Source organism: Sinorhizobium sp. GQ132 (genome assembly GCF_059758575.1).
Map to the genome: position 1 here is coordinate 110264 of NZ_JCAXDX010000008.1, position 57671 is coordinate 167934.

Consider the following 57671-nt stretch of genomic DNA (forward strand, 5'->3'; position numbering starts at 1 on the left):
GCACCGACGCGGAATGCGCCAAGCTGGTCGCGGCACTCGACGAGATTCTGTAAGGCCGCACAGAATCGGGTGCTGCAGCAAAATGCTGCAGGTGGCTACGGCCAAACCTCCCATTGGCATCAACGGGGGCCTCGGCTACTGTCCCCGCAAGGACAATCGGACGCCGTCATGCTGGACCTTACGCCCTATCTGCCGCAGCTCCTCGTCGCCTGGACGGCCTATGTCATCGCCGTTGCCTCGCCGGGGCCCGCGGTTCTGGCGATTATCGCAACCTCGATCAGCCGGGGGAGAAGCGCAGGCCTCGCGCTCGCCTTCGGCGTGCTGAGCGGCAGCTACACCTGGGCGATGCTGACGGCTTCCGGCCTATCGGCCCTGATCCGGACCTATGGCCAGGCGATCATCGTCCTGAAGATCGCCGGCGCCTGCTACCTGTTCTGGCTTGCCTATAATGCGTTGAGAGCGGCGATGCGGGGCGACGCCCGACCGTCCGCCCTTCGTGTGCCCCCGACTTCCTCGCTGAAGAAGCTTTACCTCAAAGGCCTCGGTATCCACCTGACGAATCCGAAGGCGATCTTCGCCTGGATGATGCTGGTTTCGCTCGGAATGCCGGAGGGAGCGCCGGTCGGCGTCACCGCCGCCTTCATCGTCGGCTGCATGCTGATCGGTCTCGTGACCTTCTGCGGCTTCGCGATCGTCTTTTCGCTCGCGCCGGTTCATCGGGCCTATCTGAAATCGCGGCGGATCATCGAAAGCCTGATGGCCGGCTTCTTCGCCTTTGCCGGCTTCAAGCTTTTGACGGCGCGGCTTTGATTGGAGCTCCTGCCCGGCGATTTCACCAGCAGCAGAAGCCGCCATCGACGAGAAGATCGACGCCGGTTACGAAGCTCGCCGCATCGGACAGGAGAAAAACGGCCGGGCCGACCATTTCGTCCACGCTCGCCATGCGCTGCATCGGCGTCTGCTCCTCAAAGAGCTTGGTCTGGTGCACCATTTCCGGCCGGGTGTTCATGGGTGTTGCCGTATAGCCCGGGCTGATCGTGTTCACGCGGATGCCGCGGTCCACCCACTCCATCGCCATTGACTTCGTCATGTGGATCACGCCCGCCTTGGAGGCGTTGTAGTGGCACTGGTTGAGACCGCGATTTACGATGACGCCGGACATCGAGGCGATATTCACGATCGAACCGCGGCCGTTCTTCAACATGGCGCGTGCTTCCGCCTGGCAGGAAAGGAAAACACCTTTCAAATTGATGTCCATCATCGTCTGGAATTGACTTTCCTCCATCTCCTCGGCCGGATTGGCATTGGCGATGCCTGCAGCGTTAAGCGCGAGGGTCAGCGGGCCCAGTTCCGCTTCCGTACGCGCAACCGCGTCGTTGAGCGCCGCACCGCTGGTGACGTCTGCGGCGATCTGGATGCTGCGACGTCCCGCCTTTTCGATGAAACCGGCCGTCTTCGCAAGACCATCATCGGTGCGGCGGTCGAGCAGCGCGACATCGGCACCGCACTGGGCGAGTCCCATGGCGATGCGTTGGCCGATACCGCTGCCCGCGCCGGTCACGAGAGCGACGTTTCCGGAAAGATCGAACAATTTCGGCGCGTCGAGACTGATTTGAGACATATGAATGGCTTCCTGCTTAAGTCGTTGCGAGTTCCATGACCGAGACGTCGTTCGCATCGTCGCGATTCAGGATGCCGGCTTGCCTGCCCTGTGCCATGACCAGGATGCGGCTGGAGACGCCGAGCACCTCCTCGAGATCCGAGCTGACCACGATGACCGCGACGCCTTCGCGAGCCAGATCGATGATGAGATCGTAGATCGACGAGCGGGCGCCCACGTCGATGCCGCGCGTCGGCTCGTCGAGCACGACCACCTGCGGCTTGCGCGCCAGCCATTTGGCGAGCACCACTTTCTGCTGGTTGCCGCCGGAAAGCTCTCCCGCACTCTGCCCGCCGCGGCCCTTTACCCCGAACTTCTTGATGCAGTCCTCGGCGAACTGCTGGACACGGCGCGACGAGATCCAGCCGCCGCGGGAGATTTCGCCGAGATTGGCATAGCCGATGTTTTCCGAAATCGAATGATCGAGCACGACACCCTGGAGCTTTCGATCCTCCGGCACGAGAACGATGCCATTGCGGATCGCATCGATCGGCGAGCGGGGCGTAACGGGCCTGCCGTGCAGCAGGACCTCGCCGCCGGAGATGGGGTCGGCGCCGCTGATGGCCCGTACCAGTTCGGTCCGGCCGGCTCCCATGAGGCCCGCAATGCCAAAAATCTCGCCCTTGCGAACCGAGAAGCTGATGTCTCGGAAGGCGTTGGACGGGGACGAGAGTTTTCGCACCTCCAGTGTCACCTGGTCCGTCGGCGCCGGAAGAGCCGGAAACATGCGCTCGAGGGAGCGCCCGACCATGGCCTCGACGATCGTGCGTATCGGTACGTCGCCACTCTCGAACTCCTGCACCTTGGCGCCGTCGCGCATCACGACGATGCGGTCGGCGATCTGGCGGATTTCCTCCAGACGGTGCGAAATGTAGATGATGCCGACGCCCTCCGACTTCAGCCGTTCGATTTGCTGGAAGAGAAGCTGGCTCTCCTCGCCGCCGAGCGCGGCTGTCGGTTCGTCGAGGATGAGGAGGCGCGCATTGAGCGTCAGTGCCTTTGCGATCTCGATGAGCTGCTGCTTGCCGGTCGAAAGCCCCTCGACGAGGCGATCCGGCGAGATATCGAGACCCAGCCGGTGAAGGCCGCTGCGCGCCCGGTCTTCCATCGCCTTGCGATCGATCCGACCCGCCTTCATCGGGTAGCGACCGACGAACACATTCTCTGCGATGGAGAGCTTCGGAAGCAGTTTCAATTCCTGATGGATCATGCCCACCCCCTCGTTCAGCGCAGCACGGGGATCGGCGGGGGCATAGGCCCTCCCCAGCCAGGTCATCTCGCCCGCCGAGGGTTGCACGGTGCCGGAAATAATGTTCGACAGGGTCGATTTTCCGGCACCGTTTTCGCCAAGCAGCGCCACGACCTCTCCCGGATAGATATCGAGATCTACACCGTGGAGAACCTTGATCGGACCGTAGGACTTCTGGATTCGACGGAGCGACAGGATTGGAGAGCGGGTCGTCATGGCGCTGGTGCCTTTCGGCTATCAGGTTACGGGTGGTTCTTTACGAATTCCGGAGCGTTGTCGCAGGTCGTCAGCACGGCATTGGGCGTCTGACGTTCTTCGACCTTCTCGCCCGCCGCAACGGCAAGCGCGGATTCGACGGCAAGAACGCCCATCTTCTGCGTGCTCTGCGTGGCGGTGGCGATGAACGGCCCCTTGCACTTGGCGAGGTATTCCAGGGCCGAGACGTCGCCGTCATAACCGCCGATGATCACCTTGTCCGAGAGATTGGCGACGTCGACCGCCTTGGCCGCCCCCATGGCGAGACCGTCGGCCTGGCCGAAAATGATCGTGATGTCCGGATTTGCCTGCAGCATGTTCTGCGCGATCGAGAAGCCTTCGTCGGCCGACCACATGTTGCTCCACTGCTGATCGACCAGCTCGACACCCTTGTTCTCGTCGATGGCGCGCTTGCAGCCGGTGAAACGGTCTACTTCGGGCGTCGTGCCCTTCTGTCCGTGGATGATCGCCATCTTGCCCGAGCCACCGGCCTTCTCGATGATGTGCTTACAGACAGCGTAGGCCGATTCGACGCTCTCGCCGGCGATGAAGGTGTCGCCTGGTGCGCCATCCGGAACGCGATCGACGTTGATCACCGGAATGCCGGCTTCGCGGGCAAGGCGGGTCGGCACGGCAGCGGCCGCGGCACCGGCCGGGATATAGATGAAGGCATCGATGTCCTGGATCATCAGGTCCTGCACCTGGCTGACTTGCGTGTTGGTGTCGTTCTTCGCGTCGACGACGACCACTTCGAGGCCCTTTTCCCTGGCGTGCTTTTCGACCCCGAGCTTGATCTGGTTGAAGAAGTCGGCCTGGAGGTTCGGAACGGCAAGGCCGATCTTCTTGACCTCGGCGGCGGATGCGGGAAGCGCAAGGCCCGAAGCGGCGGCTGCCGCCATCAGCAGTGTGGAAAGTTTCATGGTTTCTCCTCCGAGTTGCCCGGTGGCGCCCTGCCCTCGCAGGAAGTCACCTTCTCCTTTTCCGGCCTGCACCATTGCTGGCCGTTTTCAGCACCCCGCCGCACCTCGGCAGCGGGGCGAAAGTTATTTCCGTTTTCGATAGGTTTCTGCCGTGACGGCGAGCACGATGACGGCACCGATGATCACCTGCTGCATGAACGGAGACACGCTCAGCAGGTTGAGACCGTTTCGCAGGACACCGATGATGAGCACGCCGATAATGGTGCCGCCGATCCCGCCGGTGCCGCCGGAAAGCGAGGTACCGCCGATGACCACCGCCGCGATGGCGTCGAGCTCGTAGGATACGCCCGACGACGGCTGGACCGAGTCGAGACGAGCCGCGAGCACCATGCCGGAAAGGCCCGCGAGGAAGCTGCAGACGACATACACGAGCACGGTCGCGCGCTGGACGTTGATGCCAGCAAGGCGTGCCACTTCGGCATTGCCGCCGATGGCGTAGAGCACGCGCCCGCCATGCCGGTAGCGCTGGTAAAGAAGCCCCAAGATGAAGACCACGATCATCACGGCAACCGTCAGCGTCAGGAAGTCGCCAAAGCGCACGATGGCCATCATGTTGAACCAGGCCGGAAAGCCTATGATCTGCTGGCCGTCGGTAATCATGTTCGCAAGGCCGCGCGCGATCGACATCATCGCCAGCGTCGCGATGAAGGCCGGTACGTTGAAGCGCGTTATGAGGAGGCCCGCGACGAGGCCGTTTAGCGATGCGGCGGCGAGCGCCAGGGGAATAGCGAGCCACATCGGTACGCCGGCCACCACGTTGAGGTAGCCGAGCACCATCATCGCAAGCGCCATGACCGAGCCGACCGCAAGGTCGATACCTCCGATCAGGATGACGAAAGTCATGCCGACGGCCATGACGCCGAGCACCGTAATCTGGTCGAGCACATTGAGGAAATTCCGCACCGATAGGAACTTGTCCGTTGCGAAGGTGAGGAAAAGGCACAGCACGATGAGCCCGATCAGCGGGCCGGTCGCGCCCTTCAGTGACGGAAGCTGCCTCACGGCAGTCCCTTGCTTCTCTTGCACTGCAGCCCGCATGCGTCGTCCTCCCGCATAATCCGCCTCCTGACCGGCGTTGGCATATTTATTCATCACTGTGTGTAAATGCGTACATGACAGATCGTGGGCGTGTCAATACGACCACGCCGTGAATTTTCATGGGGCGCGAAACGCATTTTCGCTTGACTTGCCGGGCCGAGATGCAAGTATACGTGCAATCGCATAATTATTCATCAAGAGGATTTCATGCAGCCGAACGATCTCGACCGCATCGCTCGACAGATCCGCCTTCGCGATCTGCAAGCGGTTTTCGAAGCCGGCGCCGGCCACATCGGCGGGGAGATGTCCGCCATAGACATACTGACGGCACTCTATTTTCGCGTGCTGCGCATCCGGCCCGAACAGCCGAAGCATCCGGAGCGCGACCGTTTCGTGCTGTCGAAAGGTCATGTGGCGCTGGCGCTCTATGTGACGCTGGCCCGGCGAGGCTTCATTCCGGAGGAAGAGATCAGCACATTCCTGAAGCCGCATTCGCGTCTCAACGGGCACCCGAACTGTACCAAGGTACCGGGTGTCGAGACCAATACCGGCCCGCTCGGCCATGGCCTTCCGGTGGCGGTCGGCATGGCGAAGGCCGCGAAAGTAACAGGCGCGAAATACCACACCTATGTGTTGACCGGTGACGGCGAAATGCAGGAAGGATCCAACTGGGAGGCTATCGCGTCGGCCGCGCAATTCGGACTCGACAACCTGACCCTGATCATCGACCACAACCGCTTCCAGCAAGGCGCGTCTCTGAAGGACACCAACAACCTCGCCCCATTCCCCGCCAAACTCGAAGCCTTCGGCTGGGATGTGACCGAGATCAACGGGAACGCCATGGACGAAATCGTTCCGGCGCTGGAAAAACGCGGCGAGCGCCCACACTGCATCGTCGCCCATACCAACAAGGGCCATGGTATTTCCTTCATGCAGGACAAGGTCGATTGGCACCACAAGGTGCCGAATGCCGAACAATACGAGATTGCCGTGGCTGAGCTCTCGGAGGCGCTGTGATGAAGGACGTGATGACCTCTCCCAAACTGCATGATTGCCGCGACGCCTTCGTTGCCGTGTTGGAGCGCCTCGGCGCGGAGAACCCCAGGATCGTGGCCGTCTGCAACGATTCCGTCGGCTCCTCGAAGCTCGGCGGCTTCAAATCCAAATGGCCCGAACGGCTGGTCAATGTCGGAATCGCCGAACAAAACATGGTTGGCGTCGGCGCCGGCCTTGCCAATGGCGGGCTGCTGCCCTTCGTCTGCGGCGCCGCATGCTTCCTCACTGGCAGGTCGCTGGAGCAGATCAAGGCCGACATCGCCTATTCAAACGCAAACGTAAAGCTCATCGGCATTTCTTCCGGCATGGCCTATGGCGAGCTTGGGCCGACGCACCATTCCATCGAAGATTTCGCCTGGACCCGCGTCTTGCCCAACCTTCCGGTCATCGCGCCATGCGACTCGATCGAGACCGCCGCGGCCGTCGAATGGGCCGCCCGCTATGACGGTCCGGTCTTCCTGCGCCTGTCGCGCGTCGGCGTTCCGGACCTGCTGCCGGCTGACCACACATTCGAAGTAGGCAAGGCCAACCTGCTGCGCGACGGCGACGCGATCACCCTCGTCGCCAACGGCACGGTGACACACCGCATGATGAAAGCCGCCGATCTGCTGGCGGCAGAGGGCATAGAGGCACGCGTGCTGAACATGGCGACGGTCCGTCCGCTTGACATCGATGCCGTCGTGGCCGCCGCTCACGAGACCGGCGCGATCCTGACGGCGGAAGAGCACTCCACCTTCGGCGGCCTCGGTTCGGCCATCGCCGAGTTCGTCGTGGCCGAAGCCCCCGTGCCGATGAAGATTCTCGGCGTTCCGGGCATCTTCGCGCCTACCGGATCGGCGGAATTCCTGCTTGACGAGTTCGGCATGTCCCCTGCCGCCATCGCCGAAGCGGCCGTTGCATTGATCGCACGGAAGCCTTCCCGCGCATAATCACGCGCGATTAGATTTTTCGTGCCGGGCGCGGCAATCCTCCTGCCGCGCCCACAATTCCTGCCTGCCGGAGCCGCCATGACGACTGCCATTCTCGCCATCGACCAGGGCACCACGAATTCCAAAGCCGTGCTCGTTTCGACGACCGGGGAGATCCTTTCGCGTGGCGCATCTCCGGTCGGCATCGAACATCCGCAGCCTGGCTGGGTGGAGCAGAACCCGCTTCGCATCTGGGAATCGGTTCTGGAGGCGATTGCCGCGTGCCTGGAAACGGGACCTTGCGCCGACATTCTCGGGATCGCGATCTCCAATCAGCGCGAGTCGGTCACCGTCTGGGATGCCGTGACGGGCAAGCCGCTCGGCCCGGTGGTCAGCTGGCAGTGCCGCCGCAGCGCGCCTGCTTGCGCCGAACTCACCGTCGCGGGCCATGCCGAACGCGTTCAGGCGCTCACGGGTCTCCCCATCGACCCAATGTTCCCCGGTCCCAAGATGAAGTGGCTGCTCGATCGCGTGCCGGCAGGACGCGAGGTCCGACTGGGCACGATCGACGCCTGGCTGATCCATTGCTTCACGGATGGCGCGATCCATGCCTGCGATGCCGCCAATGCAGCGCGCAGCCAGCTTTACGACCTCAACCACCAAGTCTGGAGCGACGAGCTTTGCGACTTGTTCGGCGTGACGAAGTCCGCCCTGCCCGAGGTGCGCGACAGCGCCGCCCGCTTCGGCGTGACGAAGAATGTGCCGGGGCTGAAGGACGGCATCCCGATCGCCTCGGCGATCGGCGACAGCCATGCCGCGCTTTTCGGCCATGGCGCCTTTAATCCCGGCGACGGCAAAGTGACCTTCGGCACCGGCTCGTCGGTCATGACGACTCTGCCTCGCTTCATCGCACCCCAGCAGGGCATCACGACCACGATCGCCTGGTCGATCGCCGGCCGGCCGACCTATGCATTCGAGGGCAATATTCTCGTTTCGGCCGCAGCCCTCCCCTGGATGACCGAAATGCTCGGCCTTTCCGATATCCAGGCCCTGATCGATCTCGCCGCCACCGCCGAGCCGGGAGGGCCGGGTTTCGTGCCGGCTTTCGTGGGTCTCGGTGCGCCCTATTGGCAGGCCGATGCACGAGCACTGTTTTCCGGCATCACCTTCAACACGACACGCGCCCAGATGGCGCGTGCGGTCACGGATTCGATGGCCTTCCAGGTCCATGACGTCTTCAAGGCGATGTCCGCGCAATCGCCGACACCGCTCGGCCGTCTCTATGCGGATGGCGGGCCGAGCAAGAACACCTTCCTGATGCAATGCGTCGCCGATACTCTAAGCCACGTCATTATCCAATGCGACGCGCCTGAGGCCTCCGCTCTTGGCGCGGCCTATCTGGCGGGTCTCTCGCTGGGCGTCTGGCCCGATCTCGCCGCTGTCGCTTCCCTGCCGCGCGCCGGCAATCCCCTCCTCCCGCGCGCATGCGACGCCACAGATCGCCTTGTGATTTGGCAGGACGCAATCTACCGCTCGACCGTGCGAGGTCCGTCTATTATGAGTGAATAAAAATTCACTGCTGGAGGACCCCAATGGGACGGCTCAACGAGCTTCGACTGATCGCCCGCGTTGCCCAGATGTACCATATCGAAAGCAAGAGGCAGGCGGAGATCGCCGAGATCATGCACATGTCGCAGGCGACGGTTTCGCGCATGCTGAAGCGCGCCGAGCAGGAAGACATCGTGCGCACGACGGTCATCCCCCCGGCCGGCACCTTTGCGGATCTGGAAACCGCGCTGCGAGAGCGCTACGGCCTGACCGAAGCCATTGTCATAGACTGTTCGGAGGATCGCGATGGGGCGATCATGGCTCGTATCGGCGAGGCGGCCGCCCATTTCCTCGAAGTCACTCTGAAGCAGGACGAGATTGTCGGCGTCTCGAGCTGGAGTCAGACCATTCTGCGCATGGTCGACAACATCCACCCGTTGAAGAACGCCAAGGCCAAGTACATCGTTCAGATCCTCGGCGGCATGGGCGACGCCTCGGTGCAGACCCACGCCACGCAACTGACCGCGCGCCTCGCAAGACTCACCGGCGGCGAGCCGAGACTGCTTCTCGTCCAAGGCATCACCTCCTCACGCGAGGCGAAACTCGTCATGCTCGCCGACCCGGTCGTGCGCGAAACAATGGACCTCTTCGGCCGCCTTAGCCTTGCCATCGTCGGTATCGGTGCGGTGGAACCATCCGAGCTGCTCGCCCGCTCCGGCAACACCTTCTCCCGCCAGGAAATGGCGATGCTGCATGAGGCAGGGGCGGTTGGCGAGATTTCCTACCGGTTCTACGACAAGGACGGAAAGCCGGTCGAAACCCCGCTCAACGACCGCGTAATCGGCATCTCGCTGGAAGATCTGCGCAGGACCGACCGCGTCATGGCGCTCGCGGGCGGAGAATCCAAAACTCAAGCCATCGCCGGCGCCCTTAAACTGGGCGTTATCGATGTGCTCGTCACCGACAAGTTCACAGCAGCTCGGCTCACGGCCTGATCCGGCGATCAGTCTTGGCCCGTTGCGCATATGGAGGAAAAAACCATGAGACGTTTCGCAGGCCAAACGGTTTTCGTCACCGGCGGCAACAAGGGAATCGGGCGCGGCATCGCCAAACGCTTTGCCGAAGAGGGAGCAAAGGTCGCCATCGCCGCGATCGAGAAGGATACGTCCGCGGCGGCCGAGACGCTGGCTGAGGAGACCGGCACCGATGTGATCGGACTGACGCTGGATGTAACCGACGTCCGAGCGGTTCAGGAAGCCTATGGTGAAGCCGAGGCGAAGCTGGGCGCGGTATCCGTATCCGTCCAAAACGCAGGCGTCATCACCATTGCCAAGGTCGAAAACCTTACCGAGCGCGAGTGGGACCTCAATCTCGACGTGAACACCAAGGGCGTCTTCCTCTGCTGCCAGGAAGCCATTCGCCGCTTCCGCGCCAGCGGAACCAAAGGGCGACTCATCAACACCGCCTCCGGCCAAGCCCGCCAAGGCTTCATCTATACTCCGCACTACGCCGCCTCGAAATTCGGCGTGGTCGGCCTGACGCAGAGCCTTGCCAAAGAACTCGCCGGCGAGGGCATCACAGCCAACGCAATTTGCCCCGGTATCATTCACACCGAGATGTGGGATTACAATGACCGCGTCTGGGGTCAGATGCTCGGTGAGTACGGCCCCGGCGAACTGATGGCCGAGTGGGTCCGCGGCATCCCTATGGGGCGCGCCGGAACGCCTGCCGAAGTCGCAGCGCTGGTTGCTTTCCTGGCTTCGGAAGATGCCGCCTACATCACAGGTCAGACGATCAACGTCGATGGCGGCTTGATCATGTCGTGACGTTCAGCCCATCCGATGGGATGGCGGCGCGTAATCTGACGCGCGCTATCAGATCGTCGGAAAGCGAAGGCGCCGCCTGGTCACTCCGCGGCCGCCTGGCCGTGGCCGAAGCGTTTCTCGATATAATCGGCGACGAGAAGCTGAAAGTCCTCGGCGATCTTCGGTCCGCGCAGCGTCAGCGCCTTCTGCCCGTCGATAAAGACGGGTGCGGCCGGCATTTCGCCGGTTCCAGGAAGCGAAATACCGATATCGGCATGCTTGCTCTCGCCGGGGCCGTTGACGATGCAGCCCATCACGGCGACCTTCAGCGCCTCGACGCCCGGATATTTCTCACGCCAGACCGGCATGCTCGCGCGGATATCCTCCTGGATCTTCTGGGCCAGTTCCTGGAACACGGTCGAGGTGGTGCGGCCGCAGCCCGGACAGGCCGCGACCACCGGAATGAACTGACGGAAGCCCATCACCTGCAGTAGCTCCTGCGCCACCTGCACCTCGCGCGTGCGGTCGCCGCCGGGCTCGGGCGTCAGGGAAATGCGGATGGTGTCGCCGATGCCCTGCTGCATCAGAATGCCGAGCGAGGCGGAAGAGGCGACGATGCCCTTGGTGCCCATGCCCGCCTCGGTGAGGCCGAGATGAAGCGCATGGTCGGAACGGGCGGCGAGCATCGCATAGACGGCGATCAGGTCCTGCACGCCCGAGACCTTGGCGGACAGGATGATGCGGTTGCGCGGCAGGCCCAGCTCCTCTGCAAGTTCCGCCGAGAGAAGCGCCGACTGCACGATCGTCTCGCGCATCACCTGCTGTGCCGTCAGGGGGGAGCCATTCGCCTGGTTCGCGTCCATCAGGCGCGTCAGCAGTTCCTGATCGAGCGAGCCCCAGTTCACCCCGATGCGCACCGGTTTGTCGTAGCGGATCGCCATCTCGATGATTTCGGCGAACTGCTTGTCCTTCTTGTCCTTGAAACCGACATTGCCGGGATTGATGCGGTATTTGGCAAGCGCCTCGGCACAGGCCGGATGATCGGCGAGCAGCTTGTGCCCGATATAATGAAAATCGCCGACGAGCGGCACGTCCATGCCGAGGCGCAGGAGCCGCTCGCGGATCTTCGGCACGGCCGCGGCGCTCTCGTCGCGATCGACCGTGATGCGCACCAGTTCCGAGCCTGCCTTGTGGAGTGCGGCCACCTGCGCCACCGTCGCATCGATATCGGCCGTATCGGTGTTCGTCATCGACTGGACGACGACCGGAGCACCGCCGCCGACGATCACGCCGCCGACATCGACGGCGACCGAGGCGCGGCGCGGCTGTGGCTCGAAATCGAAGGCAGAAGACATGAAGGCCTCTTCTTGGGTCCGTTGCTGCAGAGCGGAACGCGCACGGACCGCCCGATACTTTCACTTTTCAGGTGGCGAAGGAACGCCCGCTTGTCAACGGCAACATCACGCGCTGACGGCGAATTGATGGCAGCGGCTACGCGAGCAGTCGCTTGCGCCGGTCTGCGCCCGAAGGACGATCACCCCTTGCCATGATCCGCGTGAACGGCGTGGTGCGAAAGCAGCAGCACCACGATGAACAGCACGGGAACGCAGGCGAAGATGATCGCGAAGCCGCTGTGTTCCGCGATGAAGCCGATCAGTGAGGGCGCAAACAGCATGCCGGAATAGCCCATGGTGGTCGCGACCGACAGCCCGATGCCCGGCTGCAGACCCGGCATATTGCCGGCGGCCGAAAAGGCGATCGGCACCATGTTGGAAATGCCGATGCCTGCAAGCGCAAAACCGAGGATCGCGAGAACGGCATTGGGAGCGAGACCGGCCAGCACCATGCCGACGAGAGCGGTCACGGTGCAGATGCGCAAGGTCAGAGTGGCGCCGAGCCGGTCGCGCACGTGATCGCCGGCAAAGCGCATCGCCGCCATGGTCGCCGAGAAGGCCGCAAAACCGAAGCCTGAAAGCTCGACGGAGGCGCCGAGTTCATCCTTCAGATAAAGTGCACCCCAGTCGAGAACGGCGCCCTCGGGCACCATCGAGAAAAGCGCCATAATGCCGATCAGCCAGGGCAGCGGTGTCATCGGCAGCCTGAGCTTCTCTTTGGTTGCCGCCTGATGCGGCCGGTCGGCAAGGATCATCGGCCAGGCAACCGCAAGTATCGCAAGGCACAGACAGGTGACGACGATCGCATGCGGCAGCACGCCGAAGCGGGCCATCAGAAAGCCGCCGATCCCGGCGCCGATCAGCCCGCCGAGGCTCCAATAGGCATGGCACGAGGACATGATTGCACGGCGCATCGACTTCTCGACCTCGACGGCATTGGCATTCATGGCCACATCCATCGCGCCGACGAAGCCGCCGAGCAGGAACATGCCGAGTGCTGCCGTCCACAGATCCGGCAGAAGCGTCAGAAGGAGAAGCAGCGGTGAAAGGATGATCGCCGTGACCTTGACCACCTTCTGCGAGCCGAGACGGGCGATGAAGCCGCCGGCAATCGGCATCAGCACCAGCGAGCCGATGCCGAAACCGAGGATGAGAAGACCGAGAACGCTCTCGCCGATGCCGAGGCGCTCCTTGAACTCCGGGATTTTCGGCGCCCAGCTTCCGGTGACGAAGCCGTTCATCAAAAACAGGAGAGACACGGCTAGCCGGTTTTTCGACATATAGCCCTGCCGGCCAACGGCTTTCTGGGCGGAATCTGTACGCTGATCCATGGGTTAACCTTCCGCTGCCGGATCGTCCGGCTCAATTGGTGACTTCGATGAGATTGCCGTCGGGTTCGCGGATCACCGGATAGGCTCCTTCGCGAGAACGACGTTCGCCCCCCGCGCCGTGAAGGCCGCGACATGGGCTTCCGGCGCATCCGCCTCGAGAACGAGCGTGGAGGCACCGTCTATGGCGACCACCGGATGCGGCGCAGCGGTACCGAGCTTGTCGGTCGTGACGGCCGCAAGCAGGGCGCGGCTCCTGGAAGCGATCAGCCGCTTGAATTCCGCATCCTCGAAGTGGAAGGCGGTCAGCCCTGCTTCGGCATCCGCACCGCAGGTTCCGAGTATCGCGAGATCGGGCCGCAAGAGCTCGGCGTCGCGCTGCGCCCGCGCACCGACCGCCGCGCCGACAGCGCGGTTCAGCGGCCCGCCCACCAGAATGACTTCGATGCCCGGCTTCTCCATCAAAGCCGCCGCGATCGGCGGCGTATTGGTGATGATCGTCGCGGGGAGGTCCGGTCCGATCGCCTGCGCAATCGCCAGATTGGCGGAGCCGGCGTCGAGGAACACGGTCATGCGCGGCCTTAGAAAGGCGACCGCAACCCGCGCCAGCGCCGCCTTCCGTTCGGGCGCGCGCGATATCCGGCCCACGAGCGAGCCTGCGTCGGGCGCAACCGGCAACGCTCCGCCATAGACGCGCTCGCAAAGGCCGGCGGCGGCCATTTCGCGCAGGTCGCGGCGGATCGTGTCTTCCGACACGCCGAATTCGCGCGCGAGATCGGCCGCAAGCACCCGGCCCTCGGTTCTGAGCCTTTCCTGGATCAGACTCTTTCTCTCTCGCAGCAGCAGATCGATGGACATCCTGAAACCGTGCATAATCGTGCATGAATCGATGGAAACGTGATTATCACTCCCGACCACGGCTTTCAATCCCGCCTGCCGCAAAACCGCAGGCACGCAACGGAACATTTCACGCCGCAGCGTTTTCGGTGGGAATCGGCCATCTGAGGAAAAATCTTCATCGAAACCGTTCGGAATTGGTCTTTTATACGCTTGGAAACTGGCGGGTTTATGCGAAATTCGCTGCAATCCGGATGACGGGCCGGAGAACCAGAACTGGAAACAACCATGAAACTCCTTCCGACGCTTTTTGCTGCCGCCCTCCTGCAACTCGCCGCCTTCGTTCCCGCTGAGGCGGGGCAGAACCTGGATGAGGTCAAGTCCGCAGGCGTGCTGAAGATCGGCACCGAGGGCACTTACGCCCCCTTCACCTATCATGACGCGAGCGGCGCTCTCGTCGGCTTCGACGTCGAGATCGGTCAGGAAGTCGCCAAGCGCCTCGGCGTCAAGCCGGAATTCCTGGAAGGCAAGTGGGATGGCCTGATCGCCGGCCTCGACGCAAGCCGTTACGACGCGGTCATCAACCAGGTCGGCATCACCGAGGAACGCAAGAAGAAATACGACTTCTCCGAACCCTATATCGCCTCCAAGGCGGTGCTGATCGTCCGCGGCGACGACGAGGAGATCAAGGACTTCGCCGACCTGAAGGGCAAGAAGTCCGCACAGTCGCTGACCAGCAACTTCGGCAAGCTCGCGCAAGCCTCGGGCGCCGAGCTCGTCGGAACCGACGGTTTCGACCAGTCGATCCAGCTCGTGCTGACGGGCCGGGCCGACGCGACCATCAATGACAGCCTTTCCTTCCTCGACTTCAAGAAGCAGAAGCCGGATGCGAATGTGAAGATCGCCGCCGAAAAGCCCGATGCCGATTATTCGGGCATCATCATCCGCAAGGGCGAGCCGGAGCTGCTCGAAGCGATCAACAAGGCGCTGGCCGAGATCAAGGCCGACGGCACCTATGAGAAGATCTCGCAGAAATATTTCGGCGCCGACGTTTCGAAATAGGGCCTGCGGAAGCGCGACCGGTCGAACAACCGCCCCCGCTCTTCAAGTTGCACGGATGTGGGCTTCACACCTTTCCCCATCCTGCTTATGAATCGCGATCCGTCCCGGCATCCGGGACGGATCGCGCGTTTTGAAAGGTTCTCCCTTGCCCCACTGGCTTCAACTGATGGCGGATTCGTTGCCGGCCCTGCTCTGGGCGGGGCTGATCTTCACGATCCCGCTAACGCTCCTCTCCTTCACCCTCGGCCTGGCTCTCGGCCTCGTCACCGCCGTCGTCCGGCTGTTTGCTCCGGCTCCTTTCGCGGCCGTGGCCCGGTTTTATGTGTGGGTGATCCGCGGCACGCCGCTGCTCGTGCAGCTCTTCGTCATCTTCTACGGCCTGCCGAGCATGGGCATACTGCTCGACGCCTTTCCCGCAGCGCTGATCGGCTTTACGCTCAATATCGGCGCCTACAGTTCCGAAATCATCCGCGCGGTGATCTCGTCGGTTCCGAGGGGGCAGTGGGAAGCGGCCTATTCGATCGGCATGAGCTGGAGCCAGGCCATGCGCCGGACCATCCTTCCGCAGGCGGGCCGCGTCGCCGTTCCGCCGCTGTCGAACACCTTCATCTCGCTCGTCAAGGACACCTCGCTCGCCGCCGCGATCACGGTGCCGGAGCTTTTCCAGACGGCGCAACGCATCGTCGCCACCAGTTATGAACCCTTGATCCTCTACATCGAAGCTGCCCTGATCTATCTTGTCATGAGTTCCGTCCTTTCGGCGCTGCAGGGGAAACTGGAGCAGCGCTTCGCCCGCTATGGCGGCTTCCTGGAGGCGCGCGCATGATCGAGCTCTCCCACATCGTCAAGCGCTTCGGCACCAACACCGTGCTGAACGACATCAGCGTCTCGCTCGCGGAAGGCAGCGTGACCGCGCTCGTCGGACCTTCCGGCGGCGGCAAGAGCACGCTGCTGCGCTGCGTCAACCTGTTGGAAATCCCGACGGCGGGGGCAATCCGCCTCGGCGACGACCGGCTCGAATTCGCGGAAGGCCGGAAGGTCGGCTGGCAGGCGATCCAGAGACTGCGCCGTCAGACGGGAATGGTGTTCCAGAACTTCCAGCTTTTCCCGCACCAGACGGCGATCGGCAATGTGATGGAAGGCCTCGTCACCGTCCTCAAGTGGCCGGCCGACCGGGCCCGCACCCGGGCGCTCGAGCTGCTGGAGAAGGTCGGCATGGCGCATAAGGCGGATGCCTGGCCGGCCACGCTATCCGGCGGCCAGCAGCAACGCGTCGCGATCGCCCGGGCACTTGCTCCCTCGCCGCGCGTGCTCCTTTGCGACGAGCCGACCTCGGCGCTGGATCCGGAACTGGCGGAAGAAGTGGTGGAGGTCCTGAGCCGCCTTGCGCGGGAAGGCACCACGATGATCATGGCCACCCACGACCTTCGCCTCGCCTCCCGCGTCGCCGATCACGTCGTCTTCCTGGATGGCGGCGTCGTCGTCGAAAGCGGTCCCCCGCGCAAGATCTTCTCGACGCCGGAGCGCGAGCGGACGAAGCGGTTCATCGCCTCGCTGAGCGCGCCGATGAGCTATGACATTTGAGGTATCGGGCGGTGCCTAACCCCCGAACACGACCAGCAGATCTTTCGCATCGATCTGATCGCCGGCCCTGACGAGCACCTCGGAAATCACCCCGTCCTTCTCGGCATGAAGCGCCGTCTCCATTTTCATCGCCTCGATGGAGAGCAGCACGTCTCCGGCCTTGACCGATTGGCCGGAGACCACCGCGACGGTCGAGATCACGCCCGGCATCGGCGCGCCGAGATGGGCGGCGTTGCCGGCTTCCGCCTTGCGGCGGACGGCGGCCGAGGCGCCGCGATTGCGGTCGGGCACCTTGATGGACCGCGGCTGGCCGTTCAATTCGAAGAACATCTTGACCATGCCCTTCTCGTCGATCTCGCCCTGCGCCTGGTTGAGGATGACGAGCGTCTTGCCCTTTTCGATGTCGGCGAAGAGTTCCTCACCCGGCGCCATACCGTAGAAATAGGCGGGCGTCGGCAGCACGCTGACGGGGCCGTAGGTTTCGCAGGCCACCGCATAATCGGTGAAGACCTTCGGATACATGAGGTAGGAGGCGAACTCGAAATCGGTCACTTCACGGCCGAGCTTCTCCTCGATGCCCTTGCGCTCGGCGTCGAGATCCGCGTCTTCGAGAAGCGAGCCCGGACGGGCGTCATAGGGCTCTTCGCCTTTGAGCGCCTTCTTCTGCAGCGCCTCCGGCCAGCCGCCCGGCGGTTGGCCGAGATCGCCCTTGAGCATGGAGACGACCGATTCCGGGAAGGCGATGTCCTTGCCCGGATTCTCGACATCGGCGACCGTCAGATCCTGGGAGACCATCATCAGCGCCATGTCGCCGACGACCTTGGAAGACGGCGTCACCTTGACGATATCGCCGAACATCCGGTTGGCGTCGGCATAGGCCTGCGCCACCTCGTGCCAGCGGGTCTCGAGGCCGAGCGAGCGGGCCTGTTCCTTCAGATTGGTGAACTGGCCGCCCGGCATCTCGTGCAGATAGACTTCCGAAGCCGGACCCTTGAGGTCGCTTTCGAAGGCCGCATATTGATGGCGTACCGCCTCCCAGTAGAAGGAGATGCGGCGGATCCATTCCGGATCGAGGCCCGGGTCGCGGTCCGAGCCGGACAGCGCCTCGACGATCGAGCCGAGGCAGGGCTGCGAGGTGTTGCCGGAGAGCGCGTCCATCGCCGCATCGACGATGTCGACGCCGGATTCGACCGCCGCGAGCACGGTCGCCGCCGCAATGCCCGAAGTGTCGTGGGTGTGGAAATGGATCGGCAGATCGGTCGCTTCCTTCAGCGCCTTGAACAGCACCCGGGCGGCGGCCGGCTTCAATAGCCCGGCCATGTCCTTGACGGCGATGATATGGGCGCCGGCCTTTTCCAGCTCGGCGGCGAGCGCCGTATAGTATTTCAGGTCGTATTTCGGCCGGGCGGAATTGAGGATATCGCCGGTATAGCAGATCGCGGCCTCGCAGATCCTGTCCTCTTCGGCCACCGCATCCATCGCGACGCGCATGTTCTCGACCCAGTTCAGGCAGTCGAAGACGCGGAAGACGTCGATGCCGCCTTTCGCGGCCTGTCGGACGAAATATTTGACGACATTGTCCGGATAGTTCTTGTAGCCGACGCCGTTGGCCCCACGCAGAAGCATCTGCAGGAGGAGGTTCGGCGCACCCTCGCGCACCATCGCCAGCCGCTCCCACGGGTCCTCTGTCAGGAAGCGCATCGACACGTCGAAGGTCGCGCCGCCCCAGCATTCGAGCGAGAAGAGGCTCGGCAGCGCCCGCGCATAGGTGCCGGCGATGCGGGCGATATCGTAGGTGCGCATGCGGGTGGCGAGCAGCGACTGGTGGCCGTCGCGCATCGTCGTGTCGGTGATCAGCACCTCCGGCTGAGCCTTGACCCATTCGGCGAATTTTTTCGGGCCGAGCTGATCGAGGCGCTGCTTCGTACCGGGCTTCACCTCGCCGCCGATGAACGGCACGACCGGCGCGGCGATATCGTCGGAGGGCTTCGGCCGGCCCTTGACTTCGGGATGGCCGTTGACGGTGACGTCGGCGAGGTAGGTGAGAAGCTTGGTGGCGCGGTCCTGGCGTTTGACCTGCTGGAACAATTCCGGCGTCGTGTCGATGAAGCGCGTCGTATAGCTGTTGTCCTGGAACTTCGGGTGGCTGATGATAGCCTCGAGGAAGGTGAGGTTGGTCGCCACGCCGCGGATGCGGAATTCTCTCAGAGCACGGATCATCCGCTGGATCGCTTCGCCCGGGTTCGGCGCCCAGGCGGTGACCTTCTCGAGCAGCGGATCGTAGTAACGGGTGATCACCGCCCCGGAATAGGCCGTGCCGCCGTCGAGGCGGATGCCGAAGCCGGTGGCGCCGCGATAGGCGGTGATGCGGCCATAATCCGGAATGAAGTTCTGCTCCGGGTCTTCCGTGGTGATGCGGCACTGCAGCGCATGGCCGTTGAGGCGGATGTCCTCCTGGCGCGGCACGCCCGATTCCGGCGCACCGATGGCGAAGCCGTCGAGAATGTGGATCTGCGCCTTGACGATGTCGATGCCGGTTACGACCTCGGTGACGGTATGCTCGACCTGGATGCGCGGATTGACCTCGATGAAGTAGAACTTGCCGGTGTCGGAATCCATCAGATACTCGACGGTGCCGGCGCCGATATAGTTGGTCGCCCGGGCGATCTTCAGCGAATAATCCGCGAGTTCCTGGCGCTGCGCATCATCGAGATAGGGCGCCGGCGCCCGCTCCACGACCTTCTGGTTGCGACGCTGGATCGAGCAGTCGCGCTCGAAAAGATGGACGACGTTGCCGTGCGTGTCGCCGAGGACCTGGCTTTCGACGTGCCGGGCGCGCTCGACCAGCTTTTCGAGATAGACCTCGTCCTTGCCGAAGGCGGCCTTGGCCTCGCGCTTGGCCTCGGTCACCTCGCGGATCAGGTCCTTGGGGTCGCGGATCGCCCGCATGCCGCGGCCGCCGCCGCCCCAGGACGCCTTGAGCATGACCGGATAGCCGATCTCCTCGGCCAGTCGCTTGATCTCTTCCGGATCGTCCGGCAGAGGCTCGGTCGCCGGTACGACCGGAACGCCGATCGAGATCGCCAGGTTGCGGGCCGCGACCTTGTTGCCGAGCTGGCGCATCGTCTCCGGCTTGGGCCCGATGAAGGTGATGCCGTTCTGAGCGCAGGCTTCGGCGAATTCCGGGCTTTCGGAGAGCAGGCCATAGCCCGGGTGTATGGCGTCGGCGCCGGACAGCTTGGCGACGCGGATCACCTCGTCGATCGACAGGTAGCTCTCGATCGGCCCGAGGTCGCGGGGAAGGTGCGGCCCGCGTCCGACCTGATAACTCTCGTCCGCCTTGAAGCGGTGCAGCGCCAGCTTATCCTCCTCAGCCCATATCGCGACCGTTTTAAGCCCCAGCTCATTGGCCGCGCGGAAGACGCGGATGGCGATTTCGGAACGGTTGGCAACAAGGATCTTGGAAATGGACAAGTCGGACTCCTCATAGACTTGGACACGCGGGAATGCTGCACCCGCGAAAAGAACTATTAGCGAGTCAAGGAATGAAGCGCAATTTCAGATGCGACACGAATGCTGACCCATTCGGTCAGGAGCACGGGTCGTCAGGAGATCAGTCCCAGGCGGAAGGCGATCGCCACGACGTGATGCCGGTTCTTCGCCTTCAACTTTTCCTGGATGCCGTTCATGTACCAGTCGACCGTGTGGCTGGAAATGTCGAGGACCTTGCCGATGTCGTTCGATGTCATGCCGTCGGCGAGATAGTGGAGCGCCTCCATTTCGCGCCGCGTCATCTGGACTTCGACGCGCGAGACGAGTTCCGCCATGATCTCCGGATCGGTGAGTTCGAGCAGCTTCCAGAACAGCCGCTTGGCGATGGCGTCGAAAAGGCTCAACTCCACCGGGCTCAGATCGACCACCCGGCCGCCCACGGTCAGGTTGCCCATGAGTCCGCGCCGGCCGTGCACCGGAAAGATATAGCCGTCGAAGAGGCCGTGATTGCGGGCCTCGACCATCATGCTTTCCATGCGCTTGCGGTGCGGGTCCGAGCGGAAGGCCACGAGCGTGTCGCGCCAGCGGAAGCCGCGCTGGGCATGACCGAGGAAGCGAATAGTCGGATCAATGACGACGTATTTCTTGCGGATGTAGATCTGCGGCCAGCCCTCCGGCCAGCGTCCGGCCAGAAGAAGTCTCAGCGGATTCTCGTGCGGTTTCGGCTGACGCACGATGCCGTAGAAGTCGAAACCGCACCGGTCGAGCAGGCGCTCGAACTCGGGCAGGATCTCCTCGCGCGTCTTCATCTCTTCCAGTAGCGCCAGAAACTGTACGAGCAACGTAATATTCATAGAGCATCCTCGAATCAAAAACGCGCCGCGCAACCCGCCAGGCCATATGAATACGCCGTTCAGAAGCCATTCATGTTGCAACCGCGATAATTCTTCATATCACGCCCGGTCTTGCAGGAAACCTGCAAAAACTCGGAGTCGAGGCATCAAGATAGCTAACGATGGATCATCCCGCCAACCCTCCCATGGTATCGGATGATCCTTCTCGCTGATCCGCCCCGTCTACCGCGTTTTTTGGGAAGAACGCAAAGGCCGTCACCCGCGGCTTTGCCGGCACGCAAGGTGGATGAAGATCATCTTGCCGTCGGTTCAAGACGCAACGCATCGCCGCTTCGTGCCGTTGCGGCGAAATTCCGATACCCGAAAGGGGTGAGACAGTGTCCTTGTTTCAGGTGTATGCAAGAGCGCTTCAGTATCTTGCTGTCCACAAGTTTCGCGTCGGGGCGATCGTCATAGCCAATATCGTCCTGGCTGCCATCACCATTGCGGAGCCGATTCTGTTCGGCCGAATCATCGACGCGATCTCCTCACAGAAGGACGTCGCGCCGATGCTGCTCCTGTGGGCGGGCTTCGGCGTCTTCAATACGATCGCCTTCGTGCTCGTTTCCCGCGAGGCGGACCGTCTCGCCCACGGTCGCCGCGCTTCGCTCCTGACCGAAGCCTTCGGCCGGATCGTCTCGATGCCTCTCTCCTGGCACAGCCAGCGCGGCACTTCGAATGCGCTGCATACGCTGCTGCGCGCCTGCGAGACGCTCTTCGGTCTCTGGCTCGAATTCATGCGGCAGCATCTGGCGACGGCAGTGGCGCTCGTGCTTCTCATTCCGACCGCCTTTGCCATGGACGTCCGTCTGTCGCTCATCCTCGTCGTGCTCGGTGCTGCCTATGTGATGATCAGCAAGGTCGTGATGAGCCGCACGAAGGAGGGTCAGGCTGCCGTCGAGGGCCATTACCACACGGTCTTCTCGCACGTATCCGACTCGATCAGCAACGTTTCGGTGGTTCACAGCTACAACCGCATCGAAGCTGAAACGCGCGAGCTGAAGAAGTTCACGCAGCGCCTGCTGTCGGCCCAGTATCCGGTGCTCGACTGGTGGGCTTTGGCGAGCGGCCTCAACCGTATTGCCTCGACCATCTCGATGATGGCGATCCTCGTCATCGGCACCGTTCTGGTGCAGCGCGGCGAGCTCGGCGTCGGCGAGGTGATCGCGTTCATCGGCTTCGCCAATCTGCTGATCGGCCGCCTCGACCAGATGAAGGCCTTCGCCACCCAGATCTTCGAAGCGCGCGCCAAACTCGAAGATTTCTTCCAGCTCGAGGATTCCGTGCAGGACCGCGAGGAACCGTCCGATGCCGGGGAACTGAAGGGTGTCGTCGGCGAGGTCGAATTCAAGGACATTTCCTTCGACTTCGCAAACTCCGCCCAAGGCGTGCGCAACGTCTCGTTCAAGGCGAAGGCCGGCCAGACGATCGCCATCGTCGGCCCGACCGGTGCCGGGAAGACCACGCTCGTCAACCTCCTGCAGCGGGTCCACGAGCCGAAGCATGGCCAGATCCTGATCGACGGCGTGGACATCGCGACCGTCACCCGCAAATCGCTGCGCCGGTCGATCGCCACGGTCTTCCAGGATGCCGGCCTCATGAACCGCTCGATCGGCGAAAATATCCGCCTCGGCCGTGACGACGCCTCTTTGGACGAGGTGATGGCAGCCGCCGAGGCAGCCGCCGCGAGCGACTTCATCGAGGACCGCCTCAACGGCTACGACACGGTCGTCGGCGAACGCGGCAACCGGCTGTCGGGCGGCGAACGCCAGCGCGTCGCGATTGCCCGCGCGATCCTGAAGAACGCGCCGATCCTGGTGCTCGACGAGGCGACCAGCGCGCTCGACGTCGAGACCGAGGCCCGCGTCAAGGATGCCATCGACGCCTTGCGCAAGGACCGGACGACCTTCATCATCGCCCACCGCCTGTCGACGGTGCGGGAAGCCGATCTGGTCATCTTTATGGATCAGGGCCGGATCGTGGAAATGGGCGGCTTCCACGAACTCAGCCAGAGCAACGGCCGCTTCGCGGCACTGCTTCGCGCCAGCGGTATCCTCACGGACGAGGATGTCCGCAAGAGCCTTACGGCGGCGTAATCGCCTCACCGATCACCGGATCTACAACGAAATGCCCCGGATTCCGGGGCATTTCTATGTGATCGGGAAGGTCGCGAGATCCGCGAGCGTCATGAGCGCAAGGGCAAATTCATCGAAGCGTTGCGCGGACTGTGATATACGGCCGCGCCGGGAGGGGCGCCTCTCCTTCCGGCGTGCCGATAAGGGTCCCTCACGCCGCCTTCAGCGGCGGCGCCACGGAGACCTCCTTCAGCCATTCGAGGTAATAGGCATAGGCGAAGTGCAGGCCGATGCCGCCGATGACGAAGATCGTGCCGATGATCCGGTCCCGGTCGGTGACGAGAAGCAGCACCTGGCCCGCCATTGCGAGGATCGTCCCGAAAATGAAGACGGCAAGCGAATGGCGCCCGATCATCACCAATGGATGGTTGCTCCCCACTCGCGTCAGCCGGCTGAAGACAGGGACGGTTGCGAGAATATAGGCGAGCGCCAGCACATGCAGCAGCCGCGTCAGCGACAGGAAGGTCTTGTCGAAGCCGGTCAACACCGCAGGCAGGCCGAAGGAGAGATCGATGTTCCACCAGGAAAACAGCACCCAGAAGGCGGAAATCGCGAGATAGGCGACGGACAGTCCGAGAAGCCAGGGGCTCCGCGGGAGACTCCCGCCCCGCCGCACATGGCTCATGCACAGAATGCCGATCACGAACAGGAACTGCCAGGACCAGGGATTGAGGAACCAGTAGCCGTCGTCGAGAAAGTTATAGGGCACCATTTTGAAGCAGCCGGCAGCGAGCCAGAGCGTCGCGGAGAACGCGAACAGCAATCTGGGGCGCACGGCATTCAGCCACAGAAAGCCGGGCAGCAGCAGGAACAGCACCGCATACATCGACAGAATGTTGTTGTAGCCGAGCTGGTGCCCGAGCAGCACCATGGCGACGATCCCCTGCTCCGTCTGCTCGACGATCGGCCGGATGTTGATCTCGCCGATCAGCTCCTGACGGCCGAAATAGAGCGCGCCGCCGGCGAAGATCGCAAGCGTCACCACGCTCGTCATGATGTGCGCGACATAGAGCGCCAGGGCGCGCCGCCATATTTTCAGCGTGAGGGCGAGCCGGCCGCCGGCCAGGAACTTGCCGGAATAAGCCGCCCCCACCGACAGGCCGGAAATCAGCACGAAGGCCTCTGCCGAATCGGAAAAACCGAAATTCTTGTGGGTCAGATATTCGAGATACTGGCCCGGTACATGGTTGACGAAGATGGTCAGCAGGCAAAGTGCCCGAAAAACGTCGAGGCGTGTGTCGCGTCCGGTCGGCACCGGAGGGGCGACCCCTCTCTGATCGTTGCCGCCCTCAAAGGTCTTCTGCAGCATGCGCGTTGATATCCGGGATTTGGCGCCCCGCCCCACCCCTGTTGAAACCGGCGCCGCCGTGCCGGCCCGATGCGGGCGGCGCCGACGCCATGAATGAATGGCGAACCTGGCACGGCAAAGAAAAGCCGGCCTTGCCTCCGAGCGGAATGAGGAAAAGTGTGTACCGTTTTGCGCCCTGCATTCCGCTCGACTTGTTGGATCGGATCACGATTGCTTTGGGTCGTTCGATCCAAGTCATCGTGATCCAGGAAAACAAAGCCGGTTCAGCTCGTGCTTCAAGCCGGCAGCTACAGCAAAACCCCTTCATGCGCGTTTTCTGTGACACTATTATTTACGCTTACGACCGGTTCGCCCCTTTTTGGATCGCGGCTGACGGAAATCCGGTGCGTGGTGCCGTTCACGCGCACTTCGGCCGAATAGCCCGGCCATTCGGAGGGTAGAACGGGCCGGATCAAGAGCTTGTCGCCCCGCTTGCGGATGCCGAGAATCCCCTCGACACCGGCGCGGTAGAGCCAGCCGGCGGAGCCCGTGTACCAGGTCCAGCCGCCGCGGCCGGCAAGCGCGCCTTCTCCATAGATATCGGCAGCAACCACATAGGGCTCGACACGATAATGCTCGGCGTCCTCCTGGCTGAGAGCATGCGACACGGGGTTGAGCATGCTGAAGGTGCGCCAGGCCTCTTCCGCCCGCTCCTGGGCGGCGAATGCCAGCACCACCCAGGTGGCCGCGTGGGTATATTGCCCGCCATTCTCCCGCACGCCCGGGGGGTAGGCCTTGATGTAGCCCGGGTCCTGCTTCGTCGTCTCGAGCGGCGGCGTGAACAGCCGGACGATGCGCTTTTCGGGATCTACGAGCTCCGCCATCACCGCGTCCATCGCGCGCAGAGAACGCTCCTTGTCGCCCTCTCCCGAAAGCGTGCTCCAGGATTGCGCGATCGAATCGATGCGGCACTCGCCGTTCTCCGCCGATCCGAGCGGCGTGCCGTCGTCGTAATAGCCGCGGCGATAGTAATCGCCGTCCCAGCCTGCCTGTTCGAGCGCATCCTTCAGTGCTTCGAGATGCCGCTCCCATAGGGCCAGGCGCGGCTTGTCCTTGCGGGCACGGGCATAGGGCAGGAACGCGCGCAGGGTGCCTGCCAGGAACCAGCCGAGCCAGACGCTCGTGCCCTTTCCGGCCTCCCCGACACGGTTCATGCCGTCGTTCCAGTCGCCGCCGAGAATGAGCGGCAGACCGTTGGCGCCGGTCCGGCGGATGGCGAGATCGACCGCACGGGCGCAATGCTCGTAGACGTCGCCCACCTCGTCGGCCACATCCGGCTTGTAGAAGCTGTCGTGCTGGCCTTCTTCCAGAGCCGGCCCGGTAATGAAAGGAACTTTCTCCTTGAGGATGTCTTCCTCGCCGGTGACGGCGCAATAATGCGCAACCGCATGAGCGAGCCAGACCACGTCGTCCGAGATCATCGTGCGGACGCCCGCGTCCGTGCCGGGCAGCCACCAATGCTGCACGTCGCCTTCGACGAACTGCCGCGCCGCCGCATTGAGGATCTGCGCACGGGCAAGCGCCGGCCGATGGATGAGGAAGGCAAGCGTATCCTGCAGCTGATCGCGGAAACCGAAGGCACCGCTTGCCTGGTAGAAGGCCGAGCGTGCCATGATCCGGCAGCCGAGCGCCTGGTAGGGAAGCCAGTGGTTGATCATGTGGTTGAAGGCGCGATCGGGCGTCTCCACCTTCACGACTCCGGTGAAATCACCCCAGAACGCCTTCGCCGCCTCGAGCGCAGCGTCGAAACTGTCCGCCCTGAGTTCCTCCAGCACCGCCTGCACCTGATCGGAATTGTCGGCATCACCGAGGAAGAAGGTGACCTGTCGCTCCACCCCCGCCTCGATGGTCAGATCCGTCGCGAGCGCCGCGCAGGCATCCCCGTCCACATCCGTCGATCCGGTTAGCTCGGCGCCGGCGATCACTGCCTGCGGGGCGAGGATTCCTCCGGCCCGGCCAAGGAATTCCCGCCGGCTTGCCGTATAGCCGGCGATATCTCCGTCGCTGGCGAAGAACGCGCACCGGCCCGGATAGTCGATGCTGTAGGGATTGGTGGCGACGAGCGTCTTCGCGCTTTCGTCCCACTCACTGAGGACGAAGGGCGCGGTACGGCTGCGATTGTTGCCGAGCACCCACTCCGCATAGCCGTAGACGCGCAGCTTGCGTGCGGCCGAACTGCGGTTGCGGATCGTCAGCCGGACGAGCTTGGCCGGCAGGCTCCTGTGGACCGTATGCATGGCCTCGATCTCGAGCTCGTCCTGCGTGCTGAGAAAGCGCGAATAGCCGAGGCCGTGACGGGTCTCGAACCGGGCGGACTTGCGTCGCGACAGTGCGGCATAGGGCGTCAGCACCGCGCCGCTTTCCATGTCGCGCACGAAGATCGCCTCGCCCGGACGATTGACGACCGCGTCGTTGCTCCAGGGCGTCAACTGATAGTCGCGGGAATTGCGGCTCCAGGAGAAGGCCGCACCTTCGGCGGAGATATGGAAGCCGAATTGGTCGTTGGAGATGACGTTGATCCAGGGTTGCGGCGTCGCCTCGCCTCCGCGCAGCCGCACGGCATATTCGCGGCCGTCCTCGGCAAAGCCGCCGAAACCGTTCCAGTAATCCAGGTCGCCGCCGTCGAGTTCGACCGCCATCGGCTCGTCGGTCTCCCGTATCACCGGCAGCAGCATCTCGGCGCCCTCCTCCTTCTTCTCGGAAGGTTTGGAGTAGAGCGATGTGGCGCGGGCTATCTGATCCGAGATCGTGCCGTTGCGGGCATGGAAGACGGCTCGCGAAGCCGAGATCAGGGTCGACCAGGTTTCCGGTTCCATCAGGTCCCGGCGCACCGCAAAGATGTGCTGGCGCGGGCCGTCGGAAAGGCCGCGAAGCCTCAAATTCTCGCACATGGAGTCGAGCGTGTGCTGCAGATCCTGCGCATAGGAGGAGGCGCGCTCGTTGACCACCACCAGATCGGCGGTGATGCCGCGAGCTCTCAGATATTCCTGCGCCCGCAAGGCCTCGCGGGCGATGCCGAGATCGCCGTCGTCGTTGATCCTGAGGCAGAAGATCGGGAAATCGCCGGAGATCGCCAGCGGCCACAGCGCCGATTGCGAGGCAAGCCCGGTCTTGACGGTCTCCGTATCGGCGCGAAGGTGCATATCCGGATAGACGAGATAGCGGCCGAGCATCTGGAAGCTCGCGGCCTCCTTCGAGGTGATCCCGACATGGCGCATCTGCACCTGGCTGCGGGTCCAGGCATGGATGAGCTCGTGATTGAAGGTTTCCGGATGCCGGTAGCGGTCGATCGCCCGATCGACGCCTTCCCTGTCCGGGGCGGCGATCGTCCAGAAGATGACGCTCACCTTCTTGCCCGCCGGCACGCGTACGACGCGACGCAGCGACACGATCGGATCGAGCGTGAAGCCGTCGGTGCCGGAAAGCGTGGCGCCCGGGTCGAATGCGGCCGCCTCGGCAATCGTGCGGCCCTGGCCGAGGAAGCGCCGGCGATCGGTCTCCGCCTGCGTGTGGCGATCGCTGCCGGCATTGTCTGTGACGAGATGGGCGACCTCGATGTCCGGATCGCCAGGGCTGCGCTTGTTGCGCGAGACCCATATCACGTCTCCGTGACGGCTGATCTCGGTGCGGATGAACATTTTCGAGAAGGTCGGGTGCGAGCTGTCGGCATCGTCCATGGCGAGCACGGGCTCGGCATATGACGTCACCTCGATGAACCGGTCTTCCGTGCCCGTGTTGAGCAGGATAACCCGACGGCCTTCGGCATCGTGCTCGGTGGCGACGATGCATTCCACCTCGCTTGTCAGATCGCCGACGGTCTTGACGTATTCGGCCTTGTCGTCGCCGAAGCGGGTAACGGTCTTTTCGCCCGGCGCACGCCGCGGCTCGGCCGTCGCCGACCACCAGTCGCCCGTCACCGTGTCGCGCAGGAAGATGAAGGTCCCCGTCCTGTCCTCCACCGGGTCCGGAGTCCATCTCGTGACCGCCTGACCGTTCCAGCGGGCATAGCCCGCCCCTGTCGCCGTCAGCATGACGGAGTAGTGACCGTTCGACAGAAGAACCGTCTCGCGATCCTGGTTGATCGGGTCTTCGACGACGCGGACTTCGGGGCGCAGGAGATCGGCCTGGCCCTTGCCCAGCGCTTCCGGCTCGCGCTTGGCGGCCATGACCGGGATGTCGCGCGGCGCCTTCTCCTGCAGGAGGAGTTCGGCGGCCTCGATGACGGGGTCGGCATGGAACCACTCGCGCAGCTGCCCGTTGAAGACGACATTGGCGACCGCGGCGACCGACATGCCGTGATGATGGGCATAGTAGTTGCGCACGACGGCGCATTTCTGGCCTTCCGGCACGCGCGTCGGCGTGAAGTCGACGGCGTCGTGATAGCCGTAGGCCCCAAGGGCGCCGACCTCCCGGAGCCGCGCCAGATTGGCGAGCGCCGATTTCGGATCGTACATGCAGGCGAGAATGGACGCGTAAGGTGCGATGACGGCATTCTGCCCGAGGCCGCGCTTCAGACCCAGCGTCGGCACGCCGAAGTTCGTATACTGGTAGGTCAGCTCGTGGTCGCGCGCATTGAACGCCGCCTCGGAAATGCCCCAGGGCGTCCCGAGCCGACGGCCGTGATTGATCTGCTCCTGGACCACCAGATTGTTGGTCTGGTTGAGGATGCCGCCCTGCCGCTCCTGCATGACGAGCGGCGGCATCAGATATTCGAACATCGAACCCGACCAGGAGACGAGCGCACCGCGCGCGCCGATCGGCACGATCGGACGGCCGAGCTTGTACCAGTGCTCGGTCGGCAGATCCCCCTTGGCGATCGCGAAAAGGCTCGTCAGCCGCGCCTCGGAGGCGAGCAGATCGTAGCATGCCTCGTCGAGCTCGTTGGCGTTGACCCGGTAGCCGATCGACAGCAGCCGCCGCTCCGGCCGGAACAGGAAGCTGAAGTCCATCGAGAAGGCGATGTCGCGTGCGCGCTCCTTGAGCACCAGCAGACGCTGGCGCAGAGCCTCGATGGCACCGAGGTCGAAGACGCCGTCCGCGATATGGGCCTCGCAGGCGGCCACCAGCGAACCCGCCCATGTCGCCACTTCGCCGCTGGGGACGGTGCGCACCTCATGGTCGAGATTGACCGTCAGCTTGTGCATGTCGCGTGCGAGCACCGCGAGGTTGATCACCCGGATGGAGGCGAATTCGCGCTCGCGCTTGACCGCTGCAAGCGCATTCTGGAAGCCGGCGATGCGCTCCTCGATCAGGCGCCTCAGCGGCCGAACGGTCTTGCGGTCGTCGGGAAGCTCGCTCAACACCTCCTTGAGGATCGCCGCGACGTCGCCGATGCCGTCGAGATTGCCCTGGACGTGGGCGGATGGCGCTTCGGCCCATTCGCGGCACATGGACGAGACCGCGATCAGGTGTCCGGCGAGGTTGCCGCTGTCGACCGAGGAGACATAACGCGGCTCCATCGGTTCGAGCCCGCGCGTGCGATACCAGTTGAAGAGATGGCCGCGATATTTCGGCATGCGGTCGATCGTGGCGATCGTCTGCTCGAGGCGCGTGATCGTCTCCTCGAAACCGATCCAGCCGAAGGAGCGCGCCGACATGACCGACAGGAGATAGACGCCGATATTCGTCGGCGAGGTTCGCTCCGCGAGTACCGGCTGCGGCGTTTCCTGGAAGTTGTCCGGCGGCAGGAAGTTCTGCTCGGCGGTGACGAACGCCTCGAAGTAGCGCCATGTCCGCCGGGCGATCTTGCGCATCTCCTCGATCGCCTCCTCGGAAACGGCGAGCTGGTCTTCGGTCTCGGCGGACTGGCTCACGAACCAGGCGACCGCGGGCGAGGCGGCCCAGATAAGGGCGAAGGGCAGCCCGATGAAGGGCAGCCCCGTATCGGAGATGGCGGCAAGCGCCAGCGACACCAGCGCAAGCGCCGGTGCCGTCCACATTGCGCGGAAGTAGTCGCCGATCGAACCGTGGCCGGCGCTCTGCACCTGCGCGGCGGTGCGCCATTCGAGCATCAGCTTGCGGCTGACGAAGGTGCGATAGAGCGAGCGCACGATCGCATCCGCCATCATCGCCGCATTGTGCGCGATGAAGACGATGCGCAACGCGACCTGCGCGTTGGCGGCGCGGATGTCCGACAGCACCGTGTGGAGATGCGCACGCGCGACGATGTCGTTGCGCCGCGGCATGATCCCGGAGATCAGCGACAGCGTCGGCGCGACGAACAGGCTGAAAATCAGCACGAGCTGCCAGATCAGCGCCGGGGTCGGCTCCATGTAGTACCAGCCCATGACCGAGGCGGCGAGCCAGGCGACGGGAATGAGCGAGCGGCGCAGGTTGTCGTACATCTTCCAGCGCCCGAGCATCGAAAGGCCGTTCTTCGGATTGAAGATATACGGCAGGAGCTGCCAGTCGCCTCGCGCCCAACGATGCTGGCGCGACATCTCGACCTCGTAGCGGATCGGAAAATCCTCGACGAGCTCGATGTCGGTCACCAGCGCGCAACGCGCATAGGAACCTTCGAGAAGGTCGTGGCTGAGCACCGCATTTTCTTCGATCCTGCTCTTGAGAGCAGCCTCGAAGGCGTCGACATGATAGAGGCCCTTGCCGGTGAAGCTGCCTTCGCCGGCAATGTCCTGATAGACGTCCGACACGGTGAAGACGTAAGGGTCGATGCCGCGATTGATGGTGAAGATGCGCTGGAAGGCCGAGGCCTCGCTGCCGGTGGTGAGCGACGGCGTCACGCGCGGCTGCAGGAGGCTGTAGCCGGTCACGACCTCCTGTGTCCTCGGATTGACGACCGGCCGGTTGATCGGGTGATAGAGCTTGCCGACGAGCTTGGTCACCGCGTCGCGCATGAGACGCGTGTCGGAGTCGAGCGTCATCACATATTGCACGCCCTCCGGCACCGTGTTGGCGCCCTGAAGGAAGGAGGTATCGCGGTCGCCGCGAAGCAGCAGATTCAACTCGTGCAGCTTGCCGCGCTTGCGCTCCCATCCCATCCACACGCCCTCGGCCTCGTTGTAGAGGCGGCGGCGGTGCAGCAGGAAGAAGCGCGTCTTGCCGTCATAGGCATAGCGGGCAGAGAGAGACGCGATCTCGCGCTTGGCATATTCGAGAACATCCGTGTCGGCAGGAGCCTCCTCCGACTTGCTGTCGGCCCAATCGCTCAGGAGCGCGAAATAGATCTCGCCGCGCGGATTGGCGAGATAGTGAACCTCGAGGTTGCGCACGAGCTCGTCTACATGATCGCGCTTGGCAATCAGGCAAGGCACCACGACCAGCGTGCGTCCATCCTCGGGTATTCCGTCGAGAAACTCGTAACCGACGAGCCGCGAGGGTTTGGCAAACAGCGTGAAGACCGTGTTGAACAGGCCCATCGCGCCTTCGGAGGCAGGCAGCGCGAAGAGCAGGAGCATGATCAGCTTCGCGCCGCTCGGAATATCCATCGGGCTGACGAAGGCATAGACGACGATCATCGCCAGGATCGTCAAGAGAATGTTCGGCCCGGCTATGGCGAACCAGTCGAGCTTGCGGACCGACCGGATGATGTGCTGGAAGATCGAGGGCGAATAGCCGATCCTCTTCTCGAGTGCCAGGCGCTGCTTGCCGACGAGGAAGGAGCCGACATTCGGCTCCTGCAGAGGCGCTTCGACGGCCGCGGCGGCCTTCGCCTCCTCGACCATCTCGATCGCGATCTTCGTGACTTCATGTTCGCTGTGGCCGGACCGGCGGGCAAGCTTCTCGATCGTGTCGCGATACGTGTTGCGCGATCCGAAATCGAGCGCCGCATAGTCGGACCCTTCGCGCAGCGTCGCATCGATCTTGCTGACGCTTTCGAACCAGACGGCCCAGTCCGTGTCGTCGATCTCGCGCAGGCTGCGGATGATATTGCTCATCGTCGCGTTGCCCGACGACAGGCGGTTCTGCTCCGCTACCAGCGCCTCCTCGACGTCGGTGCCACGCCTCTCCAGCCTCTCCTCGATCCAGGCGATGACGGCACCCGAGCTCTGGGAACCGTCACGCATGCGGTAAAGGAGCTGTGCGATGAAGGTGTTGTCGGCGGCAAGCGCCTCGGACTCCACCAGAAGCGTCCGGCAGCCTTCCGGATCGTTCAGCCGGATGAGCTGGTCCGCGACCTCGTTCGCCTTCCGCCGCATGCCGCGCGAGCGCTCGACGCGGATGGCGATGCGCCTCAGATTTTCGATGAGGACGAAACGCAGGATCGACGGCAGCGCCCACAATTCGCCGATCTTGAGGGTCTCGTGCTCCTGGAAGCCCCCCACCATCGCGGTGATGCTTTCCCGCGTGACGGTACTGTGGGTATGGGCAACGTAGAGCCAGGCAAGGGCCATCGTGCGCGGGATGACGGTTCCGGAGACCGAGAGCGTCGGCAGTTGCCGGTAGAAACGGCGTGGAAAGTCCCGCCGTACCTCCTGGATCGCCTCTTCGACGACGTGGTGGTTGTCGAGCAGCCATTCGGCTGCAGGCGTGATCGAGGCGCCGGCTTCCACGTCGGCCGCGGTCGCCCGGTAGACGCGCAGGATTTCCTTCTCGTTCTCCCGGTGGCGGACGCGAAATTCGAAAGGAAAGAAGCCCGGCAGAGCGGAAGTGCCGTGTTCGGCGAGGCTCGCGCCGCATGCTCGCAGGTCGTCGATCGAGAAATAGGTCGAGCGGATCGAATCGTTGTAGTCGATCTGCTTCGCTTCCGGTTCGCGCGGTAAGTTGGACTGCGTTGTGTTCTGGAGCATGGGTACGGATTCTGGTTCCACTCGGGACTGATCGGCCCGGTTGTCGTTGTTCTGCCGGTGTGGCTGCGACCCCGAGGATGCAGACGGCGCCGGCGCGTTTCTAGACACGGTCATGTGCCCTCCTTCGCCGTCATTGTCCCGGGAAGAGAGTATGGGTGAAGGCAGGCGCCGAACGCAAAGCCGGCGGCGCGCTGGATTTCACGGCCGCGTGGTGCATGAAGATGGCATTTTTTAGCCGTGATGTCAGCAGCTTGCAAGGAATGCGAGCATCGCCCGCAGCCGGCTCCGGAGACCCGTACCGCGAGGAGCCGGACCGGCCGGCGAGCTCCCTCGATTCGATGGATATCTCTGTCAAAGTCCGCCCTTCCTGGTGTAAGCCCATCCGCAGGCTGAGATCCGTAGGCCCTCAACCGGACTTGCTACTGCGACCGATCACCGACCTGTTCGGTGATCCACTCCCGGAAAGCGCGACTGATCGGATTTTCGAGCTTGCCTTCCGGAATGGCGAGATAATAGCTGTTCTCCGTCTGCATCGGTCGATCGAGAACGATCCGCAGGGTGCCTGCGGTAAGTTCCTGCTCGATCAGATAGCGAGGCAAAAGGGCAAAACCGAGACCTGCAGTCGCCGCCTCGATTACCATCGAGAATTGATCGAAGCGGTTGCCGCGATAGGCGCCGTCCTGCTCGACGCCGTTTACCTCGAACCATTGCGCCCAGAGCTTGGGCCGCGTCGCCAGATGCAGCAGCGGGCCGCCGCCGATGTCCGCAGGCGCCTCCACCGGATGCATCGAGAGAAGGGTCGGGCTGGCGGCCGGCACGATGACTTCGCTGCAGAGATAGTTGCAAATGGCGCGCGCCCAGACGGGCTGGCCGTAATGGATCGCGAGGTCGAAGTTCTGCTCTTCGAAGTCGAACGGCTCCGAACGGGAGGCGATATTGACGACGGTGCCCGGGTGGCGCCTCAGGAAATCGGGCAGGCGCGGCACCAGCCAGCGGCTGCCGAAGGTCGGAAGCGATGCGATGGAGAGGCTCGAGTCGGCCCGCGCCGACGCCATGGCGCGCACCATCAGCTCTTCGGTCTGGTTCAGAAGCCGGCGTACCTCCGGCAGGAATTTCTGCCCCGCATCGGAAAGAATGACCCGCTGGCGCACCCGCTCGAAGAGCAGCACGCCCAGCTGGTTTTCGAGATCCTTGATCTGCCGGCTGACGGCGCTCTGCGTGAGATTGAGCTCCGCGGCGGCCTGGGTGAAACTGCCATGGCGCGCCGCGCATTCGAAGGCCTGCAGCGTCGTCACGTCGGGAACCAGTCGGCGGCTCAACTTCATTCCAGCCTCGCATCAACATAGTCAGAAGCAGCGCGATCCAAGCTCACAGCCTTCCGATATGATCAGAATTAAGAATGACCTTGTCCTTCATCCATAGCGCGAGGCGAGCCCCAGTGAAAGAGAATAGTTTCGTATCCGCCGACGATATCCGCTCGGCCTTTTCCGCTGCGATGTCGTTGATGTACCGCGAAGAAGTACCGGCCTACGGCACGCTGATGGAGCTCGTCGCAAGGGTCAACGGCGAAACGCTCTCCGCCGACTCCACCCTCAAGGAGAGGCTGGAGGCGACGGATTCGCTCGAACGCATTTCCGAGGAGCGTCACGGCGCGATCCGCCTCGGCACGCCGGCGGAGCTTTCGATGATGCGCCGTGTATTTGCCGTGATGGGCATGTATCCGGTCGGCTACTACGATCTGTCGACCGCCGGGGTGCCGGTCCACTCCACGGCCTTCCGGCCGGTTGGAGACGCGGCCCTGAAGCGCAACCCCTTCCGCGTCTTCACCTCGCTTCTGAGGCTCGACCTCATTGCCGACGAGGCCCTTCGCGCCGAGGCGGAGGCGATCCTGAAAGAGCGCCGGATCTTCACATCCGGTGCGGTCGATCTTACCGAAAAGGCCGAGCGCGACGGCGGCGTCGACAAGGCCGATGCAGAGCGTTTCGTCGCCGAAGTGCTCGAGACCTTCCGCTGGCACGACGAGGCGAATGTCGGCGCCGACATGTACGAGCGCCTGCACGATGCGCACCGGCTGATCGCCGACGTGGTCTCCTTCAAGGGGCCGCATATCAACCATCTGACGCCACGTACGCTCGACATCGACCGGGTCCAGGCGCTGATGCCGGAATATGGCATTGCCCCGAAGGCCGTGGTCGAAGGGCCGCCGACACGCAAGTGCCCGGTCCTGCTTCGCCAGACCTCCTTCAAGGCGCTCGAAGAGCCGGTTTCCTTCCGTAGCGCCGATGGCGGATGGAGGACCGGCTCGCATACCGCCCGCTTCGGCGAGATCGAGCAGCGCGGCATCGCCTTGACGCCGAAGGGTCGCGGTCTCTACGACCGGCTGCTCGACGAATCGCGCAAGATCGTACGTCCGGCCGCCGATGGTTCAAATGCCAGAGAATACGAAGCGGCCTTGACCCAGGTCTTCGAGGCCTTCCCCGACAGCTGGGCGGAAATCCGGCAGGCGGGCCTCGGCTATTTCAGCTATTCCCTGACGGAGAAGGGCCGGCGGACGAAGCTGCCCGGCCGGCGCGATCTCAATTCCCTGATCGCCGACGGCCTCATTCGGTTCGATCCGATCGTCTATGAGGACTTCCTTCCCGTCAGCGCCGCCGGTATCTTCCAGTCGAACCTCGGCGACGGTGCGCAGCAGGAATTCGAGGCGAGCCCGAACCAGAAGCGCTTCGAGACCGACCTCGGCGTCGCCGTCCTCAACGAATTCGATCACTATGCCGGCATCGAGCAGGCATCGATCGAAGGCTGCCTCAAGGCGCTTACCGCCGCCATGGCAGCGGAGTGATACGCCGGCGATGATTGACGAGCACCATATCGACGCATTGACGAAGCTCCTTGGCGACAAGGGCGTCGTCACGCGTCGGGAGGACATGGAGGCTTACGAGACCGGCGCACGCTACGACCGCGGCCGCGCGGCGGCCGTCCTGCGTCCGGCAACGACGGAAGAGGTCTCGGCCGCCGTCGGTTACTGCGTCCGCAGCGGCATCGCCCTCATCCCCCAGTCGGGCAATACGGGCCTGGTCTCGGGGTCGACGCCGGACGAGTCGGGCAGCGAGGTCGTCGTCAGCCTCGACCGGCTGACCCGCCAGTTTGCGCTCGACGTCGACAATCGCTCAGTGCGCGTCGACGCCGGCTTTCGCCTGTCCGAGCTCAACCGCCGGCTGGAGGAACACGGCCTGTTCTTCCCGATCGATCTCGGCGCCGACCCGCGAATCGGCGGCATGACCGCCACCAATACCGGCGGCTCGCGCTTTCTCAAATATGGCGACGTGCGCCGCAACATGCTGGGTCTGAAAGTGGTCCTCGCCGACCAAGCGGGCACGGTGCTCGACCTCGGCTCGGACCTGCGCAAGAACAATACCGGCATCGACTGGAAGCAGATCTTCATCGGCACCTCGGGCGCCTTCGGCATCGTCACCGAATGCGTGCTCAATCTCGAGCGCCTGCCGAAGCAGACGGCGACCGCCTTCCTCGTGCCGGCGAGCGGCGCGCATGTCCTGCCGCTCCTGAAGGCCATGGAAGAGCGGCTCGGCGCCTATCTCTCGGCCTTCGAGGGAATGTCGGCGAACGCGATCGCCGCGGCCTTCGCCCATGTGCCGGCGCTGAAGAACCCCTTCCAGGGCGGCAAGGTCCCCGACTACGTGATCCTTGCCGAGATCTCCCGCACCTCGAGCCCGCGTGAGGGCGAGCAGCCGCTCGACGCGGTTCTCGAAAGCGTGCTCGCGGAGATATGGGAAATGGATGAGGCGCCGCTTGCCGATGCACTCGTCGGCCCGCCGCACGAGATCTGGGCGTTGCGCCATGCGCTTTCGGAGGGCGTAAAACACCTCGGCAAGCTGATCGCCTTCGATCTCTCCTTCCGCAGGGGTGACATCATGGTCTTCTGCGACCATATGAAGGCGGAAATGCCGGAAAAATTTCCGGGCGTCACGGTCTGCGATTTCGGCCATATCGGCGACGGCGGCGTTCACTTCAACCTGGTCGTCGCAAAGGATAGTCCGCTACTGGCCGATGCGACCTTCGAGCAGCGTCTGCGCGATTGGGTCTTTGCAGTCGCGGTCGAGCAATATCACGGCAGCTTCAGCGCGGAACATGCGCTCGGCCGCCGCAATCAGGCTTATTACGATCTCTACACGCCGGAAAAATTGAAGAACATGGCGGCCGGCCTCACGACGCTCACCTCGCCGGGCAAGCTCGGCAGCGTGCGCTTCGGTTAGGTCATCGCGCCAGCTACAAGACGGGAGTCACCACATGAACATTGCAGCCAAGAAAATCGACGTCGCGAGCGAGGCAGCCGCGCTCCTCGAGAAAATGGGCGTCGCCAAGGACCTCTACACCGGCGGCGACATGCCGTCCTTCAGCCCGGTCACCGGCGAGAAGATCGCCAGTCTCAAGACCGTGTCTGCCGCTGAAGCCGCCAGGAAGATCGAGAAGGCCGACGAGGCTTTCCGCGTCTGGCGTCTCGTGCCGGCGCCGAAGCGCGGCGAGCTCGTCCGGCTTCTCGGCGAGGAGCTGCGCGCCTTCAAGGCCGATCTCGGCCGCCTCGTCTCGATCGAAGCCGGCAAGATCCCGTCCGAGGGCCTCGGCGAAGTGCAGGAGATGATCGATATCTGCGATTTCGCCGTCGGCCTTTCCCGCCAGCTCTACGGCCTGACGATCGCCACCGAGCGTCCCGGTCACCGGATGATGGAAACCTGGCACCCGCTCGGTGTCGTCGGCATCATTTCCGCCTTCAACTTCCCCGTCGCGGTCTGGTCGTGGAATGCGGCGCTCGCGCTCGTCTGCGGTGACGCCGTCGTCTGGAAGCCGTCGGAAAAGACGCCGCTCACCGCGCTCGCCTGCCAGGCGATCCTGGAACGCGCCATCGCCCGTTTCGGCGACGCTCCGGAAGGCCTGTCGCAGGTTCTGATCGGCGACCGTGCGATCGGCGAGGCTCTCGTCGACCATCCGAAGGTGCCGCTGGTCTCGGCGACCGGCTCCACCCGCATGGGCCGCGAGGTCGGTCCGCGGCTTGCCAAGCGCTTTGCCCGTGCGATCCTGGAACTCGGCGGCAACAATGCGGGCATCGTCTGCCCGTCCGCCGACCTCGACATGGCGCTGCGCGCCATTGCTTTCGGGGCCATGGGCACCGCCGGCCAGCGCTGCACGACCCTGCGTCGCCTCTTCGTCCATGAAAGCGTCTACGACCAGCTCGTGCCGCGCCTGAAGAAGGCCTATCAGTCGGTCTCCGTCGGCAACCCGCTGGAATCGGCCGCACTCGTCGGGCCGCTCGTCGACAAGGCGGCCTTCGACGGGATGCAGAAGGCGATCGCCGAGGCAAAGAGCCATGGCGGTGCCGTCACCGGCGGCGAGCGCGTCGATCTCGGCCACGAGAACGGCTATTACGTCAAGCCGGCACTGGTCGAAATGCCGAAGCAGGAAGGCCCGGTTCTCGAAGAAACCTTCGCGCCGATCCTCTACGTCATGAAGTACAGCGACTTCGACGCCGTGCTCGCCGAGCACAATGCGGTTGCCGCCGGGCTTTCCTCCTCGATCTTCACCCGTGACATGCAGGAATCGGAACGTTTCCTCGCAGCCGACGGCTCGGATTGCGGCATCGCCAACGTCAATATCGGTACCTCCGGCGCCGAGATCGGTGGCGCGTTCGGCGGCGAAAAGGAGACCGGCGGCGGCCGCGAATCCGGCTCCGACGCCTGGAAGGCCTATATGCGGCGCGCCACCAACACGGTGAACTATTCGAAGGCTCTGCCGCTGGCGCAGGGCGTCTCTTTCGACATCGAATAATCGAACAGGATCGGCCATGACCATCAATACAACGGTCAAGGAGGCGGGCTTTCAGCCCGCCTCGCGGATTTCCTCGATCGGCGTTTCGGAAATCCTGAAGATCGGCGCCCGCGCTGCCGCCATGAAGCGCGAAGGCAAGCCGGTGATCATCCTCGGCGCCGGCGAGCCGGATTTCGACACGCCGGAACACGTGAAGCAGGCCGCCTCGGATGCGATCCACCGCGGCGAAACGAAATACACCGCACTCGACGGCACGCCGGAATTGAAGAAGGCGATCCGCGAGAAATTCCAGCGCGAGAACGCGCTGGCCTACGAGCTGGACGAGATCACGGTCGCGACCGGCGCCAAGCAGATCCTCTTCAACGCCATGATGGCGTCGCTCGATCCGGGCGACGAGGTCATCATTCCGACGCCCTATTGGACCTCCTATTCGGACATTGTCCAGATCTGCGAGGGCAAGCCCGTTCTGATCGCCTGCGACGCCTCTTCCGGCTTCCGCCTGACGGCGGAAAAGCTGGAGGCGGCCATCACGCCGCGGACCCGGTGGGTGCTCTTGAACTCGCCCTCCAACCCGTCGGGCGCCGCCTACAGTGCGGCCGACTACCGGCCGCTGCTCGAGGTACTTCTGAGGCACCCGCATGTCTGGCTGCTCGTCGACGACATGTATGAGCACATCGTCTATGACGGTTTCCGCTTCGTCACCCCGGCGCAGCTGGAGCCGGGCCTGAAGAACCGCACGCTGACCGTAAACGGCGTTTCGAAGGCCTATGCGATGACCGGCTGGCGGATCGGCTATGCCGGCGGCCCGCGCGAGCTCATCAAGGCGATGGCCGTCGTCCAGAGCCAGGCGACCTCCTGCCCCTCTTCGATAAGCCAGGCGGCTTCGGTCGCGGCGCTGAACGGACCGCAGGACTTCCTGAAAGAACGGACAGCCAGCTTCCAGAGCCGCCGCGATCTCGTGGTCGACGGCCTGAACGCGATCGACGGCCTCGACTGCCGCGTTCCCGAGGGCGCCTTCTACACTTTCTCCGGCTGCGCCGGCGTTCTCGGCAAGGTGACGCCATCGGGCAAGAGGATCGAGACGGATACGGAATTCTGCGCCTATCTTCTGGAAGACGCCCATGTCGCCGTCGTCCCGGGCTCGGCTTTCGGCCTCTCACCCTTTTTCCGCATTTCCTATGCGACTTCGGAGGCGGAGCTCAAAGAGGCGCTCGAACGCATCGCGGCGGCTTGCGAGCGGCTTTCGTAAGCGAAGGGCGGGAGTCGCCTCAGAAGGCCCCCTCCCCAACCCCTCCCGACAGGTGGGAGGGGCGTTCTCTCCCGGTCAAAACGTCGGCGGCGTACAGGCGCTGATCACTTCGCAGGGCACCGGTCCGATACAGCGAAAGCGGTGCGGGCGCCGGCTTTCGAAATAATAGGCATCGCCCGGTCCGAGGATGCGCCTCTCGTCGTCCACGGTCACTTCCAGCCGGCCTGAAAGCACGATCCCGCCTTCCTCGCCCTCATGCACCAGCGGCACCTTGCCGGTATCCGCGCCCGGCTGGTAGCACTCCTTCAGGATCTGAAGGCTGCGGCCGAAAAGATTGTCGCCGATCTGGCGATAGGAGATCGGTCCCTTGCCGATTTCCACCAGCTCCTCCGCCGCATAGAAAGCCCTGCGCGGCTTCTCCGGCTCGAAGGAGAAGAACTCCGCAAGGCCGATCGGAATGCCGTCGAGGATACGCTTCAATGCGCCGACCGAGGGGTTCGATGCATTCGATTCGATCAACGAGATGGTGGAGTTGGTAACCCCCGCCCGCTTGGCGAGTTCGCGCTGGGAAAGCTTGTGCCTCAGCCGAACATGCCGCAGGCGGTTGCCGATATCGACGCTCATGGCGAACCCCGGTGTTGACCTTGTTTGAAATAGCGAAATTCTAGCAAACTGACCTATGTAAATACAATGGCTTAGATGGCCTTAGAAAAGGACTTGTTCGGAAATCCAAATCATGGCGTCAATCAGCTAACGACAGGAGGATGCCATGAACGCCCACAACAAGCCCAACGCTCCGGTTCTCGACAGCTACTGGATGCCCTTCACCGCCAACCGTCAGTTCAAGGCGGCGCCCCGGCTGCTCGCCGCCGCTGAGGGCATGCACTACACCAGCGTCGACGGCCGGACGGTTCTCGACGGCACCGCCGGCCTCTGGTGCGTGAATGCCGGGCACGGCCGCCGGCAGATCGCCGCCGCGGTCGAGCGGCAGCTTTCGACCATGGACTTCGCGCCGTCCTTCCAGATGGGACATCCGATCGCCTTCGACTTCGCCGAGCGGCTGGCCGAGATTGCGCCCGGCCCGGCCGGTGCCAAGCTCGACCGGGTGTTCTTCACCGGCTCGGGCTCGGAATCCGTGGACACAGCGCTGAAGATCGCACTTGCCTATCAACGTTCGATCGGCCAAGGCACGCGCACCCGCCTCATCGGCCGCGAACGCGGTTATCACGGCGTCGGCTTCGGCGGCATCTCCGTCGGCGGCATCGTCAACAACCGCCGCGTCTTCCCGCAGCTTCCCGGGTCCGACCATCTGCGCCACACCCATGACCCGGCGAAGAACGCCTTCGTCAAAGGGCAGCCGGAGCATGGGGCCGAGCTTGCCGACGACCTCGAAAGGCTCGTGGCGCTCCACGGCGCCGAGACGATCGCCGCCTGCATCGTCGAGCCCGTCGCCGGCTCGACCGGCGTGCTGATCCCGCCGAAGGGCTATCTCGAGCGGCTGCGCGCGATCTGCGACAAGCACGGCATTCTCCTGATTTTCGACGAGGTGATCACCGGTTTCGGCCGGCTCGGTGCGGCCTTCGCGACCGACTATTTCGGCGTCACGCCGGACATCGTCACCACCGCCAAGGGGCTTACCAACGGCGCGATCCCGATGGGCGCTGTCTTTGCCAGCCGCAAGGTGCACGACGCCCTGATGCACGGCCCGGAAGGCCAGATCGAGCTCTTCCACGGCTATACCTATTCCGGACATCCGGCCGCCTGTGCCGCCGGCATCGCCACGCTCGACATCTATCGAGACGAAGGCCTGATGACGCGCGCCGCCGAAATCGAGGGCGACTGGCACGAGGCAATGCATTCCATGAAAGGCCTGCCGCATGTCATCGACATCCGCACCATCGGCCTCATCGCCGGTATCGAGCTCCAGTCGCGCGACGGCGCGCCCGGCGCTCGCGCCTATGACGTTTTCGTCGATTGCTTCGAGCGGGGCCTGCTGATCCGCGTCACCGGCGACATCATCGCCTTCTCGCCGCCTCTGATCGCGGAGAAGCAGCATTTCGGCGAGATCGTCTCGATCCTTGCCGATGCGTTGAAGCGGGTGAAATAGCGGCGCTTGAGATAGTTTAAATGCCCCCTCCCGACGCCTTGGAGGGGGGCATTCTCGCACTCATCCAGGCGCCGCTTCAGCGTATCAGGATGGCCCGCAGATCATTGACATTCGTCCCCGTCGGCCCGGGTACGAACAGGTCGCCGCTGGCCGCGAAGGCCGTCCAGGCGTCATGGCGCGCGAGGTGAGCGCGGGGATCGGCGCCTGCCGCCCGCATCCGGCCGACGCTTGCGCCGTCGGCAAAGGCGCCGGCATTGTCCTCGGATCCGTCGATGCCGTCGGTGTCGGCGGCAAGCGCATCGATACCGCCGATGCCGTCGATGTCGAGCGCGAGCGACAGGAGGAATTCGCTGTTGCGTCCGCCCTTCCCGTAACTTTCGCCGGAGATCGTCACCGTCGTCTCGCCGCCGGAAAGCAGCACGACCGGCTTCGAAAAGGGACGGTTGCACGAGGCCACTTCCCGCGCGAGCGCCGCATGCATACGGCCGATGTCGCGCGCCTCGCCCTCGATCGCATCCGACAGGATCATCGCCTCGATGCCGCTTTCCCGCGCCCGTGCCGCCGCCGCTTCCAGCGAAACGGCCGCCGAGGCGATGACGTGCACTTCGTTACCGCCGAATGCAGCATCGTCGGGCCGGGGTGCCCGCGCCGCTTCGGAAGCGAGATGCGCCGTCACCCGCTCGGGCAGGGCGATAGCGTATCGCGCGACGATCTCGCGCGCTTCTTCGAGACTAGACCGATCGGCCACCGTCGGGCCGGAGGCGACGAAGGCCGGATTGTCGCCGGGCACGTCGGAGACGACGAGGCTCACGACTCGCGCCGGGGCGGCGGCAAGTGCAAGCCGCCCGCCCTTGATCCGCGAGGCATGCTTGCGCACCACATTCATGGCGGAAATCGGCGCTCCGGAGGCAAGCAGCGCCTTGTTGACGGCGATCTCGTCCTCCAGGGTCAAGCCGCCGGGCGGGGCCGGCAAGAGAGCGGAGCCTCCGCCGGAAATGAGCGCCACCACGAGATCATCCGCCGTCAGTCCCCCGACGGTTTCGAGGAGCGCCGAGGACGCGGCAAGCCCCGCCTCGTCCGGCACCGGGTGAGCCGATTGCAGGACCCTGATCCGCTCGCATTTCTCTATGGGCCCGTGGCGGGCAACGACGGCGCCTGCAAGCGGCCCGTCCCAGAGCCGCTCGAAAGCGGCCGCCATCTGGCTCGCGGCCTTGCCGGCGCCGACCACGATCGTGCGGCCCTTCGGCGGCGCCGGAAGGTGCGCCCGAATGGCGGCTTCAGGATCGGCCGCGGCAACGGCGGCCTCGAAAAGCGATATGAGAAAAGGGCGCGGCTCTATTGACGTCATGGAATCAGACCGAAGTTTCTAGATACGGAGGCACCTTGAACGCCGCCTTCGGCCGCCGCAACGTTTTTCGACCGGCCGCCCGAAACTGCAACGCCCGATCGCTCCTTCAGCGGACCTCCGCGCGCGCCCGCGGGCGCGCGTCGTTACGTTCGTGCTGGAACACGGCCGGGGGCAGCGGCGGCAATCCGCGGATGATGTCGGCCCCCTTCTCGCCCATCATGATCGTCGGGCCGTTGGTGTTGCAGGACGGGACCCGCGGCATCACCGAGCTGTCGCAGACGCGCAGCCCCTCGATCCCGCGAACCCTGAGCTCCAGGTCGACCACCGCCGCCGCGTCGGTCCCCATCCTGCAGGTGCCGACCGGGTGGTGGTCGGTCTTGGCGTTGGCGCAGCCATAGTCGAAGAGCTGCTCCTCGGTGCGCACATCCTTGCCCGGCAAACGTTCGTCGAGGACGAAGGGCTTAAGCGCAGGCTGCTGCATGATTTCCCGCGCGATCTTCAAACCTTCGAGCGACATCTGCCGATCGTGCGGATCCTCCCAGTAGTTCGGATCGATCAGGGGCGCGGCCGCCGGGTCGGCCGAGGAGAGCCGGACGGTGCCGCGCGAGCGCGGGTGCAGATAGGCGGAATTGAGTGTGACCCCGGCATTCTTGAGCCGCGCGACGCCGGCCTCGATGCCCGAACCGAGGCCGAGATGGAACTGGATGTCCGGCGAGCGGGCATTCGGATCGGCATACCAGAAGCCGCCGGTCTCGAAGAGAGACGAGGCAACCGGGCCGGAGCGGAAGAGCACATATTGCAGTCCGGCCCAGAGCGTGCGGTGCAGCCTGGCGACGCCGTCGTAAGTGTGATCGCCGGTGCATTCGGAGATGACGAAGAGATCCAGATGATCCTGGAGATTGCCGCCCACACCGGCGAGATCGTGCCTGACCTCGACGCCGACGGATCGAAGGTGATCGGCCGGGCCGATGCCGGACTGCAACAGCAGCTTCGGCGAGCCGATCGCACCCGACGAGACCAGCACCTCGCGATCGGCGCGGATGATCTCGACGCCCCTCTTCGTCGCGACTTCCACCCCGACGGCGCGCCTGCCCTCGAGCACGATGCGCGCGACGCGGGCACCGGTGCGCACCGTCAGATTCGGGCGATCCCTGATCGGCGAGAGATAGGCGAGCGAGGCGGAGGACCGGCGGCGGTTGCGCTGCGTCAGCTGATAGAAGCCGACGCCCGCCTGCTGTTTGCCATTGAAGTCGTGGTTGTAGGGAATGCCGAGTTCCTGCCCGGCGCGGATATAGGCGTCGCAGATCGGTAGCGCCGAAACCGGCATGGAAACGCCGAGCGGGCCACCATAGGAATGATAGTCGTCGGCGAAGCGCTGATTGTCCTCGGCGCGCTTGAAATAGGGAAGCACGCTGCGATAGTCCCAGCCGGCGCAGCCCTCCTCGCTCACCCAGAGGTCGTAATCGGCCGCATTGCCGCGGGTATAGAGCTGCGCATTGATGGAAGAACCGCCGCCGATCACCTTGGCCTGGGTATAGCGCAGCACCCTGCCCTTCATGTGCTTCTGCGGCACCGTGTGCCAGCCCCAACTGGCGACCCCCTTCGTCATCTTGGCGAAGCCGGCCGGCATGTGGAACAGCGGATTCCAGTCGCCGCCGCCGGCTTCGAGCAGCAGCACCCTGACGTCCGGATCCTCGCTCAGACGATTGGCAAGCACGCAGCCGGCCGGACCGGCCCCGGTGATGATGTAGTCGTAGGTCATTCACATGTCCTCAATGTCACGCGCTTCGGGCGCGGTATCAGCTGTCTCGCCATGCCCCTCATCCGCCTGCCGGCGCCTTCTCCCCGCAGGCGGGGAGAAGGGACTCGCGGTGGCCGCATTCGCAACCATGACCGCCGGCGTTTCGGTGGGCACGTCCCCTCTCCCCGCACGCGGGGAGAGGGTTAGGGTGAGGGGCAAATCTCGACGACCGGGTGACGGGAACGCCCGCACACAATTCACAAGCGCCCGATCGACAATCCCCCATCCGCCTGGATCACCGAGCCCGTGGCGAAACCGAACTGCCCGCCGGCAAGCCCGGCGACGATATTGCCGATATCCTCGGGTTCGCCCCAGCGCCGCATCGGCACCAGGCCACTTGCGATCAGCCCGTCGTATTTGCCGGAAACCGCAGCCGTCATGTCCGAGCGGACGATGCCTGGACGGACTTCGAAGACCGCGATGCCGGTCTCGGCGAGCCTCAGCGCCAGGCCCTGGTTGAAGGCCGCAAGGCCTGCCTTGCTCATGCAATAGTCGAGCCGCTCGGGCGACGTCATCGCCGCCGAGACCGAGGTGATGTTGATGATTGAGCGCCGCGCTTGAATCTCGCTCGCGAGCATCGCCTTCAGCACGGCCTGCGTGAAAAACACCGTGCCGCGCAGATTGACGCCGACGATCGTGTCGAAATTCTCCGGCTTCAGATCGAGAAAATCGCCGCGCACGATGGAGGCGATGCCGGCATTGTTGACAAGGCAGTCGATCCGGCCGAATTCCGCGACGGCCGCGTCGACGGTCGTCTGATGGCTCGAAAGGTCGGCCAGATCGGCGCGCAGGAAGATCACCCGGGCGCCGAGCCCGTTGAGTTCGGCGATTACGGGAGCGACACCCTCCGCATCGCCAATGCCGGTGATGGCGATGTCGAAACCGGTCGCCGCGAGCGCCCGGGCGATCCCTAGCCCGATGCCGCGGCGGCCGCCGGTGACGATCGCGACGGGGCGTGCCTTATCGGTCATGACCGCAGATCCTGTTTTACGATATGATCGGCGACACGCAGCGCCTGGGCGGCGACGGTCAGCGCCGGATTGACGGCGGCGGAGGTCGGCAGGAAGCCGGCATCGACGACGAAGAGATTCGGATGATCGAAGGCGCGGCAATAAACGTCGAGCGGCGCCTGGCCGGGATCATTGCCGATCCGGACCGTGCCGCACTGATGCGAAGGCGTCCGCTTGTCGAAGGCCCGCGCGAGCACGACCGGGAAGCCGGCTTTCTTCAGCACCGCCTTCAGCTTGGCGACGAGATCGAGATGGGCCTGCCAGTTGGTGCGCACCCATTTCAGCACAACGCGCTCGCCGTCGACCATGACGCGGCTCTCCGGTGACGGCAGGTCCTCGCTCATGGCGTAGAAGTCGATACCGCGGGCGGACATCCGGTTCAGCAGCCATTCCGGCATGGCCGGCATGTTCGCCTTCAGGATCGCGCCGGAAATGCGGCCGAGAAGCTGGATGTTGCCGAGCGGCGGCCCGCCCGCACCGTCGGAGAGATAGAAATCGTTGAGGCCGAAGGTCTTCTGATAGACCGAATCGTTGCGGTACCAGGGGCTGAGCGCGATGACGGCGCTTGAATTATGGTTCATGAAATTGCGGCCGACCTGATCGGACCGGTTGGCAAGCCCGGTCGGGTTGCTGTCGTCGGCAGAGCGCAGAAGCAGTACGGCCGACTGCACCGCGCCGGCACTGAGAATGACGAGCTTCGGCGAAAGACGGTGCTCTGCCCCGTCCTTGGCGTAGAGCACGGTTTCGATCGCCTTTCCGCCCGGCCCGGTTGCGAGCCGCGTCACCCGCGAGCCGGTCTGCAGCCGCACATTCGGAAATTTCAGAGCCGCCGCCAGCGCCGCCGTTTCGGCATCCATCTTGCCGTCGGATGAGTTCGGATGCGCGTCCCACGGCGTCTTGCCCTTGGCGAGCCAGCGCTCGATATCGACGCCGAGCGGCAGCGAATAGGGATGGAGGCCGATCTCGGCCAGGCGCTCACGGACCATGGCGATCGCAGGCTCGTCCGGCACCGGGCCATGGGGATAGCCGCTCGAATGAGCGGGTTCCGTCGGGTCCTCGCCCAATTTGCCTCGCACTTGGTAAAGCTGCTCTGCCTTGGAATACCACGGCTCGAGCTCCTCATAGGAAAAGGGCCAGGCCGGGGAGACGCCGTCCCGGTGCTGCATTTCCTCGAAATCCTCACGACGGTAGCGGGTCAGCACCGCGCCGTAGAATTTCGAATTGCCGCCGACATTGTAGTAGTTGCCGGGATTGAAGCCGGGGCCGCCCGCCTCGTACCAGGTCTCCTTCGGGCGGAAATGGCCGCGCTGGAAGATCGCCCGCTGGTCGCGATTGACCGGCAGGTCCTCGATATGTGAGCCCGCTTCGAGGATCAGGATCTCGGCGCCCGAGGCGGCGAGGCCTGCAGCGACGGTTGCGCCGCCGACCCCCGATCCGATGATGACGATATCCGGCTGGCTCTCCATCGTCTTCCTCATGCAATCCGCTTTTCGCTTTGCGGGTCGAAGAAGACGGCCTTGTCGAGATTGAAGGCCAGCCGTGACGTCTGTCCCGGCGCAATGCGCGCATCGGCCCTGAGCCTTGCGACGATTTCCTTGCCGCCGAGCCTCGTGACGGCAAAGGTATCGGAGCCGGCCGGCTCGACCACCTCGATCAGGCATTCGCCTTCGGCGACGAATTGAGCATTGCGATCCGCCCCGTCCGGATCGGTGAGCGCTTCCGGACGGATGCCGAAGACCACCTCCCTGCCGGCATAGGCGGAGAGCGCGCCGTTTTGCGGCACGGCTAGTCTCAGGGGTTCGGCATTCGGCCGCTCCAGCGTCACCGAGACTTGAGAGCCTGCGGTTTCTATCTGCGCTTTGAGCAGGTTCATCGCAGGCGATCCCATGAAATCGGCGACGAACATATTGGCGGGGTTGTTGTAGATCTCCGCCGGCGATCCGAATTGCTGCAGGACGCCATCCTTCAGGACGGCGATCTTGGTCGCGAGCGTCATCGCCTCGATCTGGTCGTGCGTCACATAGACGATGGTCGTCTTCATGCGGTGATGCAGCCGCTTGATCTCGGTGCGCATGTCGACGCGCAGCTTCGCGTCGAGGTTCGAGAGCGGCTCGTCGAAGAGGAAGACCTGGGGATTGCGCACCAGCGCCCGGCCCATGGCGACGCGCTGGCGCTGGCCGCCGGAAAGCTGGCTCGGCTTGCGGTCGAGCAGATGGCCGATCTGCAGCATGTCGGCCACCTGCTTGATCGCCTTCTCGCGTTCCTCCTTCGGCACGCCGCGGATCTCCATGCCGAAGGCGATGTTCCCGGCCACCGTCATGTTCGGATAGAGCGCATAGGACTGGAATACCATGGCGATGTCGCGCTTCGACGGGTGCAGCCCCGAAACCGAGCGGCCGTTGATGGCGATGTCGCCCGAGGTGATCGGCTCCAGGCCGGCGATCGTGTTCAGAAGCGTCGACTTGCCGCAACCGGAGGGGCCCACGAGCACGAGGAAGCCGCCTTCTTCGATCTCCAGGTTGATGTCCTTCAAGATCTCGAGAGCGCCGTAGGATTTGCGCAGGTTGGTGATCTTCAGAAACGACATGGCTTATCCTTTCACGGCGCCGGACATCAGTCCGCGGACGAAATAGCGGCCGGACACGATGTAGACGATGAGCGTTGGCAGGGCGGCGAGGATCGCGCCCGCGAAGTGGACATTGTATTCCTTGACCCCCGTGGACGAGCTCACGAGATTGTTGAGAGCCACCGTCATCGGCGTCGAATACGGCCCGGAGAACGAGGCCCCGAACAGGAAGTCGTTCCAGATATTGGTGAACTGCCAGATGACCGAGACGACGATGATCGGCCCTGAGGACGGCAGCAATATCCGCCGGAAGATCTGGAAGAAGCTGGCGCCGTCGATCTGTGCCGCACGCACCAGCTCGGTCGGGAAGGCCTCGTAGTAGTTGCGGAAATAGAGCGTCGTGAAGCCGATACCGTAGACCACATGCACCAGGATCAGACCCCAGATCGAACCGGCGATGCCGAGAATGCCGAGAATGCGCGCCATCGGGATCAGCACGATCTGGAAGGGAATGAAGCACGAGAGAAGCAGCATGCCGAAGAAGATGTTCGCCCCGGGGAAGCGCCATTTCGTCAGCACGTAGCCGTTGAGCGCGCCGATGATCGTCGAAATCGCCACGGCCGGGACGACCATCAGGATCGAATTGATGAAGAAAGGCCGAAGGCCAGTGGGCTGCACGCCGATCTGGGCGGTCGACCAGGCCGAAAGCCACGGTTCGACGGTCCAGGTCCGAGGCAGGTTCAACATGCCGCCCTGCCGGATCTCATCCAGCGGCTTCAGGGAATTCACCAGCATCACATAGAGCGGCAGCAGCGAATAGAGTGCGAAGAGGATCAGCGCCGAATAGATCAGAGCGCGCGTCAGCCGGTTGTGCGAGATGACGTTTTCGGAATTGGGAGCGCCCATCAGCGTTTTCCTCCCCGGACTTCGGAATAGAGATAGGGAACGATGATCGAGAAGATCATCACCAGCATCACGATCGCCGACGAGGCCCCGATCGCCATCTGGTTTCGGGTGAAGGTGTAAGAATACATGAAGGTCGCCGGCAGCTCGGTCGCCTGCCCCGGCCCGCCGCCCGTCAATGCGATGATCAGATCGTAGGCCTTGATGGCAAGGTGGGCGAGTACGACAAAGGCCGAAAGGAAGACCGGCCGCATCAGGGGAATGATGATCCGCCGATAGATGGTTGGGGTCGTCGCCCCGTCGATCTGGGCGGCCTTGATGATCTCGTTGTCGACGCCGCGCAGGCCCGCCAGGAACATCGCCATGATGAAGCCGGTCGACTGCCAGACGGCCGCGATGACGACGCAGTAGATCGCATAGTTGCGGTCCTTGATCCAGTTGAACGAGAAGCTTTCCCAACCCCAGAGATGCATGGTGTTCTCAAGCCCGATACCGGGATCGAGGAACCACTTCCACGCGGTGCCGGTGACGATGAAGGAAAGCGCCATCGGATAGAGATAAATCGGACGAAGGAAACCTTCGGCGCGGATCTTCTGGTCGAGCAGGATCGCCAGCCCGAGACCCAGCACCGAGCAGACCACGATATAGAGAGTCGCGAAGATCGCCAGATTGCTGACCGCGCGCCACCAGTGCGGCAGGGCCCATAACCGGCTGTAATTGCTCAAACCCACGAAGTTGTAGGACGGCAGCATCTTACTGTCCGTCATCGACAGGAAGCCCGTATAGGCTATGAAGCCGTAGACGAACACCAGAACTATGAGAAAGCTGGGGGCGAGCACGAGCTTTGGCAAAAGCTCCTGCAGCCGGTTGCGGCTATCCATGTTTGCTACCACCGTATGTTTCGTTCGTGGAGGGGATTGCCCCTCACCCTAGCCCTCTCCCCGCATGCGGGGAGAGGGGACTGAGGCGTAGCGGCTCAAGCCCTCATCTCAAGGCGAGAGGACGCCGGAGCTCACCGCTTGTCCCTTCTCCCCGCACGCGGGGAGAAGGTCGCGGCAGCGGGATGAGGGGCTTTTCCCCTCCTCGGTGCCTCTACTTCGCAGCCTCGACCGCCGCCACGAGTTCCGTCACCGCCTCTTCCGAGTCGAGTTCGCCGTTGAACTGGCGTGTGACCACGTCGTAGATCGCGTTCTTGACGGCAGCCGGATTGGCATGGCCGTGGGCCATGGAGCCGAAGAGCGTGCCGTTGGTATTTGCTTCCGCGAGGTCCTTGATGCCCTTCTTGCCGCAGGCGTCGAAGTCGGTATCCGGAACGTCGGTGCGGGCGGGAACGGAACCCTTGACGACGTTGAAGGCCGACTGGAAGGCCGGGCTCTCGATTGCCGAGGCCATCTGCAGCTGTGCCGGAACCTTGTCTTCCGAAACCTTGAACATCGCGAACTGGTCGGAATTGAAGGTGACCGAACCTTGCGTTCCGGGGAAGCGCATGCAGACGAAATCGGTGCCGGGCACCTTCTTCGCCTTCAGGAACTCGCCCTTCGCCCAGTCACCCATGAACTGCAGGCCGGCCTTGTTCTCGATGACCATCGCCGAGGCGAGGTTCCAGTCGCGGCCGGAGAAGTTGTCGTCCACATAGGAGCGCAGCTTCGTCATGCGGTCGAAGGCTTCCTTCATCTTGTCGCCGCCGAGCGCCGCCGGATCGAGATCGATGAAAGCCTGCTTGTAGAAGTCGTTGCCCAGCGAAAGAACGACGGCGTCGAAGATCGTCGCGTCCTGCCAGGGCTGGCCGCCATGGGCGACCGGCGTGATGCCCTGCTCTTTGAACTTGTCGAGCAGCGCGATCAGTTCTTCCCAGGTGGTCGGTTCCTTACCGCCGGCCTTGTCGAGGGCGGCCTTGTTGATCCAGACCCAGTTGGTCGAATGGACGTTGACCGGCGCGGCGATCCAGTGTCCGTCATATTTCGAGAACTGCTGCAGTGCCGCCGGAATGACCTTGTCCCAGCCCTCCTTGGAGGCGACCTCGTCCAGATTGCCGAGCGCGCCTTCCTTGGCCCAGTCGAGAATGTCGAAGCCGAGCATCTGCACGGCCGTCGGCGCGTTGCCCGCGGTGACGCGGGCACGAAGCACCGTCATCGCTTCGGTGCCGCCGCCGCCGGCGACCGGCATGTCGGTCCAGCTGATGCCCTTGCTCTCCAGGTCCTTCTTGAGGACGTCGAGGGCCGCGGCTTCGCCGCCGGACGTCCACCAGTGCAGTACTTCCACATTCTCGGCTGCACGCGCAGCTGTCGCCGCCAACATCAGCGCTGCAACAGCAGTCGTCGTCATGAACTTGCGCATCGTTATCCTCCCGTTTGCAAGTTTCCGAAGCGGAACCTCCTCCGCTCTTTTCCGGTGCCGCCCGTTCCCGCGGACGGCTGGCCTGCGACTGACGTCACCCGGCCAATTCAAGACGTTACACCCTTTCGACGATTACGAAACCTCGCCCCTTCCCTTCTTCAGCGCGGCATCCACCAGTTGCTGCGCTGGCCGATATGCATGTTGAGCGTCTTCGTCTCCGTATAGTCCTCGACCGCATGGCGGCCGAGCTCGCGGCCGAGCCCGGATTGCCGGTAGCCGCCGAAAGGCAGCTCCGATGCGCCATCCATGAAGGTGTTCATCCACACAGTGCCGGCGCGTACGCGCCGCCCGATCGTCAGGCAGGTGTCGAAGTCGCGGCTCCAGACCCCGGCGGAAAGCCCGTAATCGATCGAATTGGCGATCCGGATCGCCTCTTCCGTCTTCTCGAAAGTCAAAACGGAGAGAACCGGCCCGAAGACTTCCTCCCGGGCCACCGCCATTTCGGGCCGAACGGCCGACAGAATGGTCGGGGCCATGAACTGTCCCATGCCGAGATCGAGCGTGGTGCCGCCATGGGCTATTCTCGCGCCTTCGTTCGACGCCGAAGAAACATAGCCGGCGATCTTTTGCAGATGCTGCGGCGTGATGATCGCGCCGACCTGCGTTTCAGGGTCGAGCGGATCTCCGACCTTGACCTTGGCCGAGAGGCTGGCGATGCGCGTCGTCACCTCCTCGGCGATATCGCGATGCAGGATCAGCCGCGAGCCGGCATTGCAGCATTCGCCGGCATTGAAATAGGCGCCGAAGACGGCCGCATCGATGAATTCGTCCAGGTTTGCGTCCGGAAAGACGATCTGCGGATTCTTGCCGCCGAGTTCCAGCGAGACCTTCTTCAATGTCTGCGCCGCATTGGCCATGGTCAGCCGGCCGATTCCGGTCGAGCCGGTAAAGGAGACCATGTCGACATGCGGGTGAGTGGTGAGCGGCACGCCGGCCTCCGGCCCCGTGCCGACGATGATGTTCACGACGCCCTGGGGCACGCCGGCCGCTTCCAGAATTTCGCCGAGAACCAGCGTCGAGGCCGAGGTGAGTTCGGAGGGCTTCACCACCGTCGTGCAGCCGGCGGCAAGGGCGAAGGGAAGCTTCTGGCTGACGATCAGGAAAGGGAAGTTCCACGGCGTGATGATCGATACGACGCCGATCGGCTCGCGCAGCACGACGCCGAGCGTACCCTCCCCGAGCGTGTTGTAGCTTTCGCCCGAGAGTTCGCGGGCAAGTGCCGCCGCATAGCGCCAGATGTCGGCGGCGCCCGCCAATTCGCCCTTCGCCTGGCTGATCGGCTTGCCGGATTCGACCGCATCGAGAAAAGCGAGCTCATCCGCGCGCGCGGCAATCATGTCGGCGGCCCTGAGCAGGATCAGCGACCGTTCCGAGGCTGTCATGCGCGGCCACGGACCTTCGTCGAAGGCGCGCCGCGCGGCGGCGATCGCCCGTTCGGCATCCGCTTTCGCCGCCGCCTGATAGCGGCTGACGACGACGCCGTGACCCGGCGCCACGCGCTCGATCGAGCGGCCCTCGGCGCCATCCACCCACTGACCGTCGATCAGCATCCGGAATTCGCGGACCTCGTAATCGCCGAGCGCCTTCGGCCTCACCACCGCCGTCATCACCATTCTCCCTTGAAGCGAGCTTCACGCTTTTCACTGAAGGCGGCTACGCCTTCCTTGAGATCGCCGGTCTTGGCGACGAGGATCGATCCCAACGCTTCCACCGCCGCGCCCTTGTCTTCGCCGCTGGCCGAGGCGATCATCAGCTTCGATATTTCGAGCGCCGCCGGCCCGCGGCCGGCGACCCGCGCGGCGTAGTCGCGCGCCGCCTGCATGACCGCGCCGGTCTCGACCACTGCGTCGATAAGCCCCTCGGCCTTGGCTTCCGCCGCCGAGAACATCTCGCCGCCGAGCACCATGCGGCGAACGATCTGCGCGCCGAAGCGCGCGACCAGGCGCTGCGTGCCCGACCAGCCCGGAACCATGCCGAGGCTCGTCTCCGGCAGGCCGATCTTCACCTGTTTTTCGGCCAGTCGTATATCCGCCGCCGCCGCAAGCTCCAGACCGCCGCCAAGCGCATGGCCGTTGAGTGCCGCGATCACCGGCATGCGCAGCGTGGCGAGCCGTTCGAAAACGCGGTGGCCGAAACGCACCCAATCATGGCCGAAGGCGGCTGGCTCCATGCCGCCCCAGGCCTTGATGTCGCCGCCGGCGGAAAAGGCCTTGCCCTCGCCGGTAAGGATCAGGACGCGCACGTCGCGCTTCGCCTCGGCCGTATCGCAGGCCGCGTCGAGCGCCTTCAGCATGCCGATGTCGAAGGCGTTGAGCTTTTCCGGGCGCGCGACCGTCATGATCGCTATGGGACCGTCGAAATCGATGCGGATGCGTTCGTCAGTCATCGTCGCCTCCCGTGAGGCGGCGCGGCCCCTTGGCGGGCAGCGTCAGGCCGATCGGCCCCTCGCCGAACAGCGCCGGATCCATCGGCTTCAGCGCGTCGGAGACGATAAGCGGAAACTCCGACTGACCAAGGATATCCGTTTCGAGATCGACGCCCGGGGCGATTTCGGTGAGCACCACGCCTTCCAGGGTCAGTTTCATCACGCAGCGCTCGGTGACATAGGTGATGTCCTGCCCCTGCTCGACGGCCCGGCGGCCGGAGAAAGTGACGTGCTCGACCGTGTTGACGAGCTTCTTGAGCTTGCCTTCCTTCTCGATCACGAGCCGCCCGTCGCCGACCGCCAGCTTCGCACCCGCATTGAACATGCCGGAGAAGACGATCTTCTTCGCCCGCGCGGTTATGTCGACGAATCCGCCCGCCCCCGCCGTTACATGCGGGCGGAAGCTGAGCTTCGAGACGTTGACGGAGCCGGTGCGGTCGATCTCCAGGAAGGAGAGCAGAGAAGCATCGAAGCCTGCGCCCTGGAAATAGGTGAACTGGTATGGCGACGGCATGAAGGCGTCCGCATTCGAGGCGCAGCCGAAGGCGAAATCGAGGAGCGGCACGCCGCCGACGGCGCCCTGTTCGATGACCCAGGTCACTGCGCCGTGCAGACCCTCTTCGATGAGGATGCGCGGGACGTTTGCGGAAATGCCGAAACCGAGATTGACCGCACTGCCCGCTTCGAGCTCCTTGGCGACGCGGCGCGCGATCACTTTCTGGATATTGAATTCCGGCAGTCGGAAGCTGTCGAGCGGACGGAATATCTCGCCGGAAATGGCGGGGTCGTAGAGCGTCTGCGTCGCCTGCTTCTGTTCGGGATCCACGACGACATAGTCGACCAGAACGCCCGGTACACGCACATCATGGGGCTTCAGCGAGCCTTCTTTGGCAATGCGTTTCACCTGGGCAATGACGATGCCGCCATTGTTGCGGGCGGCAAGCGCCTGGTCGAGGCCGCCTAGATAGGCGCCCTCGTGCTCATAGGTGAGATTGCCGCGTTCGTCGGCGGTCGTCGCGCGGATGATCGCCACCTGAGGCGCGATCGCCTTGAAATAAAGCCAGTCCTCTCCCTCGAAGGAGATCTTCTTCACCACCGGTTCGGCGGCGGCTGACGCATTCATGGCGCAGCCTTCGCGCGAGGGGTCTACGAAGGTGTCGAGCCCCACCTTGGTCATGACGCCCGGGCGCTTGGCCGCCGCCTCGCGATGCATATCGAAGAGAATGCCCGAGGGAATATTATAGGCGGCCACCTCGTTCGCGCCGATCATCTGCCAGATCAGCGGCGGTTCGGCGCTCGACGGGCCTGAGGGATAGGAGCCGCCGATGATCTTTTTCAGGAGGCCCTTCCTGGCGATATGATCCACACCCTTGATGCCGCTCATGTCGCCGGCGGCGATCGGATGCAGCGTCGTCAGATCGCGCGGGTGTCCGGTCGCATCGAAGCGCTCGCCGATCGCCTTCAGCATCAGGTCCGGGCAGCCAAGCCCACTGGAGGAGGAGACCGAAACGATTGCGCCGTCCGGAATCAAGCCGGCAGCTTCCGCAAGCGAAATATGTTTGCCCGTCATGCGCATCAAAGTCCCGTTTCGATCTCGACGGCACCGCCGGTAGCCGCCGCCTTTACCACCGCAAGCCCGGTGGCGAGCGACCAGACGCCATCCTCGCCGCTCGCCGACGGACGGCCATTGCCCCCGATCGCGGAATGGAATGCCTCGAGCGCCGTCTCGTAGAGATTGCGGTGGTCGAGCGGCAATTCGCTCTCGCCCTCTTCATTGCGCAGCACGACCGTGCCGACAGGCCGCTGCGTCATCACGTTGCGACCGATCAGCGATCCCGCGGTTCCGTGAACTTCGAGACCCGTCTCGGCAAATTTCGTGGTGAAGGCATCGTGAAACTGGGCGATGACGCCGGAGCGGAAGCGGAGCACGCCCATGACTCCGTCCTCGAGTCCTTCCTTGCCCATGCCGGCGCTGTGGCTGATCGCGACGGCCTCGATCGGGTCGTCGTTCAGAACAAAGCGCAGCGTGTCGGCGTCGTGCACGGTGATATCGAGAATGACGCCGCCGCCCGCCTCCGGCCTGTCGAGCCGCCAGCCCTGGAGGTGCGGCGGCAGATAGACGGCATGGAAGACCCGCGCCGCGATCGGCCGGCCGATCCGGCCCGCGGCGATCGCTTCCCGCATGGCCCGATGGGTGGCGGCATTGCGCAAGTGATGATTGGTGCCGAGCACGACGCCGGCCTCGCAGGCCTTGAGCACCATTTCACAGCCGTCATTGAGATTCATCGCCAGCGGCTTCTCGCAGAGAACGTGCTTGCCGGCGCGGATCGCCGCGAGCGCCTGATCGTGGTGAAGCTCGTTCGTCGTGGAGATGTAGACGGCGTCCACGTCGGGATCGCCGACGAGATCGTCGACGCTCGTGACAGCCTTTACGATCCCGTTCTCGGCGGCATAGGCCTCTCCTCGTTCCGCGCTCGAACTCATCACCGAGACGACGTCGCCGCCTGCGGCGCGGATGGCGCCGATCACCCATTCGCGCGCGATCGTGCTCGCGCCGATCAGTCCCCAGCGAATCATGACGAAATCTCCTTCACTCTGCGTCCGACGGCAGCACCGCAGCTCTGACGAATGGCGAGCCGGACCGGGCTGACGATCGCTTCCGGCTCGACACGGCCGCTATTGATCTGTTTCAAGAGCAATTCCGCCGC

42 protein-coding genes (2 of these 42 running past the window's edge) are annotated in these 57671 nt (G+C 63.9%); 16 read left to right on the forward strand and 26 right to left on the reverse strand.

Annotated features, from left to right (window positions below; translation table 11 throughout):
- Nucleotides 1-53, forward strand: partial view of a histidinol-phosphate transaminase gene (gene hisC, locus AC6CIG_RS20560; protein WP_127711431.1) — the 3' portion only. The gene continues 1003 nt to the left of window position 1, outside the view; the window shows 53 of its 1056 coding nt (coding positions 1004-1056); the start codon falls outside the window, past its left edge; it ends in the stop codon at nt 51-53.
- Nucleotides 54-168: 115 nt separating this feature from the next.
- Nucleotides 169-810: a LysE family translocator gene (locus AC6CIG_RS20565; RefSeq protein ID WP_018097426.1), complete on the forward strand. Its 642-nt coding sequence runs from the start codon at nt 169-171 to the stop codon at nt 808-810.
- 22 nt (nt 811-832) lie between these two features.
- On the opposite strand, the gene AC6CIG_RS20570 is transcribed toward AC6CIG_RS20565, so the two are convergent.
- From AC6CIG_RS20570 to AC6CIG_RS20585, 4 genes are all read right to left on the reverse strand, one after another.
- Nucleotides 833-1621, reverse strand: a complete 789-nt coding sequence (locus AC6CIG_RS20570) for an SDR family oxidoreductase (RefSeq protein WP_018097427.1) — start codon at nt 1619-1621, stop codon at nt 833-835.
- Nucleotides 1622-1637: 16 nt separating this feature from the next.
- Nucleotides 1638-3125, reverse strand: coding sequence for a sugar ABC transporter ATP-binding protein (locus tag AC6CIG_RS20575; RefSeq protein ID WP_018097428.1), 1488 nt, complete (start codon nt 3123-3125; stop codon nt 1638-1640).
- Nucleotides 3126-3151: 26 nt separating this feature from the next.
- Nucleotides 3152-4084 (reverse strand): substrate-binding domain-containing protein, encoded by a 933-nt coding sequence (locus AC6CIG_RS20580; RefSeq protein ID WP_020487502.1) that lies wholly within the window; start codon nt 4082-4084, stop codon nt 3152-3154.
- A 123-nt stretch (nt 4085-4207) separates the two neighbouring features.
- On the reverse strand, nt 4208-5182 hold the full coding sequence (locus AC6CIG_RS20585) for an ABC transporter permease (protein WP_127711427.1): 975 nt from the start codon (nt 5180-5182) through the stop codon (nt 4208-4210).
- A 207-nt stretch (nt 5183-5389) separates the two neighbouring features.
- Here AC6CIG_RS20585 and AC6CIG_RS20590 point away from each other — a divergent pair, with 207 nt between their 5' ends.
- The 5 genes from AC6CIG_RS20590 to AC6CIG_RS20610 all read left to right on the forward strand — a co-directional run bounded on the left by AC6CIG_RS20590 (nt 5390) and on the right by AC6CIG_RS20610 (nt 10520).
- Nucleotides 5390-6199 (forward strand): transketolase, encoded by an 810-nt coding sequence (locus AC6CIG_RS20590; RefSeq protein WP_127711425.1) that lies wholly within the window; start codon nt 5390-5392, stop codon nt 6197-6199.
- Nucleotides 6199-7167 carry a transketolase family protein gene (locus AC6CIG_RS20595; protein WP_437408646.1) on the forward strand — a complete coding sequence of 323 codons (969 nt, stop codon included), beginning with the start codon at nt 6199-6201 and terminating at the stop codon, nt 7165-7167. The genes AC6CIG_RS20590 and AC6CIG_RS20595 overlap by 1 nt, the downstream gene beginning before the upstream one ends.
- Before the next feature lie 78 nt (nt 7168-7245).
- On the forward strand, nt 7246-8715 hold the full coding sequence (locus tag AC6CIG_RS20600; protein WP_127711421.1) for an FGGY family carbohydrate kinase: 1470 nt from the start codon (nt 7246-7248) through the stop codon (nt 8713-8715).
- A gap of 23 nt (nt 8716-8738) precedes the next feature.
- On the forward strand, nt 8739-9689 hold the full coding sequence (locus AC6CIG_RS20605) for a sugar-binding transcriptional regulator (RefSeq protein WP_018097434.1): 951 nt from the start codon (nt 8739-8741) through the stop codon (nt 9687-9689).
- A 45-nt stretch (nt 9690-9734) separates the two neighbouring features.
- On the forward strand, nt 9735-10520 hold the full coding sequence (locus tag AC6CIG_RS20610) for an SDR family oxidoreductase (protein WP_018097435.1): 786 nt from the start codon (nt 9735-9737) through the stop codon (nt 10518-10520).
- A gap of 80 nt (nt 10521-10600) precedes the next feature.
- Here the strand turns inward: AC6CIG_RS20610 and ispG are convergent, their stop codons facing one another.
- The 3 genes from ispG to AC6CIG_RS20625 all read right to left on the reverse strand — a co-directional run bounded on the left by ispG (nt 10601) and on the right by AC6CIG_RS20625 (nt 14094).
- Nucleotides 10601-11854 (reverse strand): flavodoxin-dependent (E)-4-hydroxy-3-methylbut-2-enyl-diphosphate synthase, encoded by a 1254-nt coding sequence (gene ispG / locus AC6CIG_RS20615; RefSeq protein ID WP_018097436.1) that lies wholly within the window; start codon nt 11852-11854, stop codon nt 10601-10603.
- A 179-nt stretch (nt 11855-12033) separates the two neighbouring features.
- Nucleotides 12034-13224, reverse strand: a complete 1191-nt coding sequence (locus AC6CIG_RS20620) for an MFS transporter (RefSeq protein WP_164867006.1) — start codon at nt 13222-13224, stop codon at nt 12034-12036.
- Nucleotides 13225-13296: 72 nt separating this feature from the next.
- Entirely contained in the window at nt 13297-14094 is a 798-nt protein-coding gene (locus AC6CIG_RS20625; RefSeq protein WP_164867005.1) for a DeoR/GlpR family DNA-binding transcription regulator, read from the reverse strand.
- A gap of 252 nt (nt 14095-14346) precedes the next feature.
- Here AC6CIG_RS20625 and AC6CIG_RS20630 point away from each other — a divergent pair, with 252 nt between their 5' ends.
- The 3 genes from AC6CIG_RS20630 (at nt 14347) to AC6CIG_RS20640 (ending at nt 16704) form a co-directional block, all read left to right on the forward strand.
- A complete protein-coding gene (locus AC6CIG_RS20630) occupies nt 14347-15120 on the forward strand; it encodes an amino acid ABC transporter substrate-binding protein (protein WP_498323683.1) in 774 nt (257 codons plus the stop codon).
- Between the two features lie 145 nt (nt 15121-15265).
- Nucleotides 15266-15946, forward strand: a complete 681-nt coding sequence (locus AC6CIG_RS20635; RefSeq protein WP_003535752.1) for an amino acid ABC transporter permease — start codon at nt 15266-15268, stop codon at nt 15944-15946.
- Nucleotides 15943-16704, forward strand: coding sequence for an amino acid ABC transporter ATP-binding protein (locus AC6CIG_RS20640; protein ID WP_100672677.1), 762 nt, complete (start codon nt 15943-15945; stop codon nt 16702-16704). Before AC6CIG_RS20635 ends, AC6CIG_RS20640 begins: the two co-directional genes overlap by 4 nt.
- Nucleotides 16705-16719: 15 nt before the next feature.
- Here the strand turns inward: AC6CIG_RS20640 and pyc are convergent, their stop codons facing one another.
- Entirely contained in the window at nt 16720-20178 is a 3459-nt protein-coding gene (gene pyc, locus AC6CIG_RS20645) for a pyruvate carboxylase (RefSeq protein ID WP_127711417.1), read from the reverse strand.
- 131 nt (nt 20179-20309) lie between these two features.
- On the reverse strand, nt 20310-21050 hold the full coding sequence (locus AC6CIG_RS20650) for a helix-turn-helix transcriptional regulator (RefSeq protein ID WP_003535227.1): 741 nt from the start codon (nt 21048-21050) through the stop codon (nt 20310-20312).
- A 377-nt stretch (nt 21051-21427) separates the two neighbouring features.
- Between AC6CIG_RS20650 and AC6CIG_RS20655 the strand changes: the two genes are divergently transcribed.
- Nucleotides 21428-23185, forward strand: coding sequence for a glucan ABC transporter ATP-binding protein/ permease (locus tag AC6CIG_RS20655; RefSeq protein WP_018098745.1), 1758 nt, complete (start codon nt 21428-21430; stop codon nt 23183-23185).
- A 190-nt stretch (nt 23186-23375) separates the two neighbouring features.
- On the opposite strand, the gene AC6CIG_RS20660 is transcribed toward AC6CIG_RS20655, so the two are convergent.
- From AC6CIG_RS20660 to AC6CIG_RS20670, 3 genes are all read right to left on the reverse strand, one after another.
- Nucleotides 23376-24533 carry an OpgC family protein gene (locus tag AC6CIG_RS20660; RefSeq protein ID WP_127710432.1) on the reverse strand — a complete coding sequence of 386 codons (1158 nt, stop codon included), beginning with the start codon at nt 24531-24533 and terminating at the stop codon, nt 23376-23378.
- Nucleotides 24534-24820: 287 nt separating this feature from the next.
- Nucleotides 24821-33319: a cyclic beta-(1,2)-glucan synthase gene (gene ndvB, locus AC6CIG_RS20665; protein ID WP_419183653.1), complete on the reverse strand. Its 8499-nt coding sequence runs from the start codon at nt 33317-33319 to the stop codon at nt 24821-24823.
- 419 nt (nt 33320-33738) lie between these two features.
- Complete coding sequence (locus tag AC6CIG_RS20670; protein ID WP_018098742.1) at nt 33739-34644, reverse strand: LysR family transcriptional regulator; 906 nt, start codon at nt 34642-34644, stop codon at nt 33739-33741.
- A gap of 113 nt (nt 34645-34757) precedes the next feature.
- Here AC6CIG_RS20670 and hglS point away from each other — a divergent pair, with 113 nt between their 5' ends.
- From hglS to AC6CIG_RS20690, 4 genes are read left to right on the forward strand one after another with little or no spacing between them, the layout of a single operon-like run.
- Nucleotides 34758-36158 (forward strand): 2-oxoadipate dioxygenase/decarboxylase HglS, encoded by a 1401-nt coding sequence (hglS, locus tag AC6CIG_RS20675; RefSeq protein ID WP_437408645.1) that lies wholly within the window; start codon nt 34758-34760, stop codon nt 36156-36158.
- 10 nt (nt 36159-36168) lie between these two features.
- Entirely contained in the window at nt 36169-37590 is a 1422-nt protein-coding gene (locus tag AC6CIG_RS20680; protein ID WP_127710438.1) for an FAD-binding oxidoreductase, read from the forward strand.
- Nucleotides 37591-37624: 34 nt separating this feature from the next.
- Nucleotides 37625-39157 carry an L-piperidine-6-carboxylate dehydrogenase gene (gene amaB, locus AC6CIG_RS20685; protein ID WP_018098739.1) on the forward strand — a complete coding sequence of 511 codons (1533 nt, stop codon included), beginning with the start codon at nt 37625-37627 and terminating at the stop codon, nt 39155-39157.
- 16 nt (nt 39158-39173) lie between these two features.
- Complete coding sequence (locus AC6CIG_RS20690; RefSeq protein ID WP_127710441.1) at nt 39174-40406, forward strand: pyridoxal phosphate-dependent aminotransferase; 1233 nt, start codon at nt 39174-39176, stop codon at nt 40404-40406.
- Between the two features lie 75 nt (nt 40407-40481).
- Here AC6CIG_RS20690 and AC6CIG_RS20695 read toward each other — a convergent pair whose 3' ends face one another.
- Nucleotides 40482-41030 carry a cupin domain-containing protein gene (locus AC6CIG_RS20695; RefSeq protein WP_018098737.1) on the reverse strand — a complete coding sequence of 183 codons (549 nt, stop codon included), beginning with the start codon at nt 41028-41030 and terminating at the stop codon, nt 40482-40484.
- 145 nt (nt 41031-41175) lie between these two features.
- On the opposite strand from AC6CIG_RS20695, the gene aptA reads away from it, so the two are divergent.
- Nucleotides 41176-42513: an omega-aminotransferase AptA gene (aptA, locus tag AC6CIG_RS20700; RefSeq protein ID WP_127710443.1), complete on the forward strand. Its 1338-nt coding sequence runs from the start codon at nt 41176-41178 to the stop codon at nt 42511-42513.
- Between the two features lie 76 nt (nt 42514-42589).
- Here the strand turns inward: aptA and AC6CIG_RS20705 are convergent, their stop codons facing one another.
- From AC6CIG_RS20705 to AC6CIG_RS20765, 13 genes are all read right to left on the reverse strand, one after another.
- Complete coding sequence (locus AC6CIG_RS20705) at nt 42590-43861, reverse strand: glycerate kinase type-2 family protein (RefSeq protein ID WP_127710445.1); 1272 nt, start codon at nt 43859-43861, stop codon at nt 42590-42592.
- Between the two features lie 106 nt (nt 43862-43967).
- On the reverse strand, nt 43968-45623 hold the full coding sequence (locus AC6CIG_RS20710) for a GMC family oxidoreductase (protein WP_498323686.1): 1656 nt from the start codon (nt 45621-45623) through the stop codon (nt 43968-43970).
- A gap of 236 nt (nt 45624-45859) precedes the next feature.
- A complete protein-coding gene (locus AC6CIG_RS20715; RefSeq protein ID WP_437412413.1) occupies nt 45860-46633 on the reverse strand; it encodes a 3-ketoacyl-ACP reductase in 774 nt (257 codons plus the stop codon).
- A complete protein-coding gene (locus AC6CIG_RS20720; RefSeq protein ID WP_127710451.1) occupies nt 46630-48150 on the reverse strand; it encodes a GMC oxidoreductase in 1521 nt (506 codons plus the stop codon). The genes AC6CIG_RS20715 and AC6CIG_RS20720 overlap by 4 nt, the downstream gene beginning before the upstream one ends.
- Nucleotides 48147-49259, reverse strand: coding sequence for an ABC transporter ATP-binding protein (locus tag AC6CIG_RS20725; RefSeq protein WP_379938394.1), 1113 nt, complete (start codon nt 49257-49259; stop codon nt 48147-48149). Before AC6CIG_RS20725 ends, AC6CIG_RS20720 begins: the two co-directional genes overlap by 4 nt.
- Before the next feature lie 3 nt (nt 49260-49262).
- Nucleotides 49263-50144 carry a carbohydrate ABC transporter permease gene (locus tag AC6CIG_RS20730; RefSeq protein ID WP_018098731.1) on the reverse strand — a complete coding sequence of 294 codons (882 nt, stop codon included), beginning with the start codon at nt 50142-50144 and terminating at the stop codon, nt 49263-49265.
- A complete protein-coding gene (locus tag AC6CIG_RS20735) occupies nt 50144-51022 on the reverse strand; it encodes a carbohydrate ABC transporter permease (RefSeq protein ID WP_018098730.1) in 879 nt (292 codons plus the stop codon). The genes AC6CIG_RS20730 and AC6CIG_RS20735 overlap by 1 nt, the downstream gene beginning before the upstream one ends.
- 211 nt (nt 51023-51233) lie before the next feature.
- Complete coding sequence (locus tag AC6CIG_RS20740; RefSeq protein ID WP_018098729.1) at nt 51234-52478, reverse strand: ABC transporter substrate-binding protein; 1245 nt, start codon at nt 52476-52478, stop codon at nt 51234-51236.
- A gap of 158 nt (nt 52479-52636) precedes the next feature.
- Nucleotides 52637-54145, reverse strand: coding sequence for an aldehyde dehydrogenase family protein (locus AC6CIG_RS20745; RefSeq protein ID WP_127710457.1), 1509 nt, complete (start codon nt 54143-54145; stop codon nt 52637-52639).
- A complete protein-coding gene (locus tag AC6CIG_RS20750; protein ID WP_102761828.1) occupies nt 54145-54924 on the reverse strand; it encodes an enoyl-CoA hydratase/isomerase family protein in 780 nt (259 codons plus the stop codon). Before AC6CIG_RS20750 ends, AC6CIG_RS20745 begins: the two co-directional genes overlap by 1 nt.
- Complete coding sequence (locus AC6CIG_RS20755) at nt 54917-56539, reverse strand: acyl CoA:acetate/3-ketoacid CoA transferase (protein ID WP_127710459.1); 1623 nt, start codon at nt 56537-56539, stop codon at nt 54917-54919. The genes AC6CIG_RS20750 and AC6CIG_RS20755 overlap by 8 nt, the downstream gene beginning before the upstream one ends.
- A complete protein-coding gene (locus tag AC6CIG_RS20760; protein ID WP_018098725.1) occupies nt 56539-57540 on the reverse strand; it encodes a 1,5-anhydro-D-fructose reductase in 1002 nt (333 codons plus the stop codon). The genes AC6CIG_RS20755 and AC6CIG_RS20760 overlap by 1 nt, the downstream gene beginning before the upstream one ends.
- Nucleotides 57537-57671, reverse strand: partial view of a LacI family DNA-binding transcriptional regulator gene (locus AC6CIG_RS20765; RefSeq protein WP_100672658.1) — the final stretch only. 909 nt of this gene lie beyond the right edge of the window; 135 of the gene's 1044 nt are visible here — the last part of the coding sequence; its start codon lies beyond the right edge, outside the window — the gene reads right to left on this strand; its stop codon occupies nt 57537-57539. The genes AC6CIG_RS20760 and AC6CIG_RS20765 overlap by 4 nt, the downstream gene beginning before the upstream one ends.

Bases quoted from the DNA above. Each gene is read 5' to 3' on its own strand.
- AC6CIG_RS20690 (WP_127710441.1), top strand. From the start codon at position 39,174: ATGACCATCAATACAACGGTCAAGGAGGCGGGCTTTCAGCCCGCCTCG.
- AC6CIG_RS20680 (WP_127710438.1), top strand. From the start codon at position 36,169: ATGATTGACGAGCACCATATCGACGCATTGACGAAGCTCCTTGGCGAC.
- AC6CIG_RS20750 (WP_102761828.1), bottom strand. From the start codon at position 54,924: ATGACTGACGAACGCATCCGCATCGATTTCGACGGTCCCATAGCGATC.
- AC6CIG_RS20570 (WP_018097427.1), bottom strand. From the start codon at position 1,621: ATGTCTCAAATCAGTCTCGACGCGCCGAAATTGTTCGATCTTTCCGGA.
- ispG (WP_018097436.1), bottom strand. From the start codon at position 11,854: ATGTCTTCTGCCTTCGATTTCGAGCCACAGCCGCGCCGCGCCTCGGTC.
- AC6CIG_RS20585 (WP_127711427.1), bottom strand. From the start codon at position 5,182: ATGCGGGCTGCAGTGCAAGAGAAGCAAGGGACTGCCGTGAGGCAGCTT.
- AC6CIG_RS20625 (WP_164867005.1), bottom strand. From the start codon at position 14,094: ATGCACGGTTTCAGGATGTCCATCGATCTGCTGCTGCGAGAGAGAAAG.
- AC6CIG_RS20610 (WP_018097435.1), top strand. From the start codon at position 9,735: ATGAGACGTTTCGCAGGCCAAACGGTTTTCGTCACCGGCGGCAACAAG.
- AC6CIG_RS20740 (WP_018098729.1), bottom strand. From the start codon at position 52,478: ATGCGCAAGTTCATGACGACGACTGCTGTTGCAGCGCTGATGTTGGCG.
- AC6CIG_RS20715 (WP_437412413.1), bottom strand. From the start codon at position 46,633: ATGACCGATAAGGCACGCCCCGTCGCGATCGTCACCGGCGGCCGCCGC.
- AC6CIG_RS20595 (WP_437408646.1), top strand. From the start codon at position 6,199: ATGAAGGACGTGATGACCTCTCCCAAACTGCATGATTGCCGCGACGCC.
- AC6CIG_RS20705 (WP_127710445.1), bottom strand. From the start codon at position 43,861: ATGACGTCAATAGAGCCGCGCCCTTTTCTCATATCGCTTTTCGAGGCC.
- AC6CIG_RS20580 (WP_020487502.1), bottom strand. From the start codon at position 4,084: ATGAAACTTTCCACACTGCTGATGGCGGCAGCCGCCGCTTCGGGCCTT.
- amaB (WP_018098739.1), top strand. From the start codon at position 37,625: ATGAACATTGCAGCCAAGAAAATCGACGTCGCGAGCGAGGCAGCCGCG.
- AC6CIG_RS20720 (WP_127710451.1), bottom strand. From the start codon at position 48,150: ATGAGGAAGACGATGGAGAGCCAGCCGGATATCGTCATCATCGGATCG.
- AC6CIG_RS20650 (WP_003535227.1), bottom strand. From the start codon at position 21,050: ATGAATATTACGTTGCTCGTACAGTTTCTGGCGCTACTGGAAGAGATG.
- AC6CIG_RS20670 (WP_018098742.1), bottom strand. From the start codon at position 34,644: ATGAAGTTGAGCCGCCGACTGGTTCCCGACGTGACGACGCTGCAGGCC.
- AC6CIG_RS20735 (WP_018098730.1), bottom strand. From the start codon at position 51,022: ATGGATAGCCGCAACCGGCTGCAGGAGCTTTTGCCAAAGCTCGTGCTC.
- AC6CIG_RS20590 (WP_127711425.1), top strand. From the start codon at position 5,390: ATGCAGCCGAACGATCTCGACCGCATCGCTCGACAGATCCGCCTTCGC.
- ndvB (WP_419183653.1), bottom strand. From the start codon at position 33,319: ATGCTCCAGAACACAACGCAGTCCAACTTACCGCGCGAACCGGAAGCG.
- AC6CIG_RS20725 (WP_379938394.1), bottom strand. From the start codon at position 49,259: ATGTCGTTTCTGAAGATCACCAACCTGCGCAAATCCTACGGCGCTCTC.
- AC6CIG_RS20760 (WP_018098725.1), bottom strand. From the start codon at position 57,540: ATGATTCGCTGGGGACTGATCGGCGCGAGCACGATCGCGCGCGAATGG.
- AC6CIG_RS20640 (WP_100672677.1), top strand. From the start codon at position 15,943: ATGATCGAGCTCTCCCACATCGTCAAGCGCTTCGGCACCAACACCGTG.
- AC6CIG_RS20660 (WP_127710432.1), bottom strand. From the start codon at position 24,533: ATGCTGCAGAAGACCTTTGAGGGCGGCAACGATCAGAGAGGGGTCGCC.
- aptA (WP_127710443.1), top strand. From the start codon at position 41,176: ATGAACGCCCACAACAAGCCCAACGCTCCGGTTCTCGACAGCTACTGG.
- AC6CIG_RS20600 (WP_127711421.1), top strand. From the start codon at position 7,246: ATGACGACTGCCATTCTCGCCATCGACCAGGGCACCACGAATTCCAAA.
- AC6CIG_RS20710 (WP_498323686.1), bottom strand. From the start codon at position 45,623: ATGACCTACGACTACATCATCACCGGGGCCGGTCCGGCCGGCTGCGTG.
- AC6CIG_RS20755 (WP_127710459.1), bottom strand. From the start codon at position 56,539: ATGCGCATGACGGGCAAACATATTTCGCTTGCGGAAGCTGCCGGCTTG.
- AC6CIG_RS20630 (WP_498323683.1), top strand. From the start codon at position 14,347: ATGAAACTCCTTCCGACGCTTTTTGCTGCCGCCCTCCTGCAACTCGCC.
- AC6CIG_RS20605 (WP_018097434.1), top strand. From the start codon at position 8,739: ATGGGACGGCTCAACGAGCTTCGACTGATCGCCCGCGTTGCCCAGATG.
- AC6CIG_RS20565 (WP_018097426.1), top strand. From the start codon at position 169: ATGCTGGACCTTACGCCCTATCTGCCGCAGCTCCTCGTCGCCTGGACG.
- AC6CIG_RS20620 (WP_164867006.1), bottom strand. From the start codon at position 13,224: ATGGATCAGCGTACAGATTCCGCCCAGAAAGCCGTTGGCCGGCAGGGC.
- AC6CIG_RS20745 (WP_127710457.1), bottom strand. From the start codon at position 54,145: ATGACGGCGGTGGTGAGGCCGAAGGCGCTCGGCGATTACGAGGTCCGC.
- AC6CIG_RS20730 (WP_018098731.1), bottom strand. From the start codon at position 50,144: ATGGGCGCTCCCAATTCCGAAAACGTCATCTCGCACAACCGGCTGACG.
- AC6CIG_RS20575 (WP_018097428.1), bottom strand. From the start codon at position 3,125: ATGACGACCCGCTCTCCAATCCTGTCGCTCCGTCGAATCCAGAAGTCC.
- AC6CIG_RS20695 (WP_018098737.1), bottom strand. From the start codon at position 41,030: ATGAGCGTCGATATCGGCAACCGCCTGCGGCATGTTCGGCTGAGGCAC.